Annotated in this window: 56 protein-coding genes and 3 tRNA genes (2 of these 59 cut by a window edge); 10 read left to right on the top strand and 49 right to left on the bottom strand. The window is 57.1% G+C overall.

Going from position 1 to position 56817, the window contains the following annotated elements; translation table 11 throughout:
- The 22 genes from ABD796_RS11035 to ABD796_RS10930 all read right to left on the bottom strand — a co-directional run.
- Positions 1–215, bottom strand: the 5' portion of a protein-coding gene (locus ABD796_RS11035) for a sensor histidine kinase (RefSeq protein ID WP_344907330.1). The gene continues 838 nt to the left of window position 1, outside the view; the window shows 215 of its 1053 coding nt (coding positions 1–215); it begins with the start codon at positions 213–215; its stop codon lies off the left edge, out of view.
- Entirely contained in the window at positions 212–949 is a 738-nt protein-coding gene (locus ABD796_RS11030; RefSeq protein ID WP_344907327.1) for a response regulator transcription factor, read from the bottom strand. Before ABD796_RS11030 ends, ABD796_RS11035 begins: the two co-directional genes overlap by 4 nt.
- Before the next feature lie 375 nt (positions 950–1324).
- Positions 1325–1831 carry a P-loop NTPase family protein gene (locus tag ABD796_RS11025; protein WP_344907324.1) on the bottom strand — a complete coding sequence of 169 codons (507 nt, stop codon included), beginning with the start codon at positions 1829–1831 and terminating at the stop codon, positions 1325–1327.
- 45 nt (positions 1832–1876) lie between these two features.
- Complete coding sequence (locus tag ABD796_RS11020) at positions 1877–2725, bottom strand: phosphotransferase family protein (RefSeq protein WP_344907321.1); 849 nt, start codon at positions 2723–2725, stop codon at positions 1877–1879.
- 215 nt (positions 2726–2940) lie between these two features.
- A tRNA-Leu gene (locus ABD796_RS11015) sits at positions 2941–3023 on the bottom strand.
- 288 nt (positions 3024–3311) lie between these two features.
- Positions 3312–4751 (bottom strand): sulfatase family protein, encoded by a 1440-nt coding sequence (locus tag ABD796_RS11010; protein WP_344907318.1) that lies wholly within the window; start codon positions 4749–4751, stop codon positions 3312–3314.
- Positions 4752–4809: 58 nt separating this feature from the next.
- Positions 4810–5721 (bottom strand): helix-turn-helix domain-containing protein, encoded by a 912-nt coding sequence (locus ABD796_RS11005; RefSeq protein WP_344907315.1) that lies wholly within the window; start codon positions 5719–5721, stop codon positions 4810–4812.
- Positions 5722–5862: 141 nt separating this feature from the next.
- A complete protein-coding gene (locus ABD796_RS11000; protein ID WP_344907312.1) occupies positions 5863–7290 on the bottom strand; it encodes a sulfatase family protein in 1428 nt (475 codons plus the stop codon).
- Positions 7291–7323: 33 nt separating this feature from the next.
- On the bottom strand, positions 7324–7842 hold the full coding sequence (cysC, locus tag ABD796_RS10995; RefSeq protein WP_344907309.1) for an adenylyl-sulfate kinase: 519 nt from the start codon (positions 7840–7842) through the stop codon (positions 7324–7326).
- A 31-nt stretch (positions 7843–7873) separates the two neighbouring features.
- Positions 7874–8881 (bottom strand): Gfo/Idh/MocA family protein, encoded by a 1008-nt coding sequence (locus ABD796_RS10990; RefSeq protein WP_344907308.1) that lies wholly within the window; start codon positions 8879–8881, stop codon positions 7874–7876.
- Between the two features lie 34 nt (positions 8882–8915).
- The gene (locus tag ABD796_RS10985; RefSeq protein ID WP_344907305.1) at positions 8916–10295 is read right to left on the bottom strand and encodes a sulfatase family protein; all 1380 of its coding nucleotides are present in this window, start codon (positions 10293–10295) and stop codon (positions 8916–8918) included.
- A 66-nt stretch (positions 10296–10361) separates the two neighbouring features.
- Positions 10362–11165, bottom strand: a complete 804-nt coding sequence (locus ABD796_RS10980; RefSeq protein WP_344907302.1) for a sugar phosphate isomerase/epimerase family protein — start codon at positions 11163–11165, stop codon at positions 10362–10364.
- A 25-nt stretch (positions 11166–11190) separates the two neighbouring features.
- Positions 11191–12297 carry a Gfo/Idh/MocA family protein gene (locus tag ABD796_RS10975; protein ID WP_344907300.1) on the bottom strand — a complete coding sequence of 369 codons (1107 nt, stop codon included), beginning with the start codon at positions 12295–12297 and terminating at the stop codon, positions 11191–11193.
- A 449-nt stretch (positions 12298–12746) separates the two neighbouring features.
- A tRNA-Ile gene (locus tag ABD796_RS10970) sits at positions 12747–12820 on the bottom strand.
- Between the two features lie 19 nt (positions 12821–12839).
- Positions 12840–12913, bottom strand: a tRNA-Met gene (locus tag ABD796_RS10965).
- A gap of 92 nt (positions 12914–13005) precedes the next feature.
- Complete coding sequence (locus tag ABD796_RS10960; protein ID WP_344907456.1) at positions 13006–13173, bottom strand: hypothetical protein; 168 nt, start codon at positions 13171–13173, stop codon at positions 13006–13008.
- Positions 13174–13351: 178 nt separating this feature from the next.
- Positions 13352–13906, bottom strand: coding sequence for a phosphatidylglycerophosphatase A family protein (locus tag ABD796_RS10955; protein WP_344907297.1), 555 nt, complete (start codon positions 13904–13906; stop codon positions 13352–13354).
- 154 nt (positions 13907–14060) lie between these two features.
- The gene (locus tag ABD796_RS10950) at positions 14061–15584 is read right to left on the bottom strand and encodes an extracellular solute-binding protein (protein WP_344907294.1); all 1524 of its coding nucleotides are present in this window, start codon (positions 15582–15584) and stop codon (positions 14061–14063) included.
- Positions 15577–16455: an ABC transporter ATP-binding protein gene (locus ABD796_RS10945; RefSeq protein ID WP_344907290.1), complete on the bottom strand. Its 879-nt coding sequence runs from the start codon at positions 16453–16455 to the stop codon at positions 15577–15579. The genes ABD796_RS10950 and ABD796_RS10945 overlap by 8 nt, the downstream gene beginning before the upstream one ends.
- 3 nt (positions 16456–16458) lie before the next feature.
- Positions 16459–19359 carry an ABC transporter permease gene (locus tag ABD796_RS10940; protein ID WP_344907288.1) on the bottom strand — a complete coding sequence of 967 codons (2901 nt, stop codon included), beginning with the start codon at positions 19357–19359 and terminating at the stop codon, positions 16459–16461.
- A 5-nt stretch (positions 19360–19364) separates the two neighbouring features.
- Positions 19365–20450 carry an efflux RND transporter periplasmic adaptor subunit gene (locus ABD796_RS10935; protein ID WP_344907285.1) on the bottom strand — a complete coding sequence of 362 codons (1086 nt, stop codon included), beginning with the start codon at positions 20448–20450 and terminating at the stop codon, positions 19365–19367.
- Positions 20410–21276 (bottom strand): ABC transporter ATP-binding protein, encoded by an 867-nt coding sequence (locus tag ABD796_RS10930; protein WP_344907282.1) that lies wholly within the window; start codon positions 21274–21276, stop codon positions 20410–20412. The genes ABD796_RS10935 and ABD796_RS10930 overlap by 41 nt, the downstream gene beginning before the upstream one ends.
- A gap of 413 nt (positions 21277–21689) precedes the next feature.
- On the opposite strand from ABD796_RS10930, the gene ABD796_RS10925 reads away from it, so the two are divergent.
- Positions 21690–21866, top strand: a complete 177-nt coding sequence (locus ABD796_RS10925) for a hypothetical protein (protein WP_344907279.1) — start codon at positions 21690–21692, stop codon at positions 21864–21866.
- A gap of 42 nt (positions 21867–21908) precedes the next feature.
- Here the strand turns inward: ABD796_RS10925 and ABD796_RS10920 are convergent, their stop codons facing one another.
- The 3 genes from ABD796_RS10920 to ABD796_RS10910 form a co-directional block, all read right to left on the bottom strand.
- Entirely contained in the window at positions 21909–22088 is a 180-nt protein-coding gene (locus ABD796_RS10920) for an HAD family hydrolase (protein ID WP_379116170.1), read from the bottom strand.
- A gap of 73 nt (positions 22089–22161) precedes the next feature.
- Positions 22162–22992, bottom strand: coding sequence for an amidohydrolase family protein (locus tag ABD796_RS10915; RefSeq protein ID WP_344907276.1), 831 nt, complete (start codon positions 22990–22992; stop codon positions 22162–22164).
- Positions 22993–22994: 2 nt separating this feature from the next.
- Positions 22995–24866, bottom strand: a complete 1872-nt coding sequence (locus tag ABD796_RS10910; protein ID WP_344907271.1) for an ADP-ribosylglycohydrolase family protein — start codon at positions 24864–24866, stop codon at positions 22995–22997.
- A 130-nt stretch (positions 24867–24996) separates the two neighbouring features.
- Between ABD796_RS10910 and ABD796_RS10905 the strand changes: the two genes are divergently transcribed.
- Positions 24997–25911 carry a helix-turn-helix domain-containing protein gene (locus tag ABD796_RS10905; RefSeq protein ID WP_344907268.1) on the top strand — a complete coding sequence of 305 codons (915 nt, stop codon included), beginning with the start codon at positions 24997–24999 and terminating at the stop codon, positions 25909–25911.
- Between the two features lie 173 nt (positions 25912–26084).
- Here the strand turns inward: ABD796_RS10905 and ABD796_RS10900 are convergent, their stop codons facing one another.
- Both ABD796_RS10900 and ABD796_RS10895 read right to left on the bottom strand, forming a co-directional pair.
- Positions 26085–27719, bottom strand: coding sequence for a helix-turn-helix domain-containing protein (locus tag ABD796_RS10900; protein WP_344907265.1), 1635 nt, complete (start codon positions 27717–27719; stop codon positions 26085–26087).
- 277 nt (positions 27720–27996) lie between these two features.
- Positions 27997–28548, bottom strand: coding sequence for a hypothetical protein (locus tag ABD796_RS10895; RefSeq protein WP_344907262.1), 552 nt, complete (start codon positions 28546–28548; stop codon positions 27997–27999).
- A 292-nt stretch (positions 28549–28840) separates the two neighbouring features.
- Between ABD796_RS10895 and ABD796_RS10890 the strand changes: the two genes are divergently transcribed.
- The gene (locus ABD796_RS10890) at positions 28841–31033 is read left to right on the top strand and encodes a family 78 glycoside hydrolase catalytic domain (RefSeq protein WP_344907259.1); all 2193 of its coding nucleotides are present in this window, start codon (positions 28841–28843) and stop codon (positions 31031–31033) included.
- Between the two features lie 132 nt (positions 31034–31165).
- Here the strand turns inward: ABD796_RS10890 and ABD796_RS10885 are convergent, their stop codons facing one another.
- From ABD796_RS10885 to ABD796_RS10855, 7 genes are all read right to left on the bottom strand, one after another.
- Entirely contained in the window at positions 31166–31348 is a 183-nt protein-coding gene (locus ABD796_RS10885) for a hypothetical protein (RefSeq protein ID WP_344907256.1), read from the bottom strand.
- Positions 31323–32381: an RNA polymerase sigma factor gene (locus ABD796_RS10880; RefSeq protein WP_344907253.1), complete on the bottom strand. Its 1059-nt coding sequence runs from the start codon at positions 32379–32381 to the stop codon at positions 31323–31325. Before ABD796_RS10880 ends, ABD796_RS10885 begins: the two co-directional genes overlap by 26 nt.
- A 364-nt stretch (positions 32382–32745) precedes the next feature.
- Positions 32746–34395 (bottom strand): helix-turn-helix domain-containing protein, encoded by a 1650-nt coding sequence (locus ABD796_RS10875; protein ID WP_344907248.1) that lies wholly within the window; start codon positions 34393–34395, stop codon positions 32746–32748.
- Between the two features lie 140 nt (positions 34396–34535).
- Positions 34536–35537, bottom strand: a complete 1002-nt coding sequence (locus ABD796_RS10870) for an ABC transporter substrate-binding protein (protein WP_344907245.1) — start codon at positions 35535–35537, stop codon at positions 34536–34538.
- 213 nt (positions 35538–35750) lie between these two features.
- The gene (locus ABD796_RS10865) at positions 35751–36440 is read right to left on the bottom strand and encodes a hypothetical protein (RefSeq protein ID WP_344907242.1); all 690 of its coding nucleotides are present in this window, start codon (positions 36438–36440) and stop codon (positions 35751–35753) included.
- Positions 36437–37333 (bottom strand): ABC transporter ATP-binding protein, encoded by an 897-nt coding sequence (locus ABD796_RS10860; RefSeq protein ID WP_344907239.1) that lies wholly within the window; start codon positions 37331–37333, stop codon positions 36437–36439. Before ABD796_RS10860 ends, ABD796_RS10865 begins: the two co-directional genes overlap by 4 nt.
- The gene (locus ABD796_RS10855; protein WP_344907235.1) at positions 37330–37701 is read right to left on the bottom strand and encodes a GntR family transcriptional regulator; all 372 of its coding nucleotides are present in this window, start codon (positions 37699–37701) and stop codon (positions 37330–37332) included. The genes ABD796_RS10860 and ABD796_RS10855 overlap by 4 nt, the downstream gene beginning before the upstream one ends.
- Positions 37702–37922: 221 nt before the next feature.
- On the opposite strand from ABD796_RS10855, the gene ABD796_RS10850 reads away from it, so the two are divergent.
- A complete protein-coding gene (locus tag ABD796_RS10850; protein WP_344907231.1) occupies positions 37923–38390 on the top strand; it encodes a DinB family protein in 468 nt (155 codons plus the stop codon).
- Positions 38391–38638: 248 nt separating this feature from the next.
- On the opposite strand, the gene ABD796_RS10840 is transcribed toward ABD796_RS10850, so the two are convergent.
- The 6 genes from ABD796_RS10840 to ABD796_RS10815 form a co-directional block, all read right to left on the bottom strand.
- Positions 38639–39292 (bottom strand): ABC-2 transporter permease, encoded by a 654-nt coding sequence (locus tag ABD796_RS10840; RefSeq protein ID WP_344907228.1) that lies wholly within the window; start codon positions 39290–39292, stop codon positions 38639–38641.
- Entirely contained in the window at positions 39273–40148 is an 876-nt protein-coding gene (locus ABD796_RS10835) for an ABC transporter ATP-binding protein (RefSeq protein ID WP_344907225.1), read from the bottom strand. The genes ABD796_RS10840 and ABD796_RS10835 overlap by 20 nt, the downstream gene beginning before the upstream one ends.
- Positions 40145–40525 carry a GntR family transcriptional regulator gene (locus ABD796_RS10830; RefSeq protein WP_344907221.1) on the bottom strand — a complete coding sequence of 127 codons (381 nt, stop codon included), beginning with the start codon at positions 40523–40525 and terminating at the stop codon, positions 40145–40147. Before ABD796_RS10830 ends, ABD796_RS10835 begins: the two co-directional genes overlap by 4 nt.
- Before the next feature lie 186 nt (positions 40526–40711).
- On the bottom strand, positions 40712–41497 hold the full coding sequence (locus ABD796_RS10825; protein ID WP_344907217.1) for an arylamine N-acetyltransferase family protein: 786 nt from the start codon (positions 41495–41497) through the stop codon (positions 40712–40714).
- A 116-nt stretch (positions 41498–41613) separates the two neighbouring features.
- Entirely contained in the window at positions 41614–42480 is an 867-nt protein-coding gene (locus ABD796_RS10820; RefSeq protein WP_344907214.1) for a sugar phosphate isomerase/epimerase family protein, read from the bottom strand.
- A 327-nt stretch (positions 42481–42807) separates the two neighbouring features.
- Positions 42808–43557, bottom strand: coding sequence for a class I SAM-dependent methyltransferase (locus ABD796_RS10815; protein WP_344907212.1), 750 nt, complete (start codon positions 43555–43557; stop codon positions 42808–42810).
- 101 nt (positions 43558–43658) lie between these two features.
- On the opposite strand from ABD796_RS10815, the gene ABD796_RS10810 reads away from it, so the two are divergent.
- Positions 43659–44201 (top strand): DUF4269 domain-containing protein, encoded by a 543-nt coding sequence (locus tag ABD796_RS10810; protein ID WP_344907449.1) that lies wholly within the window; start codon positions 43659–43661, stop codon positions 44199–44201.
- Between the two features lie 90 nt (positions 44202–44291).
- On the opposite strand, the gene ABD796_RS10805 is transcribed toward ABD796_RS10810, so the two are convergent.
- The 5 genes from ABD796_RS10805 to ABD796_RS10785 all read right to left on the bottom strand — a co-directional run bounded on the left by ABD796_RS10805 (position 44292) and on the right by ABD796_RS10785 (position 48557).
- Positions 44292–44978 carry an HAD family hydrolase gene (locus tag ABD796_RS10805; RefSeq protein ID WP_344907209.1) on the bottom strand — a complete coding sequence of 229 codons (687 nt, stop codon included), beginning with the start codon at positions 44976–44978 and terminating at the stop codon, positions 44292–44294.
- A gap of 13 nt (positions 44979–44991) precedes the next feature.
- Entirely contained in the window at positions 44992–45396 is a 405-nt protein-coding gene (locus ABD796_RS10800) for a hypothetical protein (RefSeq protein WP_344907206.1), read from the bottom strand.
- Positions 45396–46700 (bottom strand): histidine--tRNA ligase, encoded by a 1305-nt coding sequence (locus ABD796_RS10795; RefSeq protein ID WP_344907203.1) that lies wholly within the window; start codon positions 46698–46700, stop codon positions 45396–45398. The genes ABD796_RS10800 and ABD796_RS10795 overlap by 1 nt, the downstream gene beginning before the upstream one ends.
- 305 nt (positions 46701–47005) lie before the next feature.
- Positions 47006–47920 carry a Rossmann-fold NAD(P)-binding domain-containing protein gene (locus ABD796_RS10790; protein ID WP_344907200.1) on the bottom strand — a complete coding sequence of 305 codons (915 nt, stop codon included), beginning with the start codon at positions 47918–47920 and terminating at the stop codon, positions 47006–47008.
- 262 nt (positions 47921–48182) lie between these two features.
- Entirely contained in the window at positions 48183–48557 is a 375-nt protein-coding gene (locus ABD796_RS10785) for a winged helix-turn-helix transcriptional regulator (RefSeq protein WP_379116181.1), read from the bottom strand.
- A 128-nt stretch (positions 48558–48685) separates the two neighbouring features.
- Here ABD796_RS10785 and solA point away from each other — a divergent pair, with 128 nt between their 5' ends.
- From solA to ABD796_RS10760, 5 genes are read left to right on the top strand one after another with little or no spacing between them, the layout of a single operon-like run.
- Positions 48686–49852, top strand: a complete 1167-nt coding sequence (solA, locus tag ABD796_RS10780; protein WP_344907193.1) for an N-methyl-L-tryptophan oxidase — start codon at positions 48686–48688, stop codon at positions 49850–49852.
- A gap of 22 nt (positions 49853–49874) precedes the next feature.
- Complete coding sequence (locus ABD796_RS10775; RefSeq protein ID WP_344907191.1) at positions 49875–50936, top strand: sulfonate ABC transporter substrate-binding protein; 1062 nt, start codon at positions 49875–49877, stop codon at positions 50934–50936.
- Between the two features lie 20 nt (positions 50937–50956).
- Positions 50957–51760, top strand: a complete 804-nt coding sequence (locus ABD796_RS10770; RefSeq protein WP_344907188.1) for an ABC transporter permease subunit — start codon at positions 50957–50959, stop codon at positions 51758–51760.
- A 19-nt stretch (positions 51761–51779) separates the two neighbouring features.
- The gene (locus ABD796_RS10765) at positions 51780–52571 is read left to right on the top strand and encodes an ATP-binding cassette domain-containing protein (protein WP_379116182.1); all 792 of its coding nucleotides are present in this window, start codon (positions 51780–51782) and stop codon (positions 52569–52571) included.
- Positions 52572–52576: 5 nt separating this feature from the next.
- Positions 52577–53743: an acyl-CoA dehydrogenase family protein gene (locus ABD796_RS10760; RefSeq protein ID WP_344907443.1), complete on the top strand. Its 1167-nt coding sequence runs from the start codon at positions 52577–52579 to the stop codon at positions 53741–53743.
- A 106-nt stretch (positions 53744–53849) separates the two neighbouring features.
- Here the strand turns inward: ABD796_RS10760 and ABD796_RS10755 are convergent, their stop codons facing one another.
- The 4 genes from ABD796_RS10755 to carB all read right to left on the bottom strand — a co-directional run.
- On the bottom strand, positions 53850–54269 hold the full coding sequence (locus ABD796_RS10755; RefSeq protein ID WP_344907185.1) for a VOC family protein: 420 nt from the start codon (positions 54267–54269) through the stop codon (positions 53850–53852).
- Between the two features lie 106 nt (positions 54270–54375).
- Positions 54376–55014 carry an orotate phosphoribosyltransferase gene (pyrE, locus tag ABD796_RS10750; protein WP_344907183.1) on the bottom strand — a complete coding sequence of 213 codons (639 nt, stop codon included), beginning with the start codon at positions 55012–55014 and terminating at the stop codon, positions 54376–54378.
- Between the two features lie 16 nt (positions 55015–55030).
- The gene (gene pyrF / locus ABD796_RS10745) at positions 55031–55762 is read right to left on the bottom strand and encodes an orotidine-5'-phosphate decarboxylase (protein WP_344907180.1); all 732 of its coding nucleotides are present in this window, start codon (positions 55760–55762) and stop codon (positions 55031–55033) included.
- Positions 55763–55869: 107 nt separating this feature from the next.
- Positions 55870–56817: the 3' end of a carbamoyl-phosphate synthase large subunit gene (gene carB, locus ABD796_RS10740; RefSeq protein ID WP_344907176.1), read on the bottom strand. The gene runs 2277 nt beyond the window's last position; only the last 948 of its 3225 coding nucleotides appear in the window; its start codon lies beyond the right edge, outside the window — the gene reads right to left on this strand; it ends in the stop codon at positions 55870–55872.

The raw sequence follows: 56817 nt of genomic DNA, 5'->3' as shown, positions 1-56817 counted from the left end.
CTTGCTTCGCTAAGATTGCTGATCGATCTGACGATCGGCCGAATGACCAGCGCATGCACCAAGATAGAAAACACGGCTGCAATCAGGGTCACGGACATGAGCAAGATCACATCGTCCCACGTAAGCAGCATAAAATGGTAAATAACGAACAGACAGACCAGCACCGCAATCAGACTCGCCAGGTTAGACAGGAACAAGTAAGTTCTTAATTTCATGAGGGCTCGCCCTTCTGGAACTTGTAGCCGACGCCCCATACAGTCTTGACCCATTGCGGCTCGGAAGGGACGGGCTCGATCTTCTCCCGCAATCTGCGGATATGCACCGTTACCGTCGTCGTATCGCCGAAATAATCGATGTCCCACACCTTATTCAGAATCTGGTGGCGCGAGAACACTTGACCCGGATGGGAAGCAAGCAGCGTAAGCACCTCAAATTCCTTCAACGTCAGCTCGACAGCCCGCTCCCCGACGAGAACGATTCTTTGCCGCAAGTCGATCTCCAGTCCCGGGTAACGAATAAATTCCCCTTCCTCCGTCTCACCTTCCCCTGCTGCCGAGCCTGCTGTCCCACCCATGGGGCCGGGCATATAGTAGCGGCGCAAAATGGCTTTGACGCGCAGCACCAGTTCTCTCGGGCTAAACGGCTTGGTCATGTAATCATCTGCCCCGAGCGTCAATCCGAGCAATCGGTCCATCTCTTCGCCGCGCGCCGTCAGCATCACAATCGGCACGTCCTGTTCGCTGCGAATTTGCTCGCAAAGCTCCCAACCGTTTTTCCGGGGAAGCATGACATCCAGGATCAGCAAGTCCGGCTGCTCCCTTCTCCATAACGCCAAAGCGTCCTCCCCGTCATGCGCCGCTATGACCTGATAACCTTCGCGCTGCAAATAGCGACTGCACACGTCCGTAATATTCGTTTCATCATCCACTATCAGCACTTTATGGCTCATGACTGACCGACCTACTTTCCGCCTGTAATTCGGGCCTATGCAGCCGCTAGTACAAAGTCAGACCTTAAACGGTATTCTTGGAATAGATTGTATCCCTTGCACCTAAAGGGATCGGGCCTTCCCGAATACACAGGATTAGCTCTGACTTTGTACTAGCTCAATGATTCGTTAATTATTCATGATGAACCGTTCTTGTTGAATATTGTAACCGATACATCTTACAAAAATCTAAACTCGTGTTCTCTCCGGTGGGTCTTCACGAAAATAGGCTGCGGCTGCATACACGGCTACGAAAAAAGCCGCCTTTGAAAAAAAAGGCGGTTAAAACCCTATATCGTGTCTTTTTGTCGGCATCTTTATTCTGCTATGTCTGGATCAGGTTTGAAGACACGCTCTAATAAAATCCAAGTTTTTATTGTCGTACAGTCTAATAACTTTGTTTTTATACGATTGTAATTTAGCTTCAAAGCTTTCTCTGTTGTTTTCAAAATCTCGTGTCCATTTATACATTAGTTTTAGCATCACAATATCGGGTTTATAATGACATTGTTCAATACCAATCTTTTGTTTCAGGAACCGAGTAAAAATTCTTATTCTACGCTTCCAGAGTGGCGTATCAAGAAATAGGATGGTATCTGCCATTTCAAATAAACAGTGATATGATTCTCGATCTGTGCCTTCAAATATCCAAGGTCCATTTTTATCAATATCCATAATAACCTGGACTTGCTCATTTGCTGTGCGTTTGTATCTCTCTGTTGCTGTCTGATGATGTACGATACAATCTAGTTCGTACCAAGGAACATCGATCCTTTCTGATAACCGCTTTGCCAGTGTTGTCTTGCCACTAGCAACAATCCCAATAATAAGAATCTTTTTCATATGTTATTTTTTATTTTTCTCCCCTATTAAACTGTTCGCGCATGACTAAATAAACAAAGACAGCCTTTTGGGAATCAAGCTATCCTGGAGCAAGAACTCCTGTATGCGCCTATCCGTATCTACATTCTTTGGTACATTCCCAATGCGATTAAGCAAAAGCCATCGCAAGCACGCTATAGATTCAAAACGAGCCAAATCTTCTCTGGAAGTCGGAATCTCTAGTAAGTATGTACGTATAAATGTTTGGTACAACACCTTATCGTTATCTATTCGAATGAGGAAACTGGCCCAACAAAAATCATATCTGGGATCGCCCAACTGCGCATTCGTCCAATCGATGATCGTGTATGAAGCCGGACCAGCGAGGACATTGCCCAGATTGTAATCGCCATGGATCATCGTGGTGTACTTCATATTTGCTGTCTCCAATAGGAGATGTAACGCTTCTGCTATATCAGGATGTTCGTCGATGCGAGGAAAGAAGTACTTCACAAAATCGGGTTGCCTGCGAAGCCGGACAGGGTAACGATCGATTGGGATTCGGTGCAGCTCGGCCAATAGCTTGGAAACCCGCTGTATGTCATCCCCCTGTGCCAGGGCTCTGCCGTCATAGCTGGTAAGCAGCACTTTATGCTGATTATGATCCATTCCCCAGCCAAACGCTCGGGAGACCGATACGCCTATGGCGTGGAGCGTCTGCAACATCGCATACTGATAAGAGACGTCCGGCTTGGAGTCCTTGCACCAGATTTTAAGCACATATTCATTGGTGGGCGTGCTTAATTTCCATACATCAGCCTCTAATCCAGCAGGCAGCACAGTTTGTCGAGCTTCAAGCAAGTCGTCAATAGCCTCGTCCTTGGCTACCCAATGAATCTCCTCTAAGGGATACATACAACGCCACACCTCTCTCCAGACCCTTTACTTCAACTTGAAACAGACAAACTCAATTACATGATAAGTTCTCCCAATGACCTACTCAGGGTAAGGCCCCTCTTCATTCTGGTCATTTATACGGCCAAAATAAAAACCTCCTTAGCCTAATCTGAATGATGTCAGATACTAGCCAAAGAGGTATTTATGCTTCCTTACGGAATAAGGTGCTATACTGCCGAGAACCGGACTCGAACCGGTACGGGATTGCTCCCGGCAGATTTTAAGTCTGCTGTGTCTGCCATTCCACCACCCCGGCATGGGAAAAGCGCTCGTTCATCCGACTGCTCGTCTGAGTCGCACTTCGTGCAAACGTTGACTATAGTCAATAAATAAGCCAACGAATTACATATTACCACGGAGCAGCAGGACGAGTCAACAAAAGATTTACATGAATCGCCATAAATCCGGACGGCGAAAAACAACGTTGCAGGCTTGATTCGGAGCTTCGATCGCCACGGTTAACGGACTACCGGGAGAGAGCCTCCGCACCGGCTCAAGGCTCCAGGACCGCTCCGTTCACAGTCGGCCCATCGACGGCGAACCGTCAGCCGCGCCCCGCCCGGAACGGCTCCGCCGGGTCGTGCTTAGCGCCATGGAGCAGTTGATGGCGCATCCATTCGTTCGCCACAAGGGCGTCGCCATCGGCGAGCAGACGCTCGTACAGACGCCGGCGAAGCGAAGCCGTCAGGTCTGCATGGCGCTTGTCGCCGATCCGATTGACGAGCTCGGCTGGGTCGGCGGTCAAATCGTACAGTTCGTCGATGTCGGTGCAGTTCCATACGTACTTCCACGCGTCGGTGCGGATCATGCGCTGCGAATACAGGCCAAACTGCTGGCCGTTATAGGAAGCGACGACCTCGTCGCGCCATGACGGCGAGCGATGCTGCTGCCCGGACAGCAGCGGAACGAGGGAAGCGCCATGCCAATGGCCGGGCGGCGGAGGCTCCGCGCCTGAAAGCTCGAGAAGGGTCGGCGGTATATCTAGTAAATTGTAGACAAGCTCGTCTCTGCGCGTCCCGCCCTGCACGACCTGCGGCCACCGCAGCAGCAAAGGCACATGCACGACATCGTCATACATGATGTAATGCTTATCCATCATCCGGTGGGAGCCGCACATATCTCCATGATCGGCGGTAAAGACAACGATGGTTCGATCGGCCGCCCCGATGCGCCGGAGCTTCTCCAGCACCCGGCCGACCGCTTCGTCCATTTGGCTGATGATGCCATAGTAACGCGCCACGACCGGTGCCCAGTCGTCCCATTCGTAGCGTTCGATCCCCCAATTATACAGCTGCTGTCGCTGGATGTACGGCTTGCCGGCGAACGTCTCGCGGAACCCGTCCCACTCCCGGACTTCTGCCGGATCGTACATGGCGGCGAAGCGGTCGGAAGGACGGCAGGGCAGATGCGGCTCGGGAAAATGCAGCGCCATATGCCAGGGACCGCCCCCCTCCTCGAGCTTCTCCATCGTCTCCGTCGCCCGGTCGGCCAGCCAATGCGTCTGGGCGTGCTCCAGCGGAATCGGATTCGTCTCTCCGAAAAATCCGTTCGAATACGCCGCTTCGGGATAACGGCTTCGGGCAAACCGGGCGTAATCTGCTTCGCTTATATAGGAGTGGTACCCGAACGCTTGCGGCCCGAGCGTCGGATGAACGCCCCATTTACCCAGAAAAGCCGACGTATAGCCATCCTCCGCCAAAGCGCGGGACCACGTATACGCCTCCGGCTGCAGGGAGCCGGTCGGCAGCGCTCCGCTGAAGTTCCACAGCGCGCCGAACGTCTCCGCCCGCCTGCCGTGCAGCAGCGACTGCCGGGCCGGACCACATACCGGGAAATGCGAAAAGGCGCTTGTGAACATAGCGCCTTCCCCGGCCAGCGCATCCAGATGCGGCGTCCGCACCGGGTAACGGCCGCTTGCGCCGAGACAGTCATAGCGGAGCTGGTCTGCCGTAATAAGCAGCACATTCGGCCGTTTGCCGTTCATAAGCGATCCCTCCATGGGGGCTGTCAAGCCGCTTCCGGCCAGTGCGGCCCCTTTTCGTTCAGTTGCTCTCCCGATATACCGCATGCACATCGAGCGCTTGCCGGTACTGGCTGGGCGGACAGCCGACGCGGCGCAGGAACAGTCTGCTGAAGAACGACGGATCGTCGTAGCCGACCAGCGCGGCCACGGTAATGACCTTCTCGTCGGACTCCGTCAACATCCGTTTCGCCTGCTCGATGCGAATGCTGTGCAGCAGGTCGATGACGCTTTGGTCGAACTCCTGGCGGACGAGCCGGTTCAACTGGCGCATGCTCACGTTAAACAAGCCTGCCAGCGACTCCAGCGTCATTTTTTTATCGAAATTGCGCTCCATATAGCCGTGAATGCGTCGTGCGGTTATTTCCCGCTCCAGTCGGCGCGGCGAAGACGGCGCACCGCGCTGATGCATCAGCGAATAGTAGCGGGAGAGCAGCACAAGCAGCTCGATCATCTGCAGCCGGATGATCGTCATATGGCCGGGAGCCCGGTTGCCGATCTCGCGGATCATGCTGTCCAGCAGCACCAGCACCGATACCGCGTCCTGCCCGTGCAGCGTCAGATGGTGGTTGAAGCGGACGTCCTGCTTCATGAAAGGGTGCACGTAGAAATAGTCCATGGAAGCGGTAATTTCCAGCTCCTTCAGCAGCGCGTCGGGAATGAACGACGGCATGAACAGACAGTTGACGATTTCCATCGGCTCTCCGTTCGGAACGGTATAGGCGTGGGTTTCGCCGGGGTTGATTATAAATACGTTGCCGGCCGTCAGCTCATACTCCGTCCCTTCGAATATATGAAGCCCTTCGCCGCGCACGACGTAGACGAGCTCGACGAATTCGTGCCCGTGCTCCGGCACATCCCCTTGCGCCAGCCGCGTGATCCAGAACGGAAATTCATCCTTCATTAGAGAGCTGCTGCGAATCATGCTTTTCATTACCGGTCTCCCCCTTTCTGTTACGCGACTGCCACGATTCATGCCCTGCACCGATCGTCCGAACGACGCGCGGATTGCTTTACCGATTCCGATAAACGCTCTCCGCAGTGTTTCCGACCGGCGAACGTTCCCGGTCCGGCTTCATGAGGAGCCAGCCTTGCGGGCCGCAGCGCTGTCGAACCGCTCCCTCCTCGGGTCGCGTTGCCAGTCTTCCCAGTTCATGCCGACGCCTTGCAAAATATGCTCGATCCGCCGGCGAAACGGCAATCCCGCTTCCTCGAGCTGCCGCTTCAGCGGATCGGGCCTCCCGTCCAGCTTGCGGCATACCCATTCGTCGAGCTGGCGCTCGAGCCGGTCTGCCAGCTCCGGCTGGGCGTCGGCGAGATTAACCGTTTCCGCCGGATCGTTTGCCAGATCGTACAGCTCGCGCGGCGGACGCCGGAATAGTCCCGCGTCGTACGTGCGGATTAATTTGTACCGTTCCGTGCGGATCGCGCGGGCCGCCTGCCAAGCGCATTCGCTCATGTAGAGCGTATCGTGCGTCCCGTCCGCAGCTCCGCCGATCGCCGGCCACAAGCTTTTCCCGTCCAGACCGGAAGGATCGGCCAGCTTCGCCGTGTCGATGCCCTCCGGCGCTTCCTTGCGGATCGCCTCCAGCAGCGTCGGAAGCAGATCGACCTGCTGGACGAAACCGGGAATGCGTCTCCCCTCGGGGATGCGGCCGGGCCAGCGCATGATGACCGGAACGTGTACCGTCGGCTCGTACAGACCGCAATGATCCCAGTATATATCGTGCTCGGTCAAGCTTTCCCCATGATCGCCGAACAGGACGAGCAGCGTATCGTCGCGAATGCCGAGCGCCTCCAGATGATCGTCCAGCTCCTTCAGCCGGTCGTCCAAATAACGGATTTCCGCATCGTACAGCGCGTCGTAATAATCGCTGTCGGTCACCTCGCCGATCAAGTCGTAATGATGATGCTTGAAGAACGGATAAGCCAGATGATTGTAGGCCCGTTCCATGCTCGTATTCGCCGGATCGAACGGATCGCGCCCGGCCTCGTAAAACCGGGAAATATGCGACTGCGGAGGCAAATACGGCGTATGAGTGTCCCAGTAATGCAGGAACAGAAAAAACGATTCGTCCTTATGCTCCTCCAGCCAAGGCAAAGCAAGCCCATTGATGGTTTTGCCGTCGATCGCCCGCGCGCCCCCGACGCTGTTGATATAGTAGCGATAGCCGCGCGCGAACCATTCCTTAAGCTGGTACAGATTGTCTACCGCGCCGGTCGTGAAGCCGGCGGAGCGCAGCAAGGTCGGGAGCCAGGCCGTCGACTTCGGCAAGTGCGTCAGCTCCGAGCCGTGAGAGACGACGCCGGTCGTCAAGCCCACTTTGCCGGTAAAAATGCCGGTATGCGCCACCTCGGTCGGGATGTCCGCCGCGTATGCGCGCTCGAACAGCGCCCCTTGGGCGGCAATCCGATCCAGATGCGGGCTCGTCGGCTTCCCGTACCCGTAGCTGCCTAGTCGCGACGCCCGAAGCGTATCGAGCGAAATCAATATCACTTTCATTAAGTGTCCTCCAAACGGGCTGCGGCGTCAAGTTTACTTGTAACCAAGCCGCGCCAGGATGACCGCATTATTTTGCTCGAGCGAAGCCGACGCGGTACAGATCGTAATATCCGGGTTAAGCGGGATGTCGTACGGATCGGATATGCCTGTAAAATGGTTGAGCTCGCCGCGGCGCGCCTTGGCGTACAGCCCTTTGACATCGCGCCGCTCGCATTCGTCGAGCGGGCATTGCACGAAAATTTCCATGTAGCCGGGGAGCTTCTCCCGCGCGTATTCGCGCATCTCCGCATAAGGAGTTATCGCGGAAACGAGCACGTCCACGCCGTGCTTGGCCAGCAAGCCGGCCACGTACACGATGCGTTTGATATTCTCCATCCGCTCCTCGCGGGTAAAGCCGAGTCCCTTGCATATCGTCTGCCGCAGCTCGTCGCCGTCCAACAGCTCGACGCGGCGGCTTTGGGCAAGCAGTTCGTTCCGCACGAATGCCGCCGTCGTCGTTTTCCCTGAACCGGACAAGCCGGTAAACCAAAGTACGTTTCCTTGCGCGCTCATAAGCTCTCCTCATGTTTGTTATGTCGGTATGTTAGGTCGCCATAGCCGGCACGTCGACCGGAGCCCCGCCAAGCTGATGCGAGCGGATCGCCGCCTCGATCACTTCCTGCGCGGCCAGCGCGTCCGCTCCGGAAGCCTCGATCTCATCCGGGGCATCTCCCGCCTTGAGCTGCTCGACGAACCGGTTGATCCGCTGCCGGAACGTATCGTCGAAGCCTTGCATGCCGCCGAATATCGGGTTGCGGTATACGGTCAGCTCGTGCGAATGATGCGGGTAATAGGTCATGCTCTCGTATACGTTGTCGAGGACGAGCCGCCCCTCGCTGCCGGCCACCTCGCAGCATTCGATCGGATGGCGCATGGACATGTCATAGCTGCCGGTCAAATGCCCGACGGCCCCGGAAGCGAATTGCAGATTGACCGATACGGTCGACCATGTCTTCCGGTCCGGCGCTTTGGTCATAAACGCCTGAACCCGGGCGATATCCCCGCCGAAATAACGCAGCACGTCGATCGAATGCGGGTGGAGCGCACGCATATGGAACCATTCCGTCTCGTCCTGTCCGTTGCGAATCGTCAGCCGCATATTCAGAAACAACAGCGAGCCGAGCTTCCCTTCCGTCGCCAGCTCCTTGGCGCGGTAAGCGGCGGGCGAGAATCGGTGGTTCAGATTGCAGGCGAACCTTACCCCTTTCTCGCGAGCGAAAGCGACCATCTGTCTGGCTTCCTCGATCCGGTTGGATATCGGCTTCTCGACAAAGACGTCCTTACCCGCCTCGATAGCGGCCATAACGGGCGCGAAATGGTGGCTGCCCTTCTCGACGCCCGCCGTAGCGACGATAACCGCGTCGATCTGTTCCTTGTCCAGCATCTCCCGCATGTCGGTATAGGCGGGAACGCCATGCTCCAGCCCGGCCTTCTCCGCACGCTCGGGAAGCAGATCGCATACGGCGGCAAGCTCCGTATCCGGATGCTGCCGGTACGCGCGGCAATGAATGTTTCCTATATGGTTGACGCCGATCACCGCCACACGAATCATCGTCATCCATCCTTCCCGCCGCTTTCGGCTGTCGTTATTTTTTCTCCTGCAAGGAACGGGCGTTGCCGATCGATCCGATATGCATCGCGTCATACGCTTCCTGCGACGAGGCGAACGTCTTGCCTTTGCCGTGCCAGTTCAGGTTCGTATAGATCGGATTTTGCCGCTGCGTCTGGCCTTCCCGTTTGGCTATATAATCAAGCATCCTTTTCTCCAGCAAGGCAACGACCTCCGGCTCCTGCTCCGCCACATTGACGTTCTCCCCGGGGTCCCGGATCAGGTTGTACAGCTCCACCTCGGGCTTGAAATGAAAATCCGGCTCCAGCGCGCGAATCAGCTTCCACTCCGGGGTGCGCCAGCCGTGCTTCCGCATCCAAGTGCATTCGGTAATGTAAAACTCGCTGATCTTGTCGGTCGCCTCGCCGCGCAGGCCGCGGGCCAGGTTTTGTCCGTCGAACTCGATGCCGCTCTCCACGCCGAGCAGATCGAGCACGGTCGGCATAATATCGTGAATGAGCGAGACGTCCGCTACGCGCTTGCCTGCCGGCACGACGCCGGGAAATTTAATAATGAGCGGGACGACCAGCGTGCAGTCGTATAAGCCATGGTGGTCGAAATAGCAGTCGTGCTCGTACAGCGTCTCGCCATGGTCGGACGTGATGACGATCAGCGTTTCTTCGGTAAGCCCAAGGGCTTCCAGTTTCGCGAACAGCCGCTGGATACAAGCATCCATATAGGCTACGGCCCCGTCGTATTGGGCGCTCACGTAATCGGGATCGGTAACGCCCTCCGGTATCCACGATTTCAGGAAATCGGCGAACGGCTTGAAATCGTACACCGGCTCCATGCCCCGATTATCCGGGTCCTTCTCATCGCTGCCGTAGAAAGCCCGCTCGTACGGCTGCGGCGGCAAATAAGGCGAATGCGGGTCCATATGCCGCAGGAACAGAAAGAACGGCTTGTCGTCGGCTGCCAGCCTCTCCAGCTCGGGGATGGCGACCTCGTTCAATTTATGGGCCTTCGGCGACCGCCCCGTGTCGTCGGGGAGCCACGACTCGTAGTTGAGGTACGTATCGAAGCCTCGCGACGACGGATTGCCGGTAAAACCGATGCACGTCGTGTTGTAGCCGTTGTCGCGAAGCACCTCAGGCAAAGTCCGGACATGCGCGCCAAGCGGTCCCTTGTGACGGAGCGCGACCACGTCGGTGCCGAACGTGTCCATGCCGGTAAGCATCGAAGCGTAAGCGGGTGTCGTCGGGATGCTCGGGCTGAAATGCTGCTCGAACAGAACGCCCTCGGAGGCGATTTTGTCGAGATGCGGCGTCGTAAGCCGGGAATAGCCGTACGAGCTCATATGATCGCGGCGCAAGCTGTCGATGCCAAAAACGATGATATTGGATTTATTCGATGCCATGGCGGTATCCTCCTGTTAGCTTCCCGTCGGGAAGACTGATTTCGTTGCGGCGCCTGCCCAAACGTGTCAGCGGGCTCCGAGTTTTTTGAGACATGAATTCAAATAGCCGTACGATTCGGCCGCTACGATAGACACTTGGTCCAGCGAATGATCGGGACCGGCGCCGATTACCTCCAGGACGACCGGACCGTCATAGCCTCCGTCGACCATCGCCTTGCAGTAGCCGAACAGATCGATGTCGCCGCGTCCGCACGCCTGCAGCCCGATCGGACCGGGGCCCTGCTCGCGGCCTTTGCAGTCGCGGATGTGCACATGCTTGACCCGGCTGAGCACGGCCGGCAGCGCCTCTTCGGCATTTTCGCCGGCACGGTGAATATGGCTCGGGTCCATGTCGATGCCGAATGCGGAGGAAGCGATCTCCCGCATCGCCCGCAGCGTCGTCGGGGTATTGTGGATCGCGTTGCCGACATGCGCCTTGACGCACAGAACGACTCCGTAAGCCGCCGCTTTCTCGGACAGCCGCGCTAATGTCTCGATGGAGGCTTGCACGTCCTCCTCCACCCCCAGCTTGCCGCCCGGCCCGACATTGATGACCGGTATGCCGAGCTCCGCCGCCGCCTCGAAGGCCGGCAGCAGCCGCTCCTCGCTAAGCGACGCCACCTCGGTCGACAGCAGCTCCAGCCCGTTGTCCTCGACGATCGCCCGCAGCTCGCCGCTCTGCTCCTTCCACCGGCTCAGATCCAGATGCTCGCACATCCCCTTGATGGCCGCTATCTCCACTCCGTCATAGCCGCAAAGCGCAATTTGCTTTGCCGCTGTCGCGAAGTCAAACTGTTTGAACAATACGGAATTGACGCCAAGCTTGATCATCGGTTCGTTTCCTCCCATGTGGTCGTTATTTCATAAAATGCGGATCGCCGGTCAAGGCAGGCAGCGCGTGCGGTCTGACAAGCTCGCCGCCGCTTTCGTACGATTCGATGACGGCAAACGTATACTCCAGCACGGCCAGCGCATCCCGGCCGTTCGCCCGCAGCTGGTCGCGCGGCACGCCGTTCGAGATATCTTCCAGGAAGGCGTGCAGCCGGTTGTTGAACGTGCGGTTGAAATCGTTGGTGCCGTAATCGGTCACTTCCGGCTGTGGCTGTACGCTTATAGCCGGTATGCCCTTCTCGGCTTTCCAGAACGATACCTTCTCGACGCAATTCTCGATGCAGAACGTACCCTTGGTTCCCGCAACCTCTACGCTCCACCAGCCGCCGAGGCCGTATGCCGCATCTCCTCTTTGACTGAGCAGATACCCGACGCCGCCGTTGGCGAACTTGACGTGAATGCTGTTGACCGATACCATGACGTCGCCTGCGCTGCGCCGGAAGCCAGGACGGTCGGAGAACGTCTGGATGTGGGTGATATCCCCGCAGAAGTGCCGCATGACGCTGAACGGATGGGTAAGAAACGCCTTCATATGAAAATACGGATGGCCTTTGATTTTCGGCGACTTGGCCAGCGCATAATTCAGCTCGCCGCCGTTAAAGCCCATTTTCGCCAAGCAATACACAAGCTCCCCGATCTCGCCGTTGTCGATATATTGCTTCGCCTTCTCGGCCGGAGGCGTGAAGTAATGATTCAAATTGCAGCCGAGATACACCTTCTGCTTTTCGGCAAAGGCGACCAGCTCGCGCGCTTGGCGGATATCGTGACAGATCGGCTTCTCCACCAGCACGTGCTTCCCGGCGGCGACCGCCTCCATTGCCGGTTCGAAGTGCCAGCTTCCGTTGTCGATACCACCGGTCGTGACGTCGACGATCTGCAGATCGGGTTCGTTCTCGATCATATCCTTCAAGCTGTAATACGCTTTGACCCCGTACTTCTCCGCTACCGCATCGGCGCGTTCCTTGACCACGTCGCATACGGCGATCAGGTCGGCCAGCTCTTCCTCCTGGTAACAAGCCGCATGGTTTTTGCCGATGCCGTTCAATCCTACAATCCCGATTTTCAGTGCCATCGTTAGCGCTTCCGCTCGCCCGAACCGGACAACGGAAGCATCACCTGCCTCTCTTTTTTACGAATATAATGAAATCGCTTACAATGAGACCGTTATCGTCCCGCCCGAGCAACCCTACGCCTTCTTGAAGCGCCGCTTGCTCCAGCCTGCCATCCGGGCCAGTGTTTGCCTGCGGGACAGCGGTGCGACTGCGACCTTAGGAATCCCACACGGTTACACTGCCTTATGCCCGCTTCGGACGAACGTCTCGTCGTTGCATCATGATGAATCGCTTTCCTATCTCCATCATAATCACTGCAACCCTCATCGTCATGGCCGATCGGGACAATAATAGGATCGATCCGGACGATTTCATTGTCTTCAGTCGTTTATGGATCGCGGTAAAAACTAAAAAGACTGCCGAAGCTTTCTCGGCAGTCTAGATATCCTGGCGTACAGGATTGTGAGGATGGGCCCTGAGGGACTCGAACCCCCGACCAATCGGTTATGAGCCGACCGCTCTAACCAACTGAGCTAAGGGCCCTTAATTCTGAAAAGCATTATTGCGGGGGCAGGATTTGAACCTGCGGCCTTCGGGTTATGAGCCCGACGAGCTACCGGGCTGCTCCACCCCGCGTCGTTGGTAAATCTGACCTGTCCTCGAACAGCGACAAAGTTAAATATACACTATTCTTCAACCGCATGTCAACAAAAAAATTCACACTTCGGCTACAGCTGGTACCGTACGCCGAAGCGGCCTTTTTTGGAACGGTAAACCTCTACCGTCTGCGGGCATTCATATCCGTATATCCACCAGTCTTCCTCCATCCGCTTGGCCAAGCAGCCTGCTTGAAATTTGCTTTCGTACAGCTTGACCCAATACACCCATCTCATCATGACCCGTTCATCCCTTTCCTGAATTCCATTCCTTTGTATTAGCATATCCCACAAGAGGCGTTTTTTTACGAAAATATGCCAGACAGGAACAAAAAATCCCCGAACCGGGTTCGGGGATCGTAAAACCGTATAAAGTGCATAAACATTCGGCGACTCCCGAATCGGAGCCCCAATCCGTTTAAATCGCGGTTTCCTCACGTGCGGCGGCCGTTTGCGCCAACTGCTCGTCACGCTCCTCCTCGTCGCGCAGCCGATGCGCGATCCGGCTGGCCGCTGAAGCTGCGATGCTTGCTACGAGATCGTCCAGAAACGTGTGGACGCCTGTCCCGCTTTTCGTGTCGAGGCGTTTGATGATGCCGACCTTATGTTTGTCCAAATGGCCGAATGTCGTTACGGCAATGCTGCCATAGCCGAATACGGAGCCGAGGGCGAGCGTCTCGTCGCAGCCGAACAACCCTTCGTCGGTGGCGACGATCGATTGCAGCGGCTCGGACAGCATGTTCCGCTCGGCCAACTGGTCCAGCTCGATGCCGACAAGCAGAGCATGCTGCAGCTCGCGCTTCTCCAATACCGCATATACGCTTTCCAGACATTTATCCATTGTCAGGCCGGCATTGTACGGAGACTGCATTTCAAAGACGATCTGCGCGATATCGTCCAGCCCGACGCCGCGCTCTTCAAGCTTTCGGAACACGGCCTCCTTGACTTCCTTGCTGTGCACGCGCTTTGCCATAGCTTGTCTCCCCCTTGATGTCCGATTAGTTCCATTATAGCACGGTTCGGCTAGTCCGGCGGGATAATTCGATGCCAGGCGCGCGAAAAGCCGGTCCGCATCGCTGCGGCCGGCTTTTCAATCGTCTCAACTTACTTGGTTAAATCGGCTTTCGTTACCTGGGCATTGCCGACGCGGCGCCCATGCCGCCCGACATATCGATCTGGGCGTTCGGATTCTCCTTCAACTGCTTGAGCGCGGCATCACCGGCCGTCTGCCATTCCTTGAGCGCGTCGCGCACCGTGGACGTGCCGTCGATCGCTTTCTTGAAATATTGCATCCCCATTTGGTTCACTTGACCGATGTTCGGATATTGACGGTACAGTCTGCTCATTTCGCTCTCGATCGGCACCGGCTTAGTCGCATAGAACGCCTTGATGTTATACTGCAGGCCGTCGCGAGGCTGGATGTATTTGGTGCGGGACACGAGCTGGTTCACGCTCTTGGACTTCAATCTCGCCCAATCCTCGCCGTTGATGAACTTGATGAATTTCCAAGCGTCGTTCGGGTTTTGCGCCTTGGCATTGATCCCCATCAGCCCGTTCAAATACACGTTGCCGCCAATTCCCTTCGCTTCGGGGTGCGTCGGCATCGAGACAATGTCCCAATCGATCGGGGTATAGCCTTTAATGTTTTGCGCGTTTTTGTTCGCTTGGATCAGTTCATTCAAGGTATACTGCTGGCCGAGCGACATCGCCAGCTTGCCGCTCATGAACGGATTGCCCTGGAACGGGTTGTACGAACCGTTGTCCATGGCCGCGCGACGGAGCCCATCCATCTTGTTGTAATCGATCGGTTCCGGGAATATTTTTTCCTTGCTCAGTTGGATCATGGTCGACCATACTTTTTCCCAGCCATCGGAGTCGACCGTCATTTTGTCCGCCGTATCATTGAACATGCGCAGCTGAAGCGGCGCGGAGTAATTGTTCATTTCATAGAACAGGTTTTCCTTCGATCCGTAGCTGTACTGGCTGAACCCGAAACCATAGACGCGGTCTTCTCCATCGCCTTTGGAAACCCGGCGGGCCAGATCGAATATCTCATCCCAAGTCATGCCGTCCGTCGGATATTTGACGCCTGCATCATCGAACGGCTTCTTGTTGTACAACAGCACCTGCGAGGAGAACGTAGGCGCAAGAGCGAACAACTTGCCGTCCCCGGCGGACTTGAGGCCTTCTATGACGGCCGGGACGACATCGGACAGATCGAATTTGTCCTTCGTAATATTCGTGTCTAGCTGTTGAAGCATATTGTTCTGGATCAGGTCGGGAAGCTGTTCGAAATTCAACATAACGATGTCGGGCGGGTTCGCGCCGTTGATCAGCTCTTTCATTTTCTCGTTCGGATCTTCCGGCTTCTCGTTCTCAGGGTTGTTGCCGTACCGGTACCGGCCCGGGTCCATGGCCGAGACGATCTCGATCTTGATGTTCGGGTTGTTGTATTCGAAAATTTCGGTGAACTGCTGACGGAAATATTCGTCCTCTTCCCCATAATATTGGGTAGCGATTCGCAGCACCCGCTCCGTCTTGTCGTTGTCGCCGCTGCCTTTGTTGCAGGCCGCCAGCACCGGTACCGTCAAGGTAGCGATCAGCGTCAGGCCGCCTACGGTGCGCAACAATTTTGACTTTGGTTTAGTCATCTTTGGTTTCCCCCAATTGATTCGGTGATTTGATCGTAATCGTTTTGCCGTCGAATTCCATCGAAGCTTTGTTCGTAATGCCCAGCGCCTGCAAGTAATCCTTCGGGATCTGCAGCCGTCCTGCGCGGTCGAGGACGACGTACTCCTCGTGGCCTTCCTTCATGCTGACCCGTTCGTCCGCACCCAAGTTCGCATTGCGCTTGACAAACTCGGTGCTGGTCATCCCGTCGCGGATGGCGACGACACGATCCACCTTGCTGGCCAGCGACAAGTCATGGGTAACGATGACGATCGTTACGCCAATCTCCTTGTTGAGCCGGCGGAAAATATTCATAATCATATCCGACGTCTGCGTGTCGACCGAGCCGGTAGGCTCGTCGGCGAGCAGAAGGGACGGCCGGTTGGACAGCGAAATCGCGATAGCGACACGCTGCTGTTCACCCCCGGACAGCTGATACAGTTTGTTGTTCAGCCGCTCCTTCAGCCCGACCCATTCAAGCAGCTGTTTGGCGTAGGCACGGTCGATTTTGCCGTTAAGCATCATCGGCATTTCCACATTTTCCAGCGCGGTCAAATAGGGCAGCAGGTTGCGAGCATTGTTTTGCCAAATGAAGCCGACCGTCTTGCGTTTGTAGTCGACGAGCTGATCGTCGGTAATTTTCAGCAAATCCCAATCGCCGACGCGCACCTGCCCGGCAGACGGGCGGTCCAGCCCGCCCAAGATGTTGAGCAGGGTCGACTTCCCGCTGCCGCTGTTGCCGATGATCGCCATCATCTCGCCGGGATCTACGTGAATGTTCAGCCCTTGCAGCGCGACGACCTCGATTTCGTCGGTTTTGTAAATTTTGACGAGTCCTTCGCACGTGATCATCGGTTACCGCTCCTCTCCCAGCTTGACGGCCTGGTGAACCCTCAGCCGGCGGATGTGCAGCAGAAGCAGCGTCGCGCCGGTGACCAGCATGAACGCCACGACGCCGTACAACTGGTACATGTCTTTGGCTTCAAAGACGACCCGGAACGGCGGCACCTGGACCTTGGCGTTCTCGGCCGTTTGCAGGAATGGCAGGAACAGGTAGCTCGTCAGCTTGCCGATGGCGAAGCCGAGCACGATCGACAGACCGGCCGTAAACACTTGTTCGAGCAGCAGCATGCCTGTCAGCTGCCTGCGCGACAAGCCCATAGCGCGAAGCACCCCGAACTGCACGACCCGGCTGGACAAATTGAAAAACCAGTACAGCACGTAGCCGATCAGCGAGACGAGCACCGAAACGAGGAAGCCCAGACTCAGAATACCGAACACGCCGCCTCGCGACGGATGCTTGGCTTGCGTAATCAATTCGTTGCGCACGTCCTTGTAGCTGACAATCTGAATACCCTTCGCCTGTATCTCTTCAATGACCGGCGTCAGCTTCGCGCCTTCCTTCATCTTCAGCCACACTTCATACGGCGTGATCGGCGACTGATCGAATATGTAATCGAGATTGGCGATAAAGAACGGCGATTGCTCCGGATATTGCGATGGCCAGTAAGGCAAAATGCCAACCACAACGAACTCGACCATTTGCTGTTGAATAGCAATAGACAGCAGGTCGCCGGGCTTGAGCTGGTGTTTCTTGGCGAACGACTCCGGAATAATGACCGCCTGCTCGTACGAGCCGAGCAAGTTCAGATAGGCGCGCGGATGAGCCGGGAACAGATCGTTACGGAACCAGGCCACCTCGGCGAATTGGTCATTGTCGATGCCCATAACGGTTCCTTGACCGAGCGATTTGCCGGACACGACGATGTTCCCCTTCGTCTGAAGAACCCGTGCCGCGTGAGCGACGCCCTCCATCTCCCGGTACATTTGAAACGGCGGCTCGGTATAAAGCGTCTTCGAGTTTTGTTCTCCGCCCGGGTTGCCACCTGGATTGCCTCCTGGGTTACCACCCGGGTTGCCACCAGAACCGCCCTGCCCTCCTTGACCTCCCTGTCCGCCTTGGCCTCCCTGTCCGGCTTTCGGAGGAGTAAACTCCGAGTAGCCTTCCCAGGCGGTTTGCAGCACGACGTCGGTTCCGTATTGATACAACGTCCGTTCGGTCGAATTGAGATCGATCGTCCGCGCCGCCGAGGAATTGTACACGCCGAGCCCCAGCGTCAGGATAAGCAGCAGCATCAGCGGGTAATACGCCTTGGACGAGCGCGACAGCTGAGCGAGCGTCAAGTATATCGGCACCGGCAGAAACGTTTTGCCAAGCCAGTTGGCAAGCCGGAGCAGCCATGGAAATACGCGCAAAAAGAACAGCCCGAGGGCGAAAATCGATAAAGCCGGAACGAAAAACAGCAGCGGATGCACTTGCAACTGATCGTTCGATAATCCTGTCTTTGCAGATAAAACCTGGTAATTTTGGAACGAATAATAGCCGTAACCGACCAGGGCGATCAGCAAAATATCCAGAAACCAACGCTGCCAAACCGGCTTGCGGTCGGACCGGGCCAGCTTCTGCTTGTAGCTGACGATGGACGAGCGGGCGAACGATACGGCCGGAATGACGCTGGCCACGATCGCGAGCACGACGGCGGCGACTCCGTACAGCAGCGCCTCGCCGGTTACTCCGACCGGCACCGCCTTGCGGTCGACGAAGGCCAGAAAACCGTTCGACGAACCGATCCCTTTGGCCATCAGCCAGCCGATCATCGGTCCGATCACCATCGCGACGGCTCCGAGTATAAGCCCTTCCAGCAAATACACCCACACGATTTGACCGGTGCTTCCGCCCCGGCTGCGCAGCACGGCGATATCGCTGCGCTGGCGGTCCAGCGACTGGCGAGCGTTCATGACTATGTAATAAAACACCATGGCGATCATCGGCGCAGCTAGCGTGAACAGCATCATTTGCATTTGCAGGCTTTGCTTTTTAAACTCGTTAAGCATGTCTTTAAACGAGAAATCGACCTTCGTTTCCTTCAACTTCTGGTATAGCGTAATATCGAGCCGGTCGAGCTTGCGGGTCAGATCCGCCAATTGACTCGTCTTGATCTCCCGCAAATCGAACGCATAATACCAGTTGGCCAGATTGAGCGGAATTTTTTTCTGCTGGAGCAGGTCGTTCTGGAACACATCCTCATGGATGAGGAAGCTGTTCAGCAGTCCTTCGAAGCCCTGATACCAGTAAGCATCCTGCTCCTGCTTCGGCTTGAACGTGCCGACAACCTTCACCTTGAGCGGAGGAATGCCGAGCCCGCCCGTCAGCGGATAGTTGAATTCGTCGCCGACGCGAAAATCGTTGCGGTACATCGCCTCTTCCAGCACGAGGGCCTCGATGACCCCATTTTTCACCTGGTTCGAGAAGGTGGCACCAGTCGAGATGTCCACTTGATCGTCCAAGCCGCTCCAAGAAGAAATCGTCATTTGGCGCCGCTTGCTCGGATCCGTCTTGCTCGGATCGACCGGCGTTATCTGAGAGCTTCGTATCGAATACGTTCGCACTGCACTCATGACCGGGAAACCGATCTGCTTCGGAATATCCTCACGGATATAGGCGTCAACGTCCTTGAGCGATTCCAGATCGGCTTTGTCCGCGCCGACCGCCTGGTAGCGGATCAGCGTGGAGCCCGGCGGAAGCCCGTCCGTATTGTCCAGCAGCGTTTTGGCGACGACGCGCTTGAGCGAACCGTCGGAGTACATCGGGATGCTCGTCGTGAACGACACCGCCACGATCAGCCCTACGAGCGTGCTTAGCGTCATCCAGCGGTTGTTCCACATTTTGCGGTACAGAAATCGGAGCATTGGCATAGGCGTTATCTCCCCACCACTTTTTGCCCCGGCTGCAAGCCTTTGACAATTTCCACTTCCGTGGACGATTGCTGGCCGATTTCGACGTCAACCTCGCGTTTGTTCTTTTTCTCGTCAATCACCTGCACGTAATTGCGTCCGGAATAAGTACGCAAGGCAGCGGCCGGGATGACGACGGCATTCTCTTTGCGCTGGGCAATAACTGTAACGCTGAGCGGCGTTCCCCGGTTCAAGCCTTGCGGAAACGAATCGAGCTCGACGAGCAGGTAGTTCTCGATGGTGTCCTGCGTCTTCGGCTGTCCCGGCATATTGCCTCCGTTATTGTTGTTGTCCTTCTTCGGCAGCGGCAGCTGCTTCACCTTGCCCTTGTGCTGACCGGCGGAATTGATGTCGACGAGAACCTCCATGCCGAGCGCAACCTTCTTCAGATCGTCCGTGCTCAGGTCGGCCGCTACCGTCAGCTGGGTCAGGTCGGCGATGACCGCGATATCGTCGTAGGCCTTTGCGTTGTCGCCCTTCTTGACCGCGATGGAGACGATCGTGCCGCTGTAAGGCGCGACCAGCTTCGCTTTGGCGATCGTCTGCTCCAGCTTGGTCAGCTCTTCTTTCTTCAGCTCGAACTGGATTTTGGCTTGCTCCAGCTCTTCTGCGGATTGAGAGCCGTCGTTTTTGCGCAACGTCTCGATCATTTTCAGCTCTTCGCTGCGCTGCTGCAGCCGCTTCTGGCGCAAATCGCTTTCCAGGGTGGATACATCGAGCTCCGCGATCAGCTGACCGGCGGTGACGGCATCCCCCGTCTTCACATAAATGTCCTTGATTCTTCGCGAATCTTCATTGGTAAAGTAGAGAGTCTCCTCTTTGGTCGACATCAACCGTCCCGAGCCGCGCAACTTCGTTTCAAGCGTTGTCGTCTTGACCTCGTATTCGGGCTTCTCGGACATCTTCGGCGGAGTGATAGCCGGCAGCGTCTCTTCCTCGGCCTCCTTCGGCAGCAGCGAGCAGCCGGTGGCGGCAACCAGGGAAGCGGTCAACGCAATCGAGAGACAAGCTTTATGTAGTGATGAATTTTCCATCAACCATTTGATAGACATGGTCGGCTACCTCCAAAATCGTAGGGTCGTGGGTCGTCATGCAGATGGTCACCTGCTCCGTATCGATAATTTCCCGGAATACGGCCATGACCTGCGCCCCCATCTGCGAATCCAATTCGGCGGTCGGTTCGTCCGCCAACAGCAGCGTCGGCCGGTGAGCGATCGCCTTGGCGATGGCGACGCGTTGCTGCTCGCCCCCAGATAGCTCGAACGGCCGGTGATGCATCCGTTTGCTGAGGCCGACAAGCTCCAGGCAATGCTGAACGCGCGGCTTCCACTCCGAGCGCGGCACTCCCGCCATGCGAAGCGCCAGCTCGACGTTTTCCCAGGCGGACAGGAGCGGCATAAGCGCGAAAGACTGGAAAATAAATCCGATTCGTTTCCTTCTCACTTGCGTGCGCTTGTCGTCGTTCCACTGGTGAAACGGATGTCCCAGAAAAAAAATTTCGCCGCGGTTCGGCTGATCCAGCCCCCCGATCATGTTGAGCAGCGTCGTCTTGCCCGAGCCCGAGCGGCCCCGGAGCATGACGAGCCGATTCGGTTGCAGTTCCATGTCTATGCCCTTAAGCACATGAAGCTGCTGTCCGCCCACCTGAAAAGACCGTTCGACACCGCTCACGGTCAAAATCGGTTCGAGAACGGCCGATTCGTTGCGGTTCGGCTGCAAGATCGGCACCGGCGACGGCGTACGGACCACCGCTTCGACACCGGCGGCGCTTTCCGACAGCCCGCCTTCGACCGGCATGTCTCCCGCGTTTGCAGGCAGCGGTCCGGTCGGTGTTGTTTCCTTTTTTGTGTGTGCGGCGGAACGTTTCAGCCAACCCATCCCCTGACTCTCCCTCCCGTCATTCTTCGTTCATATTCAGTTCATATCCAATACACCCAAAGGTATAGACGAACGTTCGACGAAAAAAGTTACACGGTTTTCAACTTTTTTGCAAAACTTACCCTCACAAATAGACAAATAGGTACGGGGAACTACGACAAGATCAGACCGTCTGCGCTGCTTTCATAAGGAGTCCGCCCCTTGCGGGACAAGCGATCGGGTCCGTTTCGGGGCTTCCATGTCAGCTATTATTCTTTTCTAGTATACTATGGAAATTTTGGAATTTCAGCTATAAAGGATTAATATATTTGCATGAAAGGCAATCAGAATCGCCCAAAAATATTCCTAGTCATTTACTATGAAATGGGGTATACTTTAATCGAATGAACAACGCAGAAAAGGGGCCGGGCCTCATGAACAAAAAAAAGTGGATCACCTTTCCATTAATCGCTGTCGTCGCGGTCGTCATTGCCATATACGGTCAAAAAGAACGTCCGAGCGTGGTTGAAGCGAAGCCTTACGTTCCGCAGCCGCTGATCGTCCTGAACGGCGACTCCATCGTCTATAACGACGCTCCGGACTGCCACTGAAGTCCGAAATCAAAGAAGACGCCCCCGAGGGCGTCTTCTTTGTCATTTCCGGAACCCGATCACGGATTCGAATTGGTCGTACGAATCGATATAATAATCGGCCCCCGGTGTACGGTTTTGAAACAGACATGTACGGATACCGAGCTCGTTCGCCGGGATAATATCGATCTCCCTGTCGCCGATGGCCAGATCGATGTATTTTACCTTATAAGGGCAAAACACCAGAAAGCCCCTTCCGCCGTTAAGCGAAAGGAGCCTTCGTGCACAGGCTCGGCTCCGACGCCTGTAACCCTTGTTAATCTTCCAGCCCGTAAAAGCGCGCGGCGTTCAAGCCCCATACGCCGGCAAGCTCGGCAGCGCCCCACCCGGATGGGAGCAAACTGGCGGCCGTCTCGACCACCTCGTCGTACGAGGCCGAGATCAGGCAGACCGGCCAGTCGCTGCCGAACATAATCCGCTCCGGACCGAATGCGGCGAATATCGTCTCCGCATACGGCTTCCATAACTCGCTGGACCACTCCGTATCGCCCTGCTCCGGCACCATGCCGGACAGCTTGCACAGCATGCCCGGATAGGCGGCCAGCCGTTCGATCCCCGCTTTCCATTCGGCAAAAGCTTGGCCGTATACCGGCTTGGCGATATGATCGATAACCGCCCGCAGCTGCGGAACCTGCTCCATCAGCCGGGCCGCGCTGTCCAGCAGGTGGGGCCGCAGCTGCAAATCAAGCGGAAAACGTTCCTTCTCCAGCACCTTCATATGTCGGACGACCGGTTCCCGCAGCATCCAGTCCTTCGGCAAATCCTGAATCATCGGGCGCAAGCCGACGAACCGGGGGTGAAGGCGCATCCGTTCCAGCTCTGACGCAAAGTGCGGCGATTCAAAATCGATCCAGCCGACGACGCCGGCAATGGAAGAATGCGCTTCGCTCAAGGCGAGCAGGTAGCGCGTCTCCTCAACGGTCGGCGCCGCCTGGACGACGACTGTACGCGCGATGCCGTGACTGTGCAGCAGCGGCTCCAACTGCTCCGGCAGCCAGTCCCGATACAGCACGCCCGTGTCCGGCGTCAGCCAGCCGTAATCCCCGCGCTGCGGCTTCCAATAATGCTGGTGGGCGTCGATCCGCATCCTTACACGCCCCACTGCACGCCGGTCACGAAATAAAACGGTCCCGGCGAGCTCGTCTGCCGCGCCGATACCGGCAGCACATACACCTCCAGCGGTTTGCCGGAGCGCTTGGCCTCCACTTCGACTTCATGAACGCCGGCCGGCAGCGTAAGCTCGACAAGCTGCTTGCGCGGCGCCCGATGGAACGCCGGCATGAATTCCAGCGTCTCTTCGCAGGCGATAACGGTTTCTCCGTTCAGCTTGAGCGTAACCGGACCGTTAGCCGCGGCGATCAGCCTCAGCTCGCGCTCGCTCGGATTGTACAGCGTCGTGCTCGCCCGGTATACCCCGTCCTGTTGTTCGCCCACGCAACCCCAATCCAAACGGTTGCCGGCTATATAAGCCTCTTGTGGCAGTGCGCCGTCCGGCCCCGAGAACGTCCAGCGCGATGCGCGGACGAGCGTAAAGGCCACCCGCTGCTCCGACCAGAAGGAATTGTCGTGCGACCGCGTCCAGATCCATTCCAAACGGTTGCTGCTCTGCACCGTATCCGATGCTTCGATCTCTGCTGTCCAGTTCACGGTTTCCCCCGGCTGCAAGGCGACGGGCAGCTCCGTCGGCCCCTTCCAGCCTTGCGGCACAGCCAAGGCGAGCGTGCCTTCCAAAGCGACAAGCGAACGGTTCGTGAAGGCGAAGGCGACAACGGCCTGCTGCCCGGTTCCGATCGCCGGCCCGGCGTCGCCGTAATCGATGATCAGCTCCGCATCCGGACTGGCGATCGTGCCCTGCGGCAGCAAATAGCGGTTGGACGTCGGCTTCGTCTCCCACAAGCTCCGGATGGCGCTTTCGTCCACGATCGCGGCGTCGCGGCTCCATGAGGTGGGCAGTTCGGGATGCACCACAATGCCGGTATCGCACGCGGCCAATATTTGCTTGCCCATGCGGATCGTACGGCGGGTCAGCTCGTCTAGGTTTTTCGGAGCGGGGAATCCTTTGATCGGCGGGCTGACGACAACGCGATCCCCTACGGGAGCGACCCATTTCTCGGGCAGACCTTCCGGCCCGAGCAGCATGCCGAGTATGGCGCCAAGCGTTGCCGCGGTGCAATCCGTATCGTAGCCGCAGTTGACCGATTTCAGGATGGCGTCCTCGAAGCTTTCGCCGTACAGCCAGCCGAGAATAGTGAAGGCGATATTTTGCGGAGCGTCGGTAAAGTTGTCGTCGCCGTGATGCTCCAGAATCAGCTTGCGCGTTTCCGTCCAGCTATGCCCTTCCTTGTGCCAGCGGAGCAAATCTTTCAAGGCCAGCGCAGTCCGGCAATCGGCGGGAATGCAGCGCATGCCGATCTCGATCAGCCGGTCGCGATCTTTTTCCATGAAGATAGCGCTTTCCAAGGCGGCGAAGAACATCTCGCCGTATACCCCTTCGCCTCCGGCATGGTCGACGATCGCGTCCGCGTAAGCATAACGGGCCGCGACCTCTGGCGCGCCCGGCGCGACCATGGCCCATATTTCCGAACGGATCGGCGATCCCATGCAGTGGGTAAGCGGATTGTTGAACCAGCCCGCAACCGGCGGCAGCAGCCCGCGCCGCAGATTGGACAAAGCGTAGCCGTACTCGTCGAACGGAAAAAACACATGCTCCATCCACTCCTGTCCAAGCTGGGAAGCTGTCAGACCCGGACCATACTGCTCCAGGGCATGCAGCCAAACAAGCTGCAAGTCCAGATCGTCGTTTTCCAGCGGCCCGTCGGGCAGCTTCGGGTAAAAGGTCAGCTCGAGCAGCTCTTTCGTGCCTTCGACCGGGGCACCCAGCGTTCCCCCGATATTTTTGCCCAGCCAGCCGCCGTACACGATCCGATAATAGTCTTGCTCGTTCAATAGGCTTACGCTCATGCCGAACCCTCCTGCAATCGTTATAGAGATGTTATAATAAAGCCGTCACGATCATTATAGGAACGGCAGCGCCAGCAAACCATGAACACGAATGCGTTTTTTGGAATAAAAACATCGGAGGAAGCCATCCATGTACTACGCCATGTCCCGCCTGTCCATACTCGACGTGAAATGGGCGGACCTGCTCGACACGCAAACGAATACGAGCTTCCATCAGGATCATTACAACCCGTACTACGAGCTGATCGCAGCGGCGGAGGGAACGGTCAATCTGCGCGTCGGCGAAACCCGATTGACGCTGGGCATGGGGGATTCCATCTTGCTCAAGCCGTGGGAGTCGCACGGAGGGTGGGGGCCGGATCAGGCCAAGGGCAAGTTTTTCTGGGTGCAGTTCTCTTGCTCGCCCGGCATGAACGAATTCGTACTGAATCGCGCCTCCGATCTTAATATTGTCCATGCCGAGCGGACCGAGCTGCGGACCGTCGAAGTGAGCCACGAAGACCAGCTGATCCTTCCCCGCCGTTATCGCAACGGCAGCCGGTACAAGCTGCTTGACCGGTTCGAGCGGCTGGTCGATACGATGAATCGGCCGGAGGGGTATTTCCGCTTCCAGGCTACGCTGCTGCTGGCCGAGCTACTGCAGGGCATTGCGACCGAGTTTCTAGAGAAAAGCCACCTGGATACCGCTTTTCCGATGTCGTACATTACGTTTCGCAAGCTCGTCAACCTGTTGAACAACGCCTACGAGAAAGAGCTGACGAAAGAATGGCTGGAACGGTCGATCGACCGCAAGTACGAATATTTGTGCCAGGTGTTCAAAAAATACGCCGGGACGACCATCCATCATTACATCCAACAGCTGCGCGTTCAGCGGGCCCAGCATCTGCTGCTGCATTCGGACAAGAGCGTGAAGACGATCGCGCTTGAGGTCGGCTTCCACGAGCCGTTTTACTTCAGTCGTATTTTCAAAAAAATCTCTGGCATTTCGCCCCAGCATTACCGCGAAAACGGGCTGCGCCCGGTAGGAGGCTTTACTTCCGGCTAAGCTCCTCTTCTTCTCTATCGCTCCTTTCTCCGCGTGCCGCTGAAAGCGCCGGCTCCGCGACGTTTTAAGTTGCGATTCTCCTTCCGAAGCAAGAAAAAAACGGGCAGGAATAGGCACTCGATGTGCCCTTCCTCCCGTTGCCTATTCGCTTGATACTCCCTCGGCTTGCCCGATCAACGCTCCGACTGCTCGACCGCTTCGCGGTACGCTTCCGGCGTAAGCCCCGCATATGCCTGAAATGCAAGACCGAAGCGCGCCGCCCCGCCGCCGAATCCGGTCTGCTCCGCAATGGCCGCCATGTCGAGATCCGTCCCGCGCAGCAGCGACTTCGCTTTCTCCATGCGGTATTCCGTCAAATAGTCGAGCAGCTTGCGCCCGGTTTTGTATTGAAACACGGCGTTTGCGTGGTTGACGCTCATCTTCGCTTCGTCCGCAATGCGGCGAACCGTGATCGGCTCCATAAACCGCTTCATGATAAAGCGCTTCATATCTTTCACCGCCTGCTCGCAGACTGCCCGATGCTCGTCGAACAGCTGCCGCCGGGCGAGGGCGATCAGCGGATCGATCACGGTGCGGCTCTGCACCGGACCGGTCGCCGTATCAAGCTTGTTCCACAAACTGAGGAACAGCAAAATATGTCCGTTGACCGACTTTCCGCATTCCACGTAAACGCGCTGCAGCGCACTGGACAGCAGCAGCATGAACGGCTTGGCCTCGGAGTCCGGCAGCACCGCTTCGCTTGTGCCCAAATAACGCTTCAATAGCGCCTCCGTATCCGGGGTTTTGTCGGAAAACACCAGCCCGCGCATATCCCGCACCATCCGCTCCGCGCTCCCGGCAAGCTCGCGGCAGCGGTCGTCGCATTCGCCGAGCTGCTCGTCCGCCGCGACGACGCGCGTCCCGTCGCCGCACGAACCGGCTTCTAGCGATCGGACCGTCTCGGCGTACAGCCCAGCTACCCCGGACAAGGGACCCGGACGGCTGATGCCGACCGACAGCCCCGACCGCAGCGGCTCGCCGACGAGCTCCGCCGCTTCTCCGATCAGTTGGAGCAGGAGTTCCGTATCGGGATCTTCCGCCTCCCCGCCGGCAAGCATCGCCACGCCGCTGTCCGTCATCGGAACGGGCTGCGGCCAGCCCAGGTTCCCGCGGGCGGCGAACCGTTCCTCCAGCGCACGCGCGAGCCGGGCACTATCCGGCAGGCTCGTCTCCCCGGCGCTTCCGCCATCATCCGACTGCAGCAGGAGCACCCGGTAACGGCCGGCTGCCGGCAAATTCATGTCGCAGAACGCCAGCCGGCTGCGCAGCCGCTCCGCGGGCAAACCGTCCCAGAAGCCGAGAAACAGCTCGCGAAGCAGCCGTTCCCGGTGCAGCGGCAGCGATCGCTTCATCTCCCGGCGCAGCGCTTCCTCCCGCTCCGCCGCTTGCCTTTCGCGCGCCAGTCCGTCGGCAGCCGCCATGACCGCTTCCCGCAGTTCCTCTTCGCCGAACGGCGTCCATACACACTGCTCCGTCTCGAGACCGATATCCGATCGGCTTTCCTCAAACGCGTTCCGCTCGCCCATCAGCACCAGTTTTACCCCGGGATGCCGCTCGCGGATACGGCGTCCCAGCTCCCAACCGCCCATCGCCGTCAGCCGCATATCCGCCAGCACGATATCGGGACGGGAGCGTTCCGCTTCCTGAAGCGCTTCCAAACCATCGGAAAACGAGCCGGTCACCTGAAATCCGAGCGCCCTCCAATTCAATAAGCCGGCTACGCGTTCGCGGCTATTCGGGTTGCCGTCGACGATCAACAATGTATACATGCCGCACCTCACCTTTTTGTGTCGCTGCGTGACCCTTCCTTAAAGACAATTCTTTTGTGTTAACGATTCGACATCCGCGCGCAGATTCCTCCGGCAACAGCCGATTTTGTCAATGGGCCCGTCCGCATTCCCCGGCGCAATTTTACGCGGCCAAGCGGCTCTCCCCGTCCCCGCTCGGCCAGGGCTCACGCCAGAAGCCGGTAGACGACGACAGTTCTGTCGACGCCTGTGCTTAAAGACGGGCGTTGCCCCTCCGGGTGCGGACCGTATAGGATTGCTAGGCCAACCGCTCCAGCGCCGTTCGAAAATGCCGGAAGTCTGCCATCATGTAGTCGATTTTTTTCTCGACTTTGCGAACGGTTTCCGGATCGCCGCTGTCCATGATTTTATCCACGTAGCGGTCAAGCGTTTCTTTCAATTCGTGTATCCAAAGCATGTTGCGGGACGGCAGCAGCATATTCAGATCTTCGACAAACGCCTGCGACAGGAACACGACATCCGGAGCGTCCAGCCACCGGTCGACAGGGAAAAAGGGTGGTGTCTCGTCCTCCCGAAATTTCTGCCCCGGCACCTGCTCCCAGAACGCTTCCCAGTCGTGGAGCATGCCCGCCTCGTACAAAATATATTTCAAAAACCCGCACAGCCAGGCGGTGCAGCTCGTATTTCTTTTCTGGCACCCCGCGCCTTCCTTCAAAAATATACAGCTTTGGCAGCAGGACCCTCCGCTTGCGATACATACCTTGCAGACATGTCCCGCGCCAGCTCCGTCGAGAAAAGCGAGACCGAGCTCAATTACCTTTTGTTTTGTTGCAAATCGCAGCTTGCTCATCCACTCTCACCTTTCCTTGCCAGTAACCCGCGTTCTTCCTTATATGTATAGTATAGGACAGCCACACATTTTACAACGCAGATTCCGTATCGGGCGTCAACGGACCGGCGCGAGCCGATGGGCGGCGCGTTTCCGCTTGCGGACCAAACGTGTCAATTCGACGTGATTTTTTGGCATATTGACCAAGAAACCGCGACTCCCCTGCTATACACTGGGGGCAGGCGGCCCGAACCGCATGGTCTTACGCCGAACAAACCATGTACAAGAGAGATAATGGAGGCATGACTGAATCATGGAAAAACATTGGTCCGCATCCTGGATCACGGACGAGCCGTTCATCGGCTTGAAGCCGCTCGATCCGTATCGCAAGGAGCTGGCGCCCGGCGAAAGACCCCCTCATCGCGACGATTTGAAAAACCGCCATATGCTGGCGCGCAAAACGTTCGTGTCAAGCGGAGCGGCCGAATCGGCCATCCTCGACATTACGGCCGACGACTATTACAAGCTGTATGTGAACGGCCGGTTTGTCGGCCAAGGGCCGGCGCAAGAAAACCATTATCATTATTTTTACAACCGGTACGACATCGCCGCTTATTTGCGGGAAGGGCTCAACGTCATCGCCGTGCATGTGTATTACCAGGGGCTGATTTGCCGAGCCTACAACAGCGGGGACTATCGTCAAGGGTTAATTGCGGAGCTCGCCATCGACGAGCGGACGGTCGTAAGCACCGACGCGTCCTGGACGATCGCGCCGGCTTCGGAGTACGCGGACGGAGGCATTATCGGGTACAATACGCAGTATTTGGAGAACGTCGACAACCGGCTGAAGCGGGTCGGCTGGAAGGAGCCGGATTTCGACGACAGCGGCTGGAGCCATGCCCTTGAGCATATCGCCGACGATCATCGGCTGTTCCTTCAGCCTACTCCGCCTCTTGCCGTGTACGAGGTCGAGCCGGTTCAAGTGACGCCGCTCCCGAAGGAAGAAGGCTATTTGCTCGATTTCGGCGAGGAACGTACCGGACAGTTCCGCATGACCGCAAGCGGAGAAGCAGGCCAAACGATCGAAATCCGCTGCGGCGAGGAGCTGGCGAGCGATGGGCGGGTCCGGTACGCCATGCGCTGCAACTGCACGTACCGGGAGCTGTGGACGCTGTCCGGCGCCGACGTCGACGAGTTGGAGCTGTACGATTACAAGGCGTTCCGCTACGTTGAGGTGCTCCCGTCGCCCGGCGTTCGCGCCGATCCCGGCAGCTTCGCGGCCGTCGTCCGCCATTATCCGCTCGATGACGGCGCCCTGCGCTTCGCCAGCTCCGACCCGATGCTGGACGCCATCTGGTCCATTTGCAAAAACGGCGTGAAATACGGCTCCCAGGAAACGTATGTGGATTGTCCGTCCCGGGAGAAAGGGCAATACTTGGGCGACAATACGATTATCGCGCATGCCCATGCTTACGTGTCGGGTGACTTGCGCCTGTCCCGCAAGGCGCTGCTCGACTTCGCGCTGCTGTCCGCGCGCGTCTGCCCCGGTCTGATGGCCGTGGCGCCGGGGCATTTCATGCAGGAATTCGCCGATTATTCGCTGCAATACCCGATGCAGCTGCTGGAATATTACCGGCAATCCGGCGACGAGACGTTCGTGCGCCGCATGCTGCCGACCGCCGAACGGATGATCGGCTATTTCACCGGCTTCCGCCGCGAGGACGGCCTGATTTCCATCCGGGATAAGCCGAATCTCGTCGACTGGCCGAAGACGATGCGGGACGGATACGATTTCCCGCTCGATCCTCCCGTCGGTGAAGGCTGCCACAATGTGCTGAACGCGTTCTATTACGGAGCGATGCGCACGATGGATGACATCCGCCGCCAGCTCGGACTACCCGGCGATCCGTCCTACGATTTGCCCGGCTTCAAGCAATCGTTCCGGCGGGCGTTTCTGGATCCCCGCACGAACCGGTTCGTGGACGCGGAACGCTCGGCGCACAGTTCCTTGCACGCTAATGCATTTCCGCTGCTGTTCGGGCTGACGGAGCCAGCCGACCGGGCGGAGGCGATCGGACTCATTCGCGAAAAGCGGCTGAGCTGCGGGGTGTACGTCGCGTACTTCGTTCTGAAGGGGCTTGCCGAAGCCGGTGAGCACGAGCTCGTCTACGAGCTGATGCGCTCGGAGGATCTGCATTCGTGGAGCACGATGGTCAAAGAAGGCGCGACCGCCTGCTTCGAGGTATGGTCCAAAGACCTGAAGCCGAATACAAGCCTCTGCCACCCGTGGGCCAGCGCGCCGATTCCGCTTTTTATCGAAGAAATCGCCGGTATCAAGCCGGCCGCTCCGGGCTGGACGTCCGTGACGTTCGCGCCGCGGCTTCCGGCGTCGCTCGAGCGGGTAGAGCTGGAGTTTCGCGTGCCGACGGGCACGATCCGGTTCCGGTATGCGCACGGTCAGGCGGAGCTTGACGTTCCCGGGGGCGTTGCCGTCACAAGGCTATAGCCGAAGTATAGCCGAAGCCCCTTCAAATCGGATCGACTCAAATAGAAGTCTCCAGACCGTCGTAAAGACGGTACTGGAGACTTTGTCGTTCTTTCTACGGATTGTGTCATTCAGCCGGGGGCATGCACTCGATCAAAACCGGCCCGCCCCGCCCTTTCCCGGCACGACGGCTCGTGCGGCCAGACTTTTGCGGCACTCCTCGATCTTCAGATTGAGAAACATCGCTTGCAGCCGTATCAGATCCATTCTCGCTTCGTACTCCGTACCCGGCTTCGTCAGCCGCTTCGTGTCATAGTATACCGCGAACAAAGGCATCCTTCCTCTCCACATTGTGATAGGGTGTCGGCCATGCGGCCGTAAAGACGCGCCAGTCCGCGCTCAAGGCGGCGGTCAGGGCGGTATCGCGAACGTTCAATGTCCGAAGCAGGAGACTTCGCTCTTCATCGGCAAGCTCCCATAGATGCAGCTCCCCGGCCAGCAGTCGGGACAGCCGACCGGGCATCATACGCGCGAGCAGACTCGCTTCTGTCAACCGAAGGACGGCATCTTCCCAGGCAAATCGCATAAGCAGGAAGCTATCCATGACGAGCGGCTCGACGGTATGGCAGGCCGGCTTCATACCTTCCGCGAACTCCGCCGCATCGAATCGGACCGCCAAGTCTGGCGCATACAGGCCGCGGCTTTCGCGAAGCGTATCCGCGCCATTGCGGGCCAAGCGCATCGCCGCCTCCCGAGCGCCATCCCCTTCCGACGCATGCTGCGCCAAACGCGCTCCGTCCCGGGGAAAATACGGCTCCAGCGTCCGGGCCAGCGTGGTCCGCGCCTTATGCGCCCATTGATCGACCTGGTTGGGGCTGCAATGCATGTGCCGCGCCGTCTCCATCGCCGAACAACCTCTCCAATATCTCCATATGATTGCTTGGCGCTGATTATGCGGAAGCGCTCGTATCGCTTCTTCCAATATTTCCAGCTGCCCCGCATCAAACGGCTGCCCGGCCGGATCGGAATTCGTCCGGTCGAGCCAATCCTGAGCGGTCCCGGGCGGAATCGGGACCGGGTGCCTTTCCCTGAGCTTGTTCCTTGCCACATTCTGAACGACCTGGCATACCCAGGCGCGCAGCGCCCGGCCTTCGCCCAATCCGGGCCGGCAGCGCAGCAAGACGATCTCCAGCACCTTGGCGGCAATGTCCGCATAATCGTCCTGCCGTAGACGGCGGTTCCGGAGACGCGCTTCCCTGCCCGCCAAGTGTCTGACGATACCGGGCAGCCATTCCTGTCCGAATTGCGCCACGGCCTCCCCGTCATACCTTCCTTCGGATATGCATGCCAATAGCTCCTCGAAGTCCATAGCCGCCCTTCCTCCCCTTGCCGGCTGACGCGGCTTTTTTCCCCTTCATAAGGTATAATGTCTGGACACCGGTCAAATCTTATCGGTTTGGCCAACTATTTTTAACAAAATTGCAAACTTTACTATTGATAGTACCATAATACGAACAAATGTTCTATATTTCTATGCGAATAACTTCCATATCCGTCAACCCCCGCAGGCACGCCGCCGAACGAATCCGGCTGCTTGTAACGCTGCTTTCCCGCTCGGCTGCGCTGCCATAACGTACAAAGAAGCCTTTCGCACCCGTAGTCCATGGCGCGGAAGGCTTCTAATCGGAGCTAATGCGAAAAAATGACCGCAGTTTGGTGCCGCGTTCCGGCGGCTACGCCCTTTTCCCCGGTTCGGCCGAGGGGACGGCTAACAGCCTGACCATTTCGTCCAGATGGGTTTCCAGCGTAATCGGATCGTACGCCCCCCACTTCGGCTCGACCACGTAAGCGCGGCCGTTGCGGACGGCGGGCAGCTTCGTCCACAGCTCGCTGGCCGTGAAAGCACGAGCCCATTCCTTGGACGGCTCGTCGCGGGTAACGGCGAGGAACACCCGGTCCCCGGCATAGTCCGTCACGGCCTCGGCGTCGATTGCCGTCCAGCGAAACCGTTTGTGCCGCCCGATCAGGGTCTTGACCTTGTCCGGAGGAGCGAATTGCAGCGCCCGGTACAACGTATGCCCGAAATTATGCGCGCCGTACACGAACAGCTTGCGGTGCGCCCCGTCGTAGATGAACGCCGTGGCCGTCTCGCCTTCGCGAACATACGGGGACAGCGCCTCCCGGGTCTGCTTCGCCTTCGCCTCGTAGCGGCGGATCCAGCTTTTGGCCTCGCGCTGCTTGCCCAGCATGCCGCCGATCTTCGTCATCCTCGTGTAAATATCGTCAAACCAGTCGATCTCCATGGCCGGGGCCACCTTTCGGAGCTGTTCGGCCAGCTGCTTGGGCACATAGCTCGGGAACAGAATCAGATCCGGCTTCAGCTTCAGCAGCGCCTCCGCCTCCACCGGCTCTTCGATCCCCTCGACGTCGACGGCCTGAGGCCGGAACAGGTCCAGCACGCCGCGGCTGGCCGCCACCGGCTTGATGCCGAGCGACAACACTTCGCCCAAATACTGCAAGGACATAATTCGCGGCTGGCGCGCCTGGCTGTCCGCATATTGCCTGGGGGATACGCCCACCGTCTGCTTGAAGCGGCGGCTGAAATAATATTCGTCGCGAAAGCCCGCTCTGGCCGCCACGGCCTTCAACGTATGGCCCGGCAGCAGCAGCAGCTCCTTGGCGCGATGGATGCGCAGATCGGTCAAATAATCGATCGGCTTCGTCCCGGTCAGCGACTTGAACAGCGCATTGTATTGCCAACGGCCGATGCCCGCTTCCTCCGCCAGCTGCTCGATAGCAATATCCTCGTGCAGCGAGCGGTGCATGAAAGCAATCGAGCGCTCGACGGCTTGCAGCGCGTTGTCGCCCTCCGGCCGCGAACGGTTTTGCTCCGCCAGCCGGGCCAGTATGTCCTGCAACTGCGCATTCGCCCGGAACGACTCCCATTCTCCCGCGCAATGCCGCTTGCCGTACAACTCCTCCAGAAATTCGACCAGCCGGTAAAAGGGACGGAACTCCACTTCCCCGCGGCCCAGCAGCGCCTCCGCCGCCCTTTGCCGGTCCGCCTCCGACTCCCCCTCCGACAACGCTTCGAAATAAAGCCGGTACAGCTCCATGCCCCCGGCTCCCGCGTAATTCAACTCCGCAATCATCCCGGGCAGGAGCATGACGCAGGAACCCGCAAACAACGGAAGCCCGATCCCGTCGATCGAGATCGAGCCCTGACCCTTGACTACAGCAAGCAGACAGTACGTTCCGAGCAGTTCTTTGTCGCCTCTCGTCTCGCCTGCCATACAGGCCACCGCTTGAATGGCGGTCATTCGAAATAGCGGCGGACGGCGGGGGAATAGCGTCGGCGCACCCTCAAGCTCGTGTTCGTTCATCTCCTCGCCCCTTCGTTTTTTTATCCAATTGTAAATCATTCTCATTAAAACTCATTATAAGCGAATACGCATTAAAAAAGAAGCCTGTCTTTTCAACAAAGACAAGCTTCCCGGAAATGGCGCGGACCAAGCGTCCGGCATTATTTCATCAACAGCTTCGGCATTTCGTCAAGCAGCCAGTCGAGCGTGATCGGGTCGTAGAACGACCACTTGTTGCCGACAACGTAGGCTTTGCCGTCTTTTACGGCAGGAAGGTTTTTCCACACCGGCGAATTCAGCAATTCGTCGGCCGCTTTTTTCACATCCGGGTTCGCGTCGTTGACGACGATAAAAATCCGGTCCCCGGCATAATCCGCCAGCGTCTCCTCCGAGATCGTCTGCCAAAGCGCATCCTTATTGCTCTCGAACAGCTTCGCGGCTTTCTCCGGACGGACGAATCCAAGCGCGTTGTACATCGTCGAGCCGAGACGCTGATTTCCGTACACGTATATTTTCTTGTCCTGGAACAGCACGAACGCTGTCGCCGTCTCGCCCTGCTTGACGTAGGGCTTCAATTGGTCGCGCTTGTCCTGCGCCTTCTTGTTGTAGCGGGCGATCCATTCGTCCGCTTCCTTCGTTTTGCCCAACAGGTCGCCCATTTTCTTCAGCCGGTCGAACAAGTCGCCCGCATAGCTGAGCATGACGGTTGGAGCTATTTTGGACAGCGACTCGATGCTGTTCGCTTCGAGAAAATCCGGCACGAGAATCAGATCGGGATTAAGCGACAGCACCTTCTCCAGATTCGGGTTGACGCCCTGACCGGCAATATCTTCCGTCCCTTGCAGTTGTTCCTTGGTCAGCATCTGATTGGCCGTCGCGTAGTTCGTGCCGACCGCCTTCAAACCGAGCGCGACGGCTTCTGCCGGGAAATAATGGGCGATAACCCTTTCCGGCTTGGTCGGGATTGTCACCTCGCGTCCTTTATCGTCCTTGATGACGCGGGTAGCCGACTGAGGCGCCGCCTCCTTGCCTGTATCGTTTGCAGCTTTGCTTTCTTTGTTCTCCGACGACTGCGGCTGTTCGCTCTTCGTTCCGCAGGCGGCGAGCAGCGACAGCAGGACGATCGCGCCCAGCCAGACGGCCCATTTCGCTTTTCGTTGCACGGATGTTCCCCTCCATTATGATAGTGATTCTCATTTGCAGCACCACTACAGTGTAAGCTACTGTCTTTAGCGGCGGCAATGGATTTTTTGGCGGCAATGCTTGCATTATTTGGGGATGTGCGTTTCTGGCAACGACGCCCCGCATTGCGGCTTTGGGATCATAATGGAGAGGAAAAGGACGCTTAAAACCGCTTTATTGCAGGCTGTCTGCGACTAGATCGTGGTCCGGCGCAGCAGCGAATAAGAAACGAGCATATAGACGAGCGCGAGCGCGAACAGCCAAAGCGACAGCTGAACCATGCTATTGGCGGCAAACCAGGCAAATACCGTCCCCCACCAGCCGTAGTAGGTGCAAGCGAAGATGCCGACCGAGAAAAGCACCAGCATGACCAGCATGACGGACCAGAGGCCAAGCTTGCCGAACCGGCGAAAGACGCCGCTGATCACAAAACCGAGATAAAACATGTGCAGCAGCAATACGAAAGGCACCCATAGTCTTGCTAATGCGGGGCCGTCATTCAAGTAAGGAATGTCGAAGAAATGAAGGCCCACGCCCCATCCTGCGATCACATGCGTTTCCGTCATCCCGAGCAGCAGAAGCACTGCGGAGAAAACCGCGCTGATGCCGACCATCAGCAGCAGCGTCCCCCAGAAATAATCCTTTCTCCTGACGCTGAAGCCGAGCGCGAACGGGAACGTCTGACTAAGCGTGAGGATACCGATCACGAACATGTATACGTAAAGCGATGCGATCCCCCCCGTATAGATCACTTCCTCGCCGCGCAGCAGCAAGCCGATAATCAGATTGACCGCGAAGCTGATCATCATGATGATCCAGGGCAAATACAGAATCGACAGCTTGTCGCGCAGATGTATACGGATCACACCTTGAATCCGGTTCATACGAGCTCCTCCTCCTTATGTCCCGACTTTCTGCCGGTCAAATGCACGATCATCTGCTGCAGCGAAACAGGCGCGATCTCCAGACCGAGCGCCTCTGCCTGCTGCCGGTCTTTGCCGTACAAATTGCCCATAACCGTAGCCGTCGCGAACCCGCCGAACGTTCCGCGGTGGATCGTTTCTTTGTCCGATGCGAACGCATCGATCGATCCGACAGGACCGACGACCTGGAAAGCCCGCCCGCGCAAGACGTCGGCATCTTCGTCCAGCAGCAGCCTGCCGTTGTTGATCACAATAATATGCTCCAGCAGACGGCTGACCTCGTCGATCAAATGAGTCGAGAGCACGACGGTACGCGGATGGGCGGCATAGTCTTCCAGCAGCCGATCATAAAACAACGTTCTCGCTACGGCGTCAAGACCGAGATAAGGCTCGTCGAAAATCGTGAGCGGAGACCGGCTGGCCAAGCCGACGACGATGCCCGCGGCCGACAGCATCCCCCGCGACAGCTTCTTGATCCGCCGTTTGAGCGGAAGTCCGAAGTCGTCGATCAGCGACAGCGCGTACTCGCGGTCCCAATTCTCAAACAGCGAGCCGGCGATGTCCAGCACGTCTTCGACGTTGTAATTTTCCGGGTATTTCTGGCTTTCCTTCACGAAGCACAATCGGTTCAGTACATGGCGGTTCTCGTAAGGCGCTTCGCCGAAGACGAGCAATTCCCCGCTTGTAGGGAACAATTGGGCGGCGATCATGTGCATGATCGTCGTTTTGCCCGCTCCGTTCCGGCCGAGCAAGCCGTAAATTTTTTCCGATTCCATCGTGAAGCTGATATCCTGCACCGCTGTCACCGCTCCGTACTTTTTCGTTACCTTGTTCAATTTCACGATAGGGTTCATTGTCCGCCCTCTCCTCTCCGGATCATCTCTGCCAGCTGCTCTGCCGTTATGCCCAGCTTGCCGGCCTCGCGCACCATCGTCACGACATAATGCTCGTAAAACTGCTCCTTGCGCTTCTCGATCAACGCATCCCGCGCTCCCGTCGCCACGAACATCCCAATCCCCCGTTTCTTGTACAAAATGCCTTGATCCACCAACGTATTGACGCCTTTGGCCGCCGTGGCCGGATTGATCTGATAAAAAGCGGCGAACTGGTTCGTCGACGGTACCTGCGCTTCCTCCGGCAATCTGTCTGCGATTATGTCGTCCTCGATCCGTTCGGCAATTTGCACGAATATCGGGCGGCCGTCATCAATCGGAAAGTTCATATGACCACACCACCAAACTGGTTAATTACTTATGTAACTAACTATATGAGCTTAACGTTTCTTTGTCAACCTCTTCGTACAAAAGTTCCGCGCTCGCCAGCAAAGTTTGGTCGCCTTAACGAAGTCCGGCTGCCCGAACCGAACGTTTTAAAAACATTTTGATGAACCGGAACATTTGTTCTATTATGGAGAAAGCGAGTAATCAATTAGGGGGGCTTATGGTGATCACGTTGTTTCGGTACAACTGGATGGTCAGGAATGAGTGGTTGGAACGGTGCAGGCAGATCCCGATCGAGGAATTGTCGCGTACGCGCATCGGCGGGGCAGGCTCAATTCTTTATACCTTTTTTCATATTTTGGACGTGGAGTACAGCTGGATTCGCGCCATACAAGGCAAGCCGGATATCCAGGTGCAGTACGAGAACTATCGGACCCTGCAGCAAGTAAAGGAGCTTTCGGATTGCTGGCTTCAGGAGACACAATCGTTCCTGCAGACTTGGTCAACCGATTCGGAGAAAGAAACGGTGACCGTTCCGTGGTTGAAAGGGAGCTATACCCAAGGTGAAATTTTGCGTCATGTCATTGCGCATGAAATTCACCATATGGGTCAGCTCTCCGTCTGGGCAAGAGAGCTCGGGATTGAGCCCGTGTCCGCCAATGTCATCGGCAGAGGATTGTTTTCATTTTGAATAGATATTTCCTTTATGTACAGAACTTAGACGAGCTGCGCAACGATTTGCTTCAGCAAAACATACCGATCATCGATGATGAAGCAAGGGCAGATGAAGGTGTAAAACGCTTCTATGTAAACGACCCTTTCGGCAATCGCCTTGAATTTTTAGAATGGCTATAGAGGTTACTTTTCTTGGTAAAGAAAGGAGCCCTCCGCACGGAGGACTCCTTGGTCAAAGAGGCTAGCCACCCCGGCTGGAGCCGTCTAGACGCTTTTGCGGGAATACAACGTTACCGACAAAACGAAGGATACCAGCAGCAGAGCCAAACATCCGATCACTCCCCATACCGCCAGCGCCTCCGGATCGGCCCCCGCCGCGGCGCGAAGCCACTTGCCGGCATCCGCTCCCGACCATTCCGCGATGCGCAGACCGAGCACGACCGCCCCGCCGACGACAAAAATGACGATCACGTCGAGCACCTGCACGAGACGCGCACCGAAAGCGAAAAACAATGGAAAATAGATCGAATAAAACAACAGCAGCATCCCGACCGCCACCGCCAAAGACCGCATATCAAACCACGGCAGCTCCCCGGCCGGCAGCACGAGTCCCGCGGCAAACCGCCAAAGCGCTGTCAAAGCGAACGCCAACCCCATAAACAGCACGATGCCGACGTACTTGGCCGCCACAATATCGCTGCGGCGCAGCGGGAACGAAACGAGCATGCGCCCGTTATTGTTTTTCTCGTCCATCTTGCTGGCCACGACGATCAGGAAATGGCTGAAAATGGCGGCAGGTACCGCAAGCGGCATCCCCTCGAATGCGCCCAGGATGAAAAAGAACACGCCGACGAAGAAAAAGCCGAGCCAGATGAACCGCTTCTGAATGCGAAAATCTTTAACGAGCAATTGGAGCACGGCTCTTCCCCTCCTGCGTAAAGATCAAGATATCGTCCAGCGTCGGCTTCTCCACGACAAACGGGCTGTCGAACGCCCCCTCGGCCGCGTGCTCCGTGCCAAGCAGCGCCTCGAAGCCGAGCGGCGACTGGCGCAGACCGACATACGGAACCCGGTTGCTCTTCAGCAGCGCCAAAGGCCCTTTGACGAGCACATACGCATCGAGCAATTCTTCCTTCGTGCCCGAGAACCGCAGCTCTCCGCCGTCGATGTATACGATGTAGTCGGCTATCCGCTCCAGATCGGTGCTAATATGGGTCGAAAACAGTACGGATTTGCTCCCGTCGCGAATGTAGGCGCTCAAGATCGTCAGGATGTCCCGGCGGAACACCGGGTCCAGCCCCGAGGTGGGCTCATCCATGACGAGCAGCTCCGGCTCGTGGGCGAGCGCGGCTGCGAGCGCGAACTTCGTCTTCATCCCTTTGGACAGATCGCGGATTTTTCGGCGCTCGGGCAGGCCGAATTCGCGCATATAGCTTTGGAAGGCACCCTCGTTCCACGTCGGATAAAAGGAGGCGACGACTTTCTTCATCTCGCGGATGGTCAGATGGTTGTAGAAAAAGTCCTCGTCGTACACGAAGCCGATCCGCTGCTTGATCTCCCGCTCGCGGTCCCGGTACGACTCGCCGAATACGCGAATCTCGCCTTCGTCCGGCCGGATCATGTTCATGATGGAACGGATGAGCGTCGTCTTGCCGGAGCCGTTCGGACCGATCAGGCCGGTAATGTAGCCGCGCTCCACCCGAAAATTCATATCGCGCAATACAAACGCCCCATTGCCTCTCGTAAAATGGCGGAATTCGATGACCGGCGTCATTCGCGCACCTCCCCGTAAAATAGTTCGAACAGCTCGGTCAAATCGCCCTTGCTGAGCCCGAGCGCTTTGCCTTTGGCGACGATCTCCTTCACCTGCTCCTCCAGTTCCCGATAGCGGACTTCGCGGATCGCCTCCTTGTTTTTCTCCGTCACGAAGGTGCCTTTGCCGGCCACGGACGCCACGAGCCCTTCCTGCTCCAACTCGTCGTAGGCCCGCTTCGTCGTAATGACGCTGATCCGCAAATCATGCGCCAAATTGCGGATCGACGGCAGCGCCTCTCCCTCCCGCAGCCGTCCGGATAAAATATGTTCCTTGATCTGCTCCTTGATCTGCTGGTAAATCGGCTCTCCCGACGCAAGCGATACGGAGAGATTCATCGTTCCACCCCGCTACCCTGTGAACAGCTTTTCACTGTTCATATCTGTTTATATCGTATATGAACAGTATATATACATTCAGACGAACGTGTCAATATACCGCACAAAAAAAGCTATGCGACCATCGGGAGCCCCCGTTCGAGTGGGCTCTGTCCGTTCGCATAGCTTCCGTGCCTGCTTCCTGCTTTAATCGAGAATAATGCCAAAATGCGTCCGCAATGCTTCGTCGTACTCTTCCTTCGTGACGGGGGTGAAGGCTCGGACGCCTTCCGCGCTAAAAATCCGAAACTCGTCGCCGGCAATCGTATTGCGGCCGTCCTTCGTGCGGATTGCCGCCATCGCGCCCTGAACGAAAATCGAGTCGGGCGAATGCTCGCACCAGTAGCTGGCCATGACGTAATCGCGGGCAAGCTGCGGTTCCTCGCTGAACGAGTAAATGCGGCTCCACTCGCCGCGCTTCAGCTCGCACAGCAGCCAGCCGAACTCGTCGTCGCGCTCCAGCCGGTAGCTTTCCCCGCCCTGCCTGTGCTCGAGCCGTTCGACCATCTTGATCGGCTCGCGCGGCACGATGCCTCCAACGCCCACGTCGCACAAATAGTCGCTGCCCGCGGCTTCGACCTTCAGCACATGGTGTCGGCGCATCGGCGGCGGGTTGGGCTCGTCCCGCCAGAAGCGGGCGAAATAATCGGTGACGGTATAGCCCAGTTCGCGCAGCAGCCAGCCGAACAGCGCGTTCAGCTCGAAGCAGTAGCCGCCGCGGCGGCGGACGACGATCTTGTCGTACACGTCGGGAATATCCAGAGAAAGCGGGCGGCCGCGCAAAATATCGAAGTTTTCGTAAGGCACCGCATGCAGATGGCTGTGCTGCAAGCCGGCCAGCGCCTCTGCGCTGCCGTCCAAAGGACCGGAGTAGCCGATTCGCTCCAAGTAAGCGTATACTTCCGGTTTAATGCTTTCGCGACGATCGCTCATATTCGAATGCCCCCTATCCTCCCATCATACCAAGATCGGTTGTCGGCAACAAGATGGCTCGGCTCCGCCTACGGGAGCCGATATCCGGTTATGAGCCGGGTAAGCCCTTTCTTCGCTTACTGCGGCAAGTAGGCGCCGATCTTCTCGCGTAAAAACCGCACCGATGAGGCCGTCTCTTCCAGTCCGTTCGCGCCGTCCCCGACGGAAATCCAGCCGCGAAAGCGAGCTTGCCGGAGCAGCGAAAATATTTGCTCGGAAAGGCGTCCAGCCCGATCGCGCTCCAGATCGTCCGACGAGTTCCCTTTGCCCTCCGGCAAATAGCGGTCGCTCGCGTTCACCGTAAACAATCGGTGCTTTACCCGTTCCAGCAGCTTCAAAGGGTCCTCGCCCGATGCAATCGCATGGGACGGGTTGAAGCCGACGCCGAACGAAGGCGACGAAACGCCCCCGATCATCTCCAGAAACCGGTCCGAGGATAGCTCGAACTCCGGCTGCTGTCCTGCCCCAACGGCGGGATGGTTTTCGATCACCAGGCATACGTTGTTCCGCTCCGCATAAGGCAGCAGCTCGCGAATGGCAGCGGCCGTGGAGCGGATGCCGTCCTCGCGGGTTACGTCCGGCCGATGGAGGCCGAACAGCACGCGACAGCTGCGGAACTCGGACGGGCCGAGGAAGGCCATGACGTCGATCATGTCTTTCATCTTCTGCAGTTCGCCGGCCCGGTGCGCCGGGTCGGGATTGGCAAAGTCCGGAGACGTGCGCATCAGCGGTATTTTCAGATTGCTTTTGGCGGCCGCTTCCTTCACTTGCCGCAAATAGGCTTTATCCGTCCGTTCCAAAAAAAGCGGGTGCAATTCCAGACCGTCGGCGCGCAGCGTTCCGGCTTGCTCGATCCATTCGAACAAGCCCATGGAGCGATCGATCCGTTGATCCATGAATCCTTTAGGGAAAACAGCGATTTTGGCTTTGCTCCGCATATCCATCAGAACTCCTCCTTTGCGCTTGCCGCCCGGGGCAGCAGGAACGATTTCAGCCATCCTTTTCCAAATAAAGCGATTTCAAAATCAATCGAAGCTTAAAGGAGTTCTGGCAGACGAACCGCCGCTTGAAAGAGCGGGGCCTTCCAGTAACAGTTAATTCCATAATAAAGTTGCCGCGGGCAATTGTAAACCGTTTTACGCACATTCATCAAACCTTAAGAAAGGAAGGGCTGACTCGCTTCCGCATCACATACCGCTCCCGTCGCGCAGAGACGCCCCGCCTGATGCCGGCCGCCCGACGGGCTTTTCTCCTCCGCGCGCTTCCGGCCCTTACCTTCTTACTCTGATGATAAAACGATCGGAAGAAGTCCGAATGCCCCGATCCGTCCGATACTCCCGGATAAATGAATCCAGTATTTGGAAATCACCCTCCGTTTGCCCGAAATCCGGAATAATCGGCGTATGCTTCAACAAAAAGATCAAATCTTCGGCCGTCTCGTAAAACTCGGTAACGTTCCATTCGAACGACTCGATGTCCGCAAATCCCGCTTCGTTTAATTCCGCCATGTATCGCTCCCGCAGCGTGCCGGCCTTTGTTCCCCAAGCTTGGCCCCTTCCGAACGCTTGTTTCAGGTTATGCTTGTCGGTTTCGCTGATTTGCTGCGTCAGGAAAATGCCGCCCTCTCTCAGCACTCGGGCTATCTCGTTCGCGCAGAAATCCGAATGCCGGCAAGAGACGACGTCAAAAAAACGGTCCGGAAAATCCAGCTTCCCGGCTTCCATCCGGAGGTAGCGGACGTTCAAGACACCCGCCGCGGCGCCGTTCCTTACTGCGGTTTCAATCATGCCGGACGCTTGATCGATGCCGACCAGAAGCAGCGCGGAATCGGCTAGCGGTAAAGCCGACTCTCCTCCGCCCGTACCGATGTCGAGCACCAGATCCGACTTTTTGCACGCTTGGGCAACTTCCTTGTAGAAGTCCCAGTGCTTTCCTTCCGTGCGGCATTTCACGCTGCTAAAATCCCAGCCGTTGATTTTGCCGACCTTCTCGTAAAACGCTTTGTAGGCGTCCTGATCCATGTTTCTCCCCTTTTCCGGAATGAATTGTGTACAATGGCTATATGCGACGCATGCAATCCTCATTCCTATCAGCCGTAACCGGCCTTTAAGGAGGAACGCTTATCTTTGCCACCATCACCTACTTGCAATCGGGTCAAACGACCCAGCGCCGCGCATTCCGGGCTCTCTCCGAATTGGGCATCCTGCGCGATCTCGCTCGCTATCGTCCGGTTCTATGCGGAACCGTGCCGATCTCGATCGATGTAGAGGGCTCCGATCTGGATATCATTATGGAAGTGTATGAACCCGAACGGTTTAAGCGCGACGTTCATGCTTTATACGGCATGCAGGAGGCGTTTGTTTACAAAGAAAAACAGATCCGCCAGATTCCCTCGCAAAAAGCCAACTTTTCGTTCGACGGCTTTGCCTTCGAACTGTTCGCTCAGCCGATCCCCGTCGAACGTCAGCACGCGTATCTCCATATGCTTGTGGAGCATCATCTTCTGCTTCGGCACCCCGATATCCGTACTAAAATTATAAATCTAAAAAAACAAGGAATCAAAACCGAACCGGCTTTTGCCCAGGTTCTGGGATTGACCGGGGACCCGTATGAGGCGCTTCTGGTTTTGGGGCAGGAGCTTGGAGTGATCGCTGCCGGGCTCTGACGACTGTAGTTATCTCTTATAAGCCGATGCTGCTTGTTAGACTTTTGGAGCTCCCTGTCTCTGTCTCGGAGAAGCCATGGGATTGCTTGACTACCACTGAAATTCATCCCAAAGAACTTGCTTGGCGCTCGATAGATCCTTGCACACATAATCGGCGCTCCCAGCTTCAGGCTGTCGTTTGTCGAGTCGATTCAACCAAACGGTTTTGATTCCCAGCGGGCTTGCCCCCCTGACGTCATTGGTGAAGGAATCGCCTATATGAATAACGTCATCCGGCAGCAAATGATACCGCCCCAACGCTTCGAGAAACATGTCCGGTCGCGGTTTGTACGATTTCGCCTCTTCACTCGTGATCCAATCCGTAACCGATAGATTATGGTGACAGATAGCTGACTCCAGGTCCGCCGTATCGATATTCGACAGGATATATAGGGGCACTCCTTCAAATGCTTTTAGAAATGCAAACGTATCGTCATAAATGCTTGGCCTCATCCAATGGTCAAATTGCGGCTGAATGATCTCCTCGGCAATGGCTTCGGAACGAAAATGTCGGATCGTTTCTTCCAATGACCCCATTCCGATCGCTCTTTGACTCTTAAAGGAATCTCCGAAACTGTCTCGGACTTTTGTAGAAAAAGCCTTCCACCAGAAAGTCCCGATATCCTTAACATCGCAGTCGCAGCCAGAGCCCGCCTTGATTTGCTCGCATATAAGCGGAATAATCGCATCGTCCTCATGAACTAACGTTCCGTAAAAATCAAGGAAAATCGCCTTCATGCTCCACGCCCCCTTATTGTTCGCACCCGCCATCCGACCCTTCAGCCGGATAGATCGTAACCGCAATCTGATAGTCGTTTTCGTACACAAGCGTCCCGGGAAGCTCGACGGCGACTGAGCGGATGATCTCCATCTCGTACCTCGCCGCTATATCCAGAAAGGGGGCCAGCTTGGCGATCATCGGTCGGGTTCTTTCGCCATCCTTGAACCAGGTCACCGCTCTTCTGGAGTTTTGATGTTCTTCATAGAACGGCGGATTCGGCAAGTTTTCTTCAAACCACTGTACCGTGCGATCGTACAGCTCCGTGTCGGCGGGGGACAAGATTCCCTCCCGCTTCAAATGAAAGATTGCCACGAAGATGCCGTAAGGCTGTTTCGTAAAGGGACTTGCATAATTGGCATGGAATCGGACAAACATCACCGCTCGCCTCCCCGCGATCCGGCCTGCTTGGGAGCGATCCGGTCAATTGCGGCTTGCATCGGCACAACGACTTCGGTCATCTCCTTCAGATCCTTGAGCCGGATCTGCCCGGCAGATGCTTCCTCTTCACCGATCAGGATCGCGTACCGAATTCCTCTAGCGTCAGCCGCGGCAAGCGATTTTTTCAGCTTGCGCCCGCTCGTCTCCAGTCTCGTACGGATGCCGTTGGAACGAAAAGCCGCTGCGGTCTTTAAAACATCCGGATTCGTTTCACCGATCGGAATGACGACGACTTCAGACTGCCGCGAGGCAAGGGGGCGGTTCTTGATCATCTCCACGATCGACTCCATTCCGAAGGAAATGCCCGCCGTCGGATACTGGATATCCTCCCGGCCGACAAGCTTTCCGATGATCGCGTCATAGCGCCCGCCTGCCCCTAGGCTGGAAGCGAATGTCCGGCTGGCGTCAAATATTTCGTATACGGTTCCCGTATAGAAGGAAAGTCCACGCGACAGGAACGGGTCGAACCGGCATACGGCATCCAGCCCCACCTCCCCGATCAGCTTCTGGAGCGCCCGTGCTTCAAGGGAACCTTTGGAATTGCCGATGCCGTAAGCTTGGATCAGGTACTCGAAGCCGGGATCGTCCATGTCTGCCCATTCCGCTATGGCCCGGACCACTGGAGCTTGCAGACCTTTGTCCGTCAGCTCCTGAACGACCGCGGCTTTACCGATTTTATCGATTTTGTCCAGCGTCAGCATGACCGTCGGCTGCTCGTCGGCTGCGACCCCCATCGCTCCGAGAAGTTCGCCTAGAAACATTCGGTTGTTCCACCGCAGTGTAATCGGGATATCCAATCTCCGGAACACCTCGGCCGCAAGCAGCATAAGCTCGGCCTCCGCTTCCGGCCCTTCGACCCCGACCACGTCCGCATCGCATTGCAGAAACTCGCGCAGCCGTCCCCGCTTTACGGGACCGTCCCGAAACACTTTTCCGATCTCGTACCGTTTGTAAGGGAAGGGGATGCCCGGATTCAAAGCGATTACTTTGGCAAAAGGGACGGTGAGGTCATAGCGCAAGCCAAGGCTGCGGCTCCCCTGATCCGTGAAGCGGTACATTTCCTTGACGATCTCGTCGCCGCCCGCATATTTGGAGGTGAGCAAGTCCAGCTCGTTCAATACCGTCGAGTCCATTTCATCGAAGTCGTAGCATTCGAATACGTCTTGCAAAACCGAGCGAACCTGTCTTCGAATCGCCTGCTCTTGCCCGAAAAAATCGTACGTGCCTTTTACATTTTGCATAGCCGTCAATCCTTTCTTTGGTCGAATACAACAAAAAAACGCGCAAGACCCCATGGTCCTGCGCGCTTCCTATGCCGCAGGGAGGCCAACGCGTAGAGCGTTAGCCCACCCTGAATTTTTTTACAGGAGTGTGCTAACGCTTTTTGTGATGATGATGAAGTTGATTCAAAACGATGGTGTTCATAGCTTCAAATCCCTTCCAATCGATGATTAGAACTGATTATAACAATTTGTTGCAGAGGGCGCAAGCGACTTTTTCGGGCATTACCATGAGGGCCCGGCCCGACTTTACCGCTCTTCCAATCCTAAGAATGGAGCAAGTGCAGCAGCAGCGCCTTTTGGACATGCATCCGGTTTTCCGCCTGCCGGTAGATGACGGACTTTTCGCTTTCAATTAACTCTTCTTCAATCTCGAATCCGGGATGAATCGGCATATCGTGCATGATGTAAGGAGAGAAGCCCTTCAGGCTGTCGCGATTCAGCTGAAACGGCATCATTTGCTCGATCCTGCGGTTCTTCTCCTCCTCATACCGACTGTCATGGAAAAATTCCATGTCGATCCACGTATCGGTATAAACAAAATCCGATCTGGGGACAGCTTCGGACAAGGAATTGACTTTTTCCACAAAGCCGCTTTGGTAGGCGGCCTGCATCAGCTCTTCATCCCACGACGGAGTGTTGATGATCGGCGTGACGAGCAGAAGACGGATCCCTACTGTCATACAGCCGGCGATCAAAGAATTGGCCACATTGTTATGAATCCCGACATAGGTAAGGGTTATTCCGTCAAATGTCCCGGATACTTCATAGATCGTCATCAAATCCGCCAATGCTTGACAAGGGTGGTACGTATCGCAGCAACCATTGATAACCGGCACTTTGGAATGTTTAGCTAATTCAAGCAAATCCGCATGCTTGTTTAATCTCGCCATGATGACATGGCAATTCCTTGATACATACTGTGCTTCGTATTGGATGGGCGATATCGTGAAATGACTCGAATTCCAATCCAGGGTGACGGCGTATCCGCCCAATTGGTTGATGGCAGATTGAAACGATAAGTTGGTACGAGTCGATGTTTTTTGAAAGAGCAGCAGCAAACCTTTTCTTTCGCAAGCATGATCGTACTTTTCCGGATTTTTCTTTATTTCTACTCCCGTTTGGATAATGGACCGAAGAGTATTCCTATCGAATTCTTTTAAGGACAACAAATGATTCACGCGGTCACCTCTTATGTATATTTATTCATAATAATGAATAATAAATCGATTGTATGATAATAGGATATTCCTGTCAACGGTTAATAACTGGCGCCCCATTCGAGGAGAAGCGACCGTCAGTAAACGGGGTTATTTCCGGTTAGAAAAGAAACCGCCCTGCTAGGAGGGCGGCTCTGCTTGAATAGCATGCTATTTTTGAACGCACAGAGAACGGCAGAAACAGCAGCCGCCCCCTTAATCATGCCTTTCAGCCCGCGCAAGCTTATTGGCTCGGCTCCTGCATAACCGCATCCTTCAGCACTTCGTATTCCTGAAGCACTCCCTTGTACACCCTGCCCCAATCCATCATCGACTGCAAAATCGGGATCAGCGTCTTTCCGTGCTCGGTCAGCGAATATTCCACCTTGGCCGGGAAGACCGGGTACACCTCGCGGTGAACGAGCAGATCCTCTTCCATTTCCCGCAGCTGGGTCGTCAATATTTTTTGCGTCACCGGCGGCAATATTTTTTTCAGCTCGCAAAACCGCATCGTACCTTGGCCCAAATTCCACAAAATGAGCGGCTTCCACTTGCCGCAAATGACCGATAGGGTAAGTTCCTTCTCGCACAAAAATAGCTTGGGCTGCTGTTTCATCAAAAGTTCCTCCCGAATGGTATCGTTTAGGATACTTGGTATCGTAAAAGTGCGCTATTTCCAAGTTTTCTTATTGGAATTATAATAGTTGCAAAGGGATAAAGTAAAGCACTTCAGGGGGTGAAACCGAAATGTCTTCCCATTACGATGTCATTATCGCGGGCGCCGGATCGTTCGGCATGAGCGCCGGATACTACTTGGCCCTAGCGGGCGTGCGCGTCCTGCTGATCGATGCGGGGGATCCTCCACACTCGCTCGGAAGCCACCACGGCAGCACCCGGATCGTACGTACCGCCTATACGATGGGCGCCGCTTATGTCAAGCTCGCACTCCGGGCACAGCAGCTGTGGAAGCAGCTGGAGGAGCAATCCGCTGAACTCCGTACCGCTGACGAGGCGTACCACGGGCCGCTCTTCGAGCGTACGGGCGCCATCAGCGTCGGACCGTCAGGCTCTGCATTCATTCGAAGCAAAACAGACAGCTGCACGGCGTTCAGCATTCCGCACCGCCTGCTGACCGCTTCCGATATACGTCGAGAATGGCCGGGACTCTCCGTATCCGACTCGATGGAAGGACTGTACGAGCCGGAAGCCGGCGTCCTGTACAGCGAACGGATCATTCGCGTCCTTCGCCAGCTCGCTCTTGCGCAAGGAGCCGAACTGCTTGCCCACACGCAGGTGCACGGCATCGAAGCCGGGTCGGGCGGACATGCAGTACATACGTCGAACGGCTCTTTTACAGCCGACCGGGTATTGGTTAGTGCCGGAGCTTGGGCGGGACGGCTGTTCCCGGAGCTTGCCGCGGTAACGCCGATACGCAAGGCAGTCGGCTGGTTTGAAGCTCCGAACCCGCTCTACGGGGCGGAAAGGCTGCCGGTTTTTATCATCAATAACGGCGGCGACGAAGAATATTTCGGCTTCCCCGATCTCGACGGGAGCGGCTTGAAGATCGGCCGTCACGACGGCGGGCGGGAAGTTTTGTACGGCCAGCCTCTCCCGGCGTTCGGCACCTACAAAGAAGACGAGGACGAGCTGCGGTTTGCTCTGGAACGGTTTCTTCCCGGCGCGGGCCGTCTGCGCGACGGTCAAGTGTGCTTGTACGAGCGTTCGCCCGGCGAACGCTTTTGGCTCGGCGAAGTCCCGGGCCGCACCGGGGTCTGGTTCGCTGGCGGGGGCTCGGGCCACGGCTTCAAGTTCGCCAGCGCGATCGGCGAGGCGATGAGCCTGGCGCTGACCGGCCGGCAAGCTGAATCGGATTTGGATTGGCCCGCTTTCTCTTTACCTTCTTCCATCAAATGAATCGATCAAGGAGCGTGTACTTATGAATTCCCTTACCCATCATCGTAAAATACGGGCGTCCGCCGTTTTGACCGGAGCAACCTTCCTGCTGGCAGCGCTGCTTGCCGGCTGCGCAAGCGGCGCCAAGGAAAGCGGCAAGCCCGCCTCCTCCAATACGCCCGCAACGCAAACGCAGGCGGGAGCGGCCGAACAGCCGAAGGTAGTCCGCATCGGCTATCAGAAGGGCAATACCCTGAATGTGTTGAAAGTGAAAGCCAACCTCGACCAGAAGCTGAAAGAGCGCGGCATCGCCGTCGAATGGAACGTGTTTCCGAGCGGCGGGACCGTCCTGGAAGCATTGACTTCGGGTAAAATCGACTACGGCAATGCGGCCGACGGCTCCGGCGTATTCGCCCAGGCGAGCGGCAAGCCGTTCGTCTACGTCGGCAACGATTTGCCAAATCCCGAAGGCATGGGCATCATGGTGCATAAAGATTCCCCGATCAAGACCATCGCCGACCTGAAAGGCAAAAAGGTCGCGGTCGTCAAAGGCGGCAACCATCATTACCTGACCGTGCTTGCGCTTGAAAAGGCAGGCCTGAAGGACAACGATGTGGAGTACGTGTTCGTCAAGGACGCCTCGGAAGGACGCGCCGTATTCGAGACGAAGAAAGTGGACGCGCTCGGTTCGTGGGACCCGTTCTTCGCTACGGTGCAGATCGATCTGAAGCCGGTCACCTTGACCGACGGAGCCGGATATTCTCCCAACCGGACGTTCTACTACGCTACGACGGAATTTACGCAAAAGCATGCCGATCTCGTCAAGCTGATTCTCGAAGAAACGGACGTAGCCGACAAGTGGGCGAACCAGAACAAGCCGGAGGTCGTGAAGCTGCTGACGCAGGAGCTCGGCATCGACGAGGAATCGATCCGCACGGCGATTAACCGTCGTACGTTCGGGGTCGAAGCGATTACGAAAGACATTATCGCCCCGCAGCAGCAGCTGGCCGATACGTTTCTGCGCATCGGACTCATTACCGAGAAGCTGGACGTCAGCAAGCTGATGCCGGTGGACGCCCCTTGGGCACCCAATTTGAAGCGATAACGGAAAGAAGGATATAGGATATGGCCAAAACGAACGGACGGACTGGTAAACCGGACATTCGGTCCACGATGGCGGATCTGCTGCTGCCTTGGCTCGTACCGGCTCTCTTGATCATTGCCTGGCAGCTCACCGCTTCCCTGCATCTCGTATCTGCCAAGCTGTTCCCTACGCCTCTCATGATTGTCGAAGCGGGCTGGAAGCTGCTCGCTTCCGGCAAGCTGGCGCATCATATGGGGATCAGCTTGCAGCGGGCGCTGCTTGGACTGCTAATCGGCGGAAGCGTCGGCTTCCTGCTCGGCATCGCCAACGCGGCGTTCAAAACGTCCTACCGGCTGTTCGATACGACGATCCAGATGATCCGCAACATTCCCCATCTGGCGCTCGTACCGCTCGTCATTATTTGGATCGGCATCGGCGAGACGCCGAAAGTATTCCTAGTCGCCTTGGGCGTGCTGTTTCCGATTTACGTAAACACGTACCATGGCGTAAGAAACGTCGGCCGCGATCTGGTCGAGATGGGGCAGGTATACGGCCTGCGCTCCCGGGATATTTTTTTCCACATCCTGCTTCCGGGCGCGCTGCCGTCCATCTTCGTCGGCTTGCGCTATGCGCTTGGCGTCATGTGGCTTACGCTGATCGTAGCCGAGACGATCGCCACGAACCAGGGCATCGGATATTTGGCGATGAACGCGCGCGAATTCATGCAGGCCGATATTATTATTTTGAGCATCATCCTGTACGCGCTGTTCGGCAAAGCTGCGGATATCGCCGCCAAGTGGCTGGAACGGCGCCTGCTGAAGTGGAACTCCGCTTATCAATCATGAGCTTGAAGGAGAGGTATACGTGAAGGACGCGGTTATTACGGTTCCAACCGAACCCCATACTTATGAAGCAAGCGGAGCGCAGGTCGAGCTGAGATCGCTCTCGATCGCTTTCGACGGCAAGCCGGTACTGCGCCAGCTCGATCTGACGCTCCTTCCCGGCCAGTTCGTAGCCGTCGTCGGCCGCAGCGGCAGCGGCAAAAGCACGCTGCTGCGGCTCGTAGCGGGACTGGAGCGCTCCGCCGACGGAGCCGTGCTCATTGACGGAAGGCCGGTGACCGGCGCATCCGCCGGAACGACGGTGATGTTTCAGGACTCCCGGCTGCTTCCGTGGAAAAAGGTCATCGACAACGTCGGGCTCGGCCTGAAAGGAGATTGGCGGCCGCTTGCGGCGTCCCGGCTTCGCCAGGTCGGGCTGGAGGACCGTGCGGCAGACTGGCCCTCCGTCCTGTCGGGCGGCCAGAAGCAGCGCGTCGCCCTGGCGCGGGCGCTCGTACGCAACCCCAGCCTGCTGCTGCTCGACGAACCGCTAGGGGCGCTGGACGCTTTGACGAGGCTGGATATGCAAAAGCTGATCGAGCGGCTGTGGCAGGAGCAGCGCTTCACGACGCTGCTGGTCACCCACGATGTGACCGAAGCGGTCAAACTGGCAGACCGGATTTTGCTGATCGAGGACGGGGTGATCGCTCTCGACGTGACCAACCCTTTGCCCCGTCCCAGAACGACGGCCGATCCGGCTTTTGCCCAACTGGAAAGAAAGGTGTTGGAGCGCATTATGGCAACTGTAGATTCTACAAGGGGAGAAAGCTTATGAGCAGGCTGGAGCAGATGTTCGTCCGCACAACGGAGCAGCAGGAGCGGCTGGCGGTCATCGGCGAGGTTGCCGATTCGTTCGCCGCAGGGACACAGGAAGCGGATGAAACCGACGCCTTCTCGTACGATCATATAGAGGCGCTGCAGCAGATCGGGTACGCGGCCTACACCGTCCCTGTGGAATGGGGCGGCAAAGACATATCGCTGTACGAATTCGTGCTGTATCAGGAAAGGCTGGCTCAAGGAGACGCGGCGATCGCGCTCGGGATGGGCTGGCATCTGGGCGTTATTTTCGATCTGAATGAGAAAAGGCCATGGGAGGGCGAGCTGTTTGCCTCCATGTGCCGCGATGTGGCGGCACGGGGCGCTCTGGTTAACCGGGCGGCGACCGAAGCGTCTACGGGCAGCCCTTCGCGGGGCGGCAAGCCGGGTACCTCGGCGGAGCGGGTCGCAGGCGGCTACCGGCTGAATGGGCGCAAAACGTTCACGACGCTGTCCCCCGTGCTGGACTATTTTATTGTGACGGCCGTGCTGGAGGATGCCGAGACGGAGTTTCTCATCCCTAGGGACACCCCGGGACTAACCATCGATCCGACATGGCGGATGGTCGGGATGCGCGGAACGGCCAGCCACGATCTCGTGCTCCAGGATGTCGTCGTGCCCGAGGAAGCGTTAGTGTATAGGTCAAGCCAGGCTTACCACAAGCCGATCAATCCTTATTTGCTGCATATTCCGGCCTGCTACCTGGGCATTGCGCTGGCCGCGCGCAAAGAAGCGATAAAATTCGCCAAAGCGTACCAGCCGAACTCACTCCCCCATCCGATTCTATATACGCCGAATGTCGGCCAGCAGCTTGGACAGATCGATCTGGAGCTGACCGCCTCGCGCCATTTCCTATACGCGGTGGCGGCACGCTGGGACCAGCTGCGCGGCAAGCCCGAGGCGGATGAGCTCGGACCGGAGCTGGCGGCCGTCAAGGTCAACGCGATCCAGACGGCGCTCTCCGTCGTCGATAAAGCGATGCGGATCGTCGGCGCGCACAGCCTGGCGCGCTCGAACCCGCTGCAACGGCTTTACCGCGACGTGCGCTTCGGACTGCACAATCCGCCGATGGAGGATTTGGCGATCGCCCAGTTGGGCCGCTTCGCCGTCCAGGAGGCGGAGCGCAGCTGACGTAAGACTCGAGTCAACGCCAAAAAAGCCCTCCCGGCACTCGGCTATGGATACATAACCGAATGCCGGGAGGGCTTGGCCGTTCAGAGGCAAAGAAAAAAGCGGGTTACATTTCGCCGGTGCCGTAGTTAAATTGCCATTGCACCCCGAACTTGTCCGTCAAGCTGCCGTAGCTTTTGCTCCAGAACGTTTCCTGAAGATCCATGATAATCGTGCCGCCTTCCTTCAGACGCTCAAACGCGCTCTTGATGGCGTCGAGGTCTTCCGTGACGACGGAAAGACTGATATTGCTGCCCACCACGAACGGCATGCCGGGAAACACATCGGAGAACATGATATCGCTGCCGTGGACGTGGATCCGGGCGTGCATGACCAAGCTTTTGGCCTCGTCGGGAAGCGGATACTCCGGATTGGGCGGCGCATCCCCGAACGACATGATCTGGGGCTCCGTGTCAAACGCTTTTCCATAAAACTCCACAGCCTCGCGACAGTTTCCATTGAAATTTAAATACGCTCCGACAGCCATTTGCCCAGCTCCTTTTGTTTGCGAAAAATGAGTTACATGTCTATCCTACATCATTTCACTTTTCGCAAGCAATCATACGCATTATGTTGATCGTGTAAATGATCCTTTAAACCCCGTAGCTGTCCGGATTCAAACGCCACGATTTCAGCAGCTCGACGTCCTCCTGCTCGATTTTGCCCAGCTTCAAGGCTACGTCGATCAGTGCGGAGTAGTTGGAAAGCGAGTCATAGGCGAAGTTGGCCTGTTCGAAGTTGACGGTCGCCTTCTCCAACTGGTAATTGAAAATCGCGATAACGCCCTGCACGTCCGCTCCGAAGTCGCGGACGGCTTGCGCGGCCTTCACCGAGCTGCCGCCGGTCGAGATCAGGTCCTCGATCATGACGACCTTCTGCCCCGGCTTCACGATGCCCTCGATGACGTTTTCCTTGCCGTGGCCTTTCGCTTTGTCGCGCACGTAAATCATTGGCAAATTCAGCTTCTGGGCCACGAATGCCGCATGCGGGATACCCCCGGTCGCGATCCCGGCCAACACCTCGGCCTCCGGGTATTGCTCACGGATTTTTTCGGCAAAACCGAGCGCGATCAGATCGCGGACGGACGGATGCGAGATCGTGACGCGGTTGTCGCAATAAATCGGCGATTTCAAGCCCGACGTCCATGTAAACGGCTGCCTCGGGCGCAGGCTCACAGCCCCGATTTCAAGCAATGCTTCAGCAATTTGTTCGTCCAAATAGCGCAACGTCATACGGTTGCTCCTCTCCTTATGCGGTAATCGATTCGACGATCTGCTCCAGCGCCTGGCGCGGATCGGCAGCCGCCGTAATCGGACGGCCGATAACGATATAGTCGGTGCCTTGCTCGATCGCTTCGCGCGGCGTCATAATGCGCGACTGGTCGCCTACGGCCGAACCGGCCGGCCGGATGCCCGGCGTGACGGTTGCGAACGACGCTCCGCACTGCCCCTTGATCCGTACGACCTCCAGCGGCGAGGCCACAACGCCGTCGAGACCGGCCCGCTTGGCCAATGAAGCATAGCGAAGCACGGCGTCCTCGACCGGACCGTCGATGCCGATCTCTTCGTTCAGCATTTGACGGCTGGTGCTCGTCAGCTGCGTCACGCCGATCAGCAAAGGCTTCTGCGCGCCCGGACTTCCGGACAACGCCTGATCGACGCCTTCGCGTGCCGCCTCCATCATGGCCCGGCCGCCTGCGGCATGCACATTGAACATATCGACACCGAGCCGGGCGACGCTGGCCGAGCCGCCCTTGACCGTATTCGGAATATCGTGCAGCTTCAGATCGAGAAAGACGCGATAACCCGCTTCCTTGAGCCGAAGCACGAACTGCGGCCCGGCGGCGTAGAACAGCTCCATGCCCACCTTCATGTAACAAGGGATGCCTTCCAGTTGATCCAGCAGCCGCTCCGCTCCCTGAACGTCGGGATAATCGAGAGCGATGATAATCCGCTCTGCCGGATTTGCGGTCGTTGTCATCGTCGAATCCTCCTTTGACGACTTGATGTCAGTCGAGAGCCGGTCTCCGACCGCTTGCATAGGTCGAAAACCGGCTTGATTGGAATGCTCTATTCGATTCGCGCGATTTACTTGACGGCCCCGGTCGGAAGGCCGGAAGGCATAGCGCGCGACGAGAAGTTGATCGTATTCAGCACATGCAGCAGCGCGCTTACCGTATCGAGCGAGGTCATGCAGACGACCCCGTTCTCGACCGCTTCGCGGCGGATGCGGAAGCCGTCGCGCTCCGGCGTCTTGCCCTTCGTCAGCGTGTTGACAACGAAGTGCGCCTCGCCGTTGCGGATCAGATCGAGAATGTTCGGCGAGCCTTCGCTCAGCTTATTGACGCGCTCGACGCGCAGGCCGGCTTTCTCCAACGAATCGGCGGTGCCGCCGGTTGCAACGATTTTGTAGCCGAGTTCGAAGAAGCCTCGCAAAATTTCGACCGCTTCTTCCTTGTCTTTGTCGGCGATCGTGGCGATAATCGCGCCGGTCGGCGGAATTTTCATCCCCGAGCCGATAAAGCCCTTGTACAGCGCCTTGGCGAAGTTGCGGTCGCGGCCCATGACCTCGCCGGTCGACTTCATTTCCGGACCGAGCGTTGGCTCGACGCGGCGCAGCTTGGCGAAGGAGAATACCGGCACCTTGACGGAGACATGGTCGTCCTCCGGCCACAAGCCGTTCTCGTAGCCCATGTCCGCCAGCTTCTGGCCCATGATGACCCGGGTAGCGACGTTGGCCATCGGCACGTTCGTCACTTTGCTCAGGAAAGGAACCGTCCGCGAGGAACGCGGGTTTACTTCGATGACGTACACTTCGTCCTGATAGATGACAAACTGGATATTGACCAGACCGACAACTTCCAGAGCACGCGCGATCTTGATCGTGATGTCGACGATCTTCTGCTTCAGCTCTTCCGAAACGGTCTGCGGCGGGTATACCGAGATCGAGTCCCCGGAGTGGACGCCGGCGCGCTCGATATGCTCCATGATGCCCGGAATGAGCACCGTTTCCTTGTCGCAGATGGCATCGACTTC

The organism is Paenibacillus hodogayensis (assembly GCF_039536325.1).
Classification (GTDB): Bacteria; Bacillota; Bacilli; order Paenibacillales; family NBRC-103111; genus Paenibacillus_AB; species Paenibacillus_AB hodogayensis.
This window is presented reverse-complemented; position numbering and strand designations above follow the sequence as displayed.

Excerpts from the sequence above, each read along its gene's own strand:
- ABD796_RS11030 (WP_344907327.1), bottom strand. The coding sequence starts at position 949 with ATGAGCCATAAAGTGCTGATAGTGGATGATGAAACGAATATTACGGAC.
- ABD796_RS11025 (WP_344907324.1), bottom strand. The coding sequence starts at position 1,831 with ATGAAAAAGATTCTTATTATTGGGATTGTTGCTAGTGGCAAGACAACA.
- ABD796_RS11020 (WP_344907321.1), bottom strand. The coding sequence starts at position 2,725 with ATGTATCCCTTAGAGGAGATTCATTGGGTAGCCAAGGACGAGGCTATT.
- ABD796_RS11010 (WP_344907318.1), bottom strand. The coding sequence starts at position 4,751 with ATGAACGGCAAACGGCCGAATGTGCTGCTTATTACGGCAGACCAGCTC.
- ABD796_RS11005 (WP_344907315.1), bottom strand. The coding sequence starts at position 5,721 with ATGAAAAGCATGATTCGCAGCAGCTCTCTAATGAAGGATGAATTTCCG.
- ABD796_RS11000 (WP_344907312.1), bottom strand. The coding sequence starts at position 7,290 with ATGAAAGTGATATTGATTTCGCTCGATACGCTTCGGGCGTCGCGACTA.
- cysC (WP_344907309.1), bottom strand. The coding sequence starts at position 7,842 with ATGAGCGCGCAAGGAAACGTACTTTGGTTTACCGGCTTGTCCGGTTCA.
- ABD796_RS10990 (WP_344907308.1), bottom strand. The coding sequence starts at position 8,881 with ATGATTCGTGTGGCGGTGATCGGCGTCAACCATATAGGAAACATTCAT.
- ABD796_RS10985 (WP_344907305.1), bottom strand. The coding sequence starts at position 10,295 with ATGGCATCGAATAAATCCAATATCATCGTTTTTGGCATCGACAGCTTG.
- ABD796_RS10980 (WP_344907302.1), bottom strand. The coding sequence starts at position 11,165 with ATGATCAAGCTTGGCGTCAATTCCGTATTGTTCAAACAGTTTGACTTC.
- ABD796_RS10975 (WP_344907300.1), bottom strand. The coding sequence starts at position 12,297 with ATGGCACTGAAAATCGGGATTGTAGGATTGAACGGCATCGGCAAAAAC.
- ABD796_RS10960 (WP_344907456.1), bottom strand. The coding sequence starts at position 13,173 with ATGATGAGATGGGTGTATTGGGTCAAGCTGTACGAAAGCAAATTTCAA.
- ABD796_RS10955 (WP_344907297.1), bottom strand. The coding sequence starts at position 13,906 with ATGGCAAAGCGCGTGCACAGCAAGGAAGTCAAGGAGGCCGTGTTCCGA.
- ABD796_RS10950 (WP_344907294.1), bottom strand. The coding sequence starts at position 15,584 with ATGACTAAACCAAAGTCAAAATTGTTGCGCACCGTAGGCGGCCTGACG.
- ABD796_RS10945 (WP_344907290.1), bottom strand. The coding sequence starts at position 16,455 with ATGATCACGTGCGAAGGACTCGTCAAAATTTACAAAACCGACGAAATC.
- ABD796_RS10940 (WP_344907288.1), bottom strand. The coding sequence starts at position 19,359 with ATGCCAATGCTCCGATTTCTGTACCGCAAAATGTGGAACAACCGCTGG.
- ABD796_RS10935 (WP_344907285.1), bottom strand. The coding sequence starts at position 20,450 with ATGTCTATCAAATGGTTGATGGAAAATTCATCACTACATAAAGCTTGT.
- ABD796_RS10930 (WP_344907282.1), bottom strand. The coding sequence starts at position 21,276 with ATGGGTTGGCTGAAACGTTCCGCCGCACACACAAAAAAGGAAACAACA.
- ABD796_RS10925 (WP_344907279.1), top strand. The coding sequence starts at position 21,690 with ATGAACAAAAAAAAGTGGATCACCTTTCCATTAATCGCTGTCGTCGCG.
- ABD796_RS10915 (WP_344907276.1), bottom strand. The coding sequence starts at position 22,992 with ATGCGGATCGACGCCCACCAGCATTATTGGAAGCCGCAGCGCGGGGAT.
- ABD796_RS10910 (WP_344907271.1), bottom strand. The coding sequence starts at position 24,866 with ATGAGCGTAAGCCTATTGAACGAGCAAGACTATTATCGGATCGTGTAC.
- ABD796_RS10905 (WP_344907268.1), top strand. The coding sequence starts at position 24,997 with ATGTACTACGCCATGTCCCGCCTGTCCATACTCGACGTGAAATGGGCG.
- ABD796_RS10900 (WP_344907265.1), bottom strand. The coding sequence starts at position 27,719 with ATGTATACATTGTTGATCGTCGACGGCAACCCGAATAGCCGCGAACGC.
- ABD796_RS10895 (WP_344907262.1), bottom strand. The coding sequence starts at position 28,548 with ATGAGCAAGCTGCGATTTGCAACAAAACAAAAGGTAATTGAGCTCGGT.
- ABD796_RS10890 (WP_344907259.1), top strand. The coding sequence starts at position 28,841 with ATGGAAAAACATTGGTCCGCATCCTGGATCACGGACGAGCCGTTCATC.
- ABD796_RS10885 (WP_344907256.1), bottom strand. The coding sequence starts at position 31,348 with ATGCCTTTGTTCGCGGTATACTATGACACGAAGCGGCTGACGAAGCCG.
- ABD796_RS10880 (WP_344907253.1), bottom strand. The coding sequence starts at position 32,381 with ATGGACTTCGAGGAGCTATTGGCATGCATATCCGAAGGAAGGTATGAC.
- ABD796_RS10875 (WP_344907248.1), bottom strand. The coding sequence starts at position 34,395 with ATGAACGAACACGAGCTTGAGGGTGCGCCGACGCTATTCCCCCGCCGT.
- ABD796_RS10865 (WP_344907242.1), bottom strand. The coding sequence starts at position 36,440 with ATGAACCGGATTCAAGGTGTGATCCGTATACATCTGCGCGACAAGCTG.
- ABD796_RS10860 (WP_344907239.1), bottom strand. The coding sequence starts at position 37,333 with ATGAACCCTATCGTGAAATTGAACAAGGTAACGAAAAAGTACGGAGCG.
- ABD796_RS10855 (WP_344907235.1), bottom strand. The coding sequence starts at position 37,701 with ATGAACTTTCCGATTGATGACGGCCGCCCGATATTCGTGCAAATTGCC.
- ABD796_RS10835 (WP_344907225.1), bottom strand. The coding sequence starts at position 40,148 with ATGACGCCGGTCATCGAATTCCGCCATTTTACGAGAGGCAATGGGGCG.
- ABD796_RS10830 (WP_344907221.1), bottom strand. The coding sequence starts at position 40,525 with ATGAATCTCTCCGTATCGCTTGCGTCGGGAGAGCCGATTTACCAGCAG.
- ABD796_RS10825 (WP_344907217.1), bottom strand. The coding sequence starts at position 41,497 with ATGAGCGATCGTCGCGAAAGCATTAAACCGGAAGTATACGCTTACTTG.
- ABD796_RS10820 (WP_344907214.1), bottom strand. The coding sequence starts at position 42,480 with ATGGATATGCGGAGCAAAGCCAAAATCGCTGTTTTCCCTAAAGGATTC.
- ABD796_RS10815 (WP_344907212.1), bottom strand. The coding sequence starts at position 43,557 with ATGGATCAGGACGCCTACAAAGCGTTTTACGAGAAGGTCGGCAAAATC.
- ABD796_RS10805 (WP_344907209.1), bottom strand. The coding sequence starts at position 44,978 with ATGAAGGCGATTTTCCTTGATTTTTACGGAACGTTAGTTCATGAGGAC.
- ABD796_RS10800 (WP_344907206.1), bottom strand. The coding sequence starts at position 45,396 with ATGTTTGTCCGATTCCATGCCAATTATGCAAGTCCCTTTACGAAACAG.
- ABD796_RS10795 (WP_344907203.1), bottom strand. The coding sequence starts at position 46,700 with ATGCAAAATGTAAAAGGCACGTACGATTTTTTCGGGCAAGAGCAGGCG.
- solA (WP_344907193.1), top strand. The coding sequence starts at position 48,686 with ATGTCTTCCCATTACGATGTCATTATCGCGGGCGCCGGATCGTTCGGC.
- ABD796_RS10775 (WP_344907191.1), top strand. The coding sequence starts at position 49,875 with ATGAATTCCCTTACCCATCATCGTAAAATACGGGCGTCCGCCGTTTTG.
- ABD796_RS10770 (WP_344907188.1), top strand. The coding sequence starts at position 50,957 with ATGGCCAAAACGAACGGACGGACTGGTAAACCGGACATTCGGTCCACG.
- ABD796_RS10755 (WP_344907185.1), bottom strand. The coding sequence starts at position 54,269 with ATGGCTGTCGGAGCGTATTTAAATTTCAATGGAAACTGTCGCGAGGCT.
- pyrE (WP_344907183.1), bottom strand. The coding sequence starts at position 55,014 with ATGACGTTGCGCTATTTGGACGAACAAATTGCTGAAGCATTGCTTGAA.
- pyrF (WP_344907180.1), bottom strand. The coding sequence starts at position 55,762 with ATGACAACGACCGCAAATCCGGCAGAGCGGATTATCATCGCTCTCGAT.